The sequence below is a fragment of the Providencia sp. genome, from assembly GCF_040396775.1.
Lineage (GTDB): Bacteria > Pseudomonadota > Gammaproteobacteria > Enterobacterales > Enterobacteriaceae > Providencia.
In genome coordinates this window covers 57,672-105,914 of record NZ_JBEBNT010000014.1, presented here as the reverse complement: position 1 = coordinate 105,914, position 48,243 = coordinate 57,672, and the positions used below count along the sequence as shown (strand labels likewise).

The 48,243-nt window shown below is 42.5% G+C and carries 47 protein-coding genes (1 of these 47 cut by a window edge); 10 read left to right on the top strand and 37 right to left on the bottom strand.

Translation table 11 applies throughout. The features are described from left to right. Positions 1–548: 548 nt before the first annotated feature. The 7 genes from ABWP91_RS14805 to ABWP91_RS14775 all read right to left on the bottom strand — a co-directional run bounded on the left by ABWP91_RS14805 (position 549) and on the right by ABWP91_RS14775 (position 7,555). On the bottom strand, positions 549–1,259 hold the full coding sequence (locus tag ABWP91_RS14805) for an ArsR/SmtB family transcription factor (RefSeq protein WP_353243880.1): 711 nt from the start codon (positions 1,257–1,259) through the stop codon (positions 549–551). After that, positions 1,246–1,644 carry an ACT domain-containing protein gene (locus ABWP91_RS14800; RefSeq protein ID WP_353243879.1) on the bottom strand — a complete coding sequence of 133 codons (399 nt, stop codon included), beginning with the start codon at positions 1,642–1,644 and terminating at the stop codon, positions 1,246–1,248. The genes ABWP91_RS14805 and ABWP91_RS14800 overlap by 14 nt, the downstream gene beginning before the upstream one ends. Beyond that, positions 1,637–1,960: an antibiotic biosynthesis monooxygenase family protein gene (locus ABWP91_RS14795; RefSeq protein WP_353243878.1), complete on the bottom strand. Its 324-nt coding sequence runs from the start codon at positions 1,958–1,960 to the stop codon at positions 1,637–1,639. The genes ABWP91_RS14800 and ABWP91_RS14795 overlap by 8 nt, the downstream gene beginning before the upstream one ends. 108 nt (positions 1,961–2,068) lie before the next feature. Beyond that, the gene (locus tag ABWP91_RS14790; protein ID WP_353243877.1) at positions 2,069–2,401 is read right to left on the bottom strand and encodes a YfiM family lipoprotein; all 333 of its coding nucleotides are present in this window, start codon (positions 2,399–2,401) and stop codon (positions 2,069–2,071) included. A 65-nt stretch (positions 2,402–2,466) separates the two neighbouring features. After that, on the bottom strand, positions 2,467–3,822 hold the full coding sequence (gene pssA / locus ABWP91_RS14785) for a CDP-diacylglycerol--serine O-phosphatidyltransferase (protein WP_353243876.1): 1,356 nt from the start codon (positions 3,820–3,822) through the stop codon (positions 2,467–2,469). 159 nt (positions 3,823–3,981) lie between these two features. Then, a complete protein-coding gene (locus tag ABWP91_RS14780) occupies positions 3,982–6,627 on the bottom strand; it encodes a bifunctional acetate--CoA ligase family protein/GNAT family N-acetyltransferase (RefSeq protein ID WP_353243875.1) in 2,646 nt (881 codons plus the stop codon). 226 nt (positions 6,628–6,853) lie between these two features. Then, positions 6,854–7,555, bottom strand: a complete 702-nt coding sequence (locus ABWP91_RS14775; protein ID WP_353243874.1) for a tRNA-uridine aminocarboxypropyltransferase — start codon at positions 7,553–7,555, stop codon at positions 6,854–6,856. Between the two features lie 170 nt (positions 7,556–7,725). Between ABWP91_RS14775 and ABWP91_RS14770 the strand changes: the two genes are divergently transcribed. Continuing rightward, positions 7,726–8,832 (top strand): tRNA/rRNA methyltransferase, encoded by a 1,107-nt coding sequence (locus ABWP91_RS14770; RefSeq protein ID WP_353243873.1) that lies wholly within the window; start codon positions 7,726–7,728, stop codon positions 8,830–8,832. A 69-nt stretch (positions 8,833–8,901) separates the two neighbouring features. Here the strand turns inward: ABWP91_RS14770 and ABWP91_RS14765 are convergent, their stop codons facing one another. The 12 genes from ABWP91_RS14765 to nrdH form a co-directional block, all read right to left on the bottom strand. Continuing rightward, entirely contained in the window at positions 8,902–9,324 is a 423-nt protein-coding gene (locus ABWP91_RS14765) for a hypothetical protein (RefSeq protein ID WP_353243872.1), read from the bottom strand. A 100-nt stretch (positions 9,325–9,424) separates the two neighbouring features. Continuing rightward, entirely contained in the window at positions 9,425–10,960 is a 1,536-nt protein-coding gene (gene emrB / locus ABWP91_RS14760) for a multidrug efflux MFS transporter permease subunit EmrB (RefSeq protein ID WP_353243871.1), read from the bottom strand. Between the two features lie 17 nt (positions 10,961–10,977). After that, the gene (gene emrA, locus ABWP91_RS14755; RefSeq protein ID WP_353243870.1) at positions 10,978–12,159 is read right to left on the bottom strand and encodes a multidrug efflux MFS transporter periplasmic adaptor subunit EmrA; all 1,182 of its coding nucleotides are present in this window, start codon (positions 12,157–12,159) and stop codon (positions 10,978–10,980) included. A gap of 216 nt (positions 12,160–12,375) precedes the next feature. Beyond that, positions 12,376–12,891, bottom strand: coding sequence for a transcriptional repressor MprA (gene mprA / locus ABWP91_RS14750; RefSeq protein ID WP_353243869.1), 516 nt, complete (start codon positions 12,889–12,891; stop codon positions 12,376–12,378). 661 nt (positions 12,892–13,552) lie between these two features. Further along, positions 13,553–14,752, bottom strand: coding sequence for an MFS transporter (locus ABWP91_RS14745; RefSeq protein WP_353243868.1), 1,200 nt, complete (start codon positions 14,750–14,752; stop codon positions 13,553–13,555). Positions 14,753–14,887: 135 nt separating this feature from the next. Continuing rightward, on the bottom strand, positions 14,888–15,883 hold the full coding sequence (proX, locus tag ABWP91_RS14740; protein ID WP_353243867.1) for a glycine betaine/L-proline ABC transporter substrate-binding protein ProX: 996 nt from the start codon (positions 15,881–15,883) through the stop codon (positions 14,888–14,890). Between the two features lie 104 nt (positions 15,884–15,987). Then, complete coding sequence (gene proW / locus ABWP91_RS14735) at positions 15,988–17,160, bottom strand: glycine betaine/L-proline ABC transporter permease ProW (protein WP_353243866.1); 1,173 nt, start codon at positions 17,158–17,160, stop codon at positions 15,988–15,990. Further along, entirely contained in the window at positions 17,153–18,352 is a 1,200-nt protein-coding gene (gene proV, locus ABWP91_RS14730; RefSeq protein ID WP_353243865.1) for a glycine betaine/L-proline ABC transporter ATP-binding protein ProV, read from the bottom strand. The genes proW and proV overlap by 8 nt, the downstream gene beginning before the upstream one ends. Before the next feature lie 729 nt (positions 18,353–19,081). After that, the gene (gene nrdF, locus ABWP91_RS14725; RefSeq protein ID WP_353243864.1) at positions 19,082–20,053 is read right to left on the bottom strand and encodes a class 1b ribonucleoside-diphosphate reductase subunit beta; all 972 of its coding nucleotides are present in this window, start codon (positions 20,051–20,053) and stop codon (positions 19,082–19,084) included. Between the two features lie 13 nt (positions 20,054–20,066). Then, positions 20,067–22,199 (bottom strand): class 1b ribonucleoside-diphosphate reductase subunit alpha, encoded by a 2,133-nt coding sequence (gene nrdE, locus ABWP91_RS14720; protein WP_353243863.1) that lies wholly within the window; start codon positions 22,197–22,199, stop codon positions 20,067–20,069. After that, positions 22,199–22,621 carry a class Ib ribonucleoside-diphosphate reductase assembly flavoprotein NrdI gene (gene nrdI, locus ABWP91_RS14715; RefSeq protein WP_353243862.1) on the bottom strand — a complete coding sequence of 141 codons (423 nt, stop codon included), beginning with the start codon at positions 22,619–22,621 and terminating at the stop codon, positions 22,199–22,201. Before nrdI ends, nrdE begins: the two co-directional genes overlap by 1 nt. 11 nt (positions 22,622–22,632) lie before the next feature. Continuing rightward, positions 22,633–22,860, bottom strand: a complete 228-nt coding sequence (nrdH, locus tag ABWP91_RS14710; protein WP_353243861.1) for a glutaredoxin-like protein NrdH — start codon at positions 22,858–22,860, stop codon at positions 22,633–22,635. Between the two features lie 287 nt (positions 22,861–23,147). On the opposite strand from nrdH, the gene ABWP91_RS14705 reads away from it, so the two are divergent. Together ABWP91_RS14705 and cspE are read left to right on the top strand one after the other, a co-directional pair. Further along, a complete protein-coding gene (locus ABWP91_RS14705; protein ID WP_353243860.1) occupies positions 23,148–23,606 on the top strand; it encodes a methylated-DNA--[protein]-cysteine S-methyltransferase in 459 nt (152 codons plus the stop codon). A 238-nt stretch (positions 23,607–23,844) separates the two neighbouring features. Continuing rightward, positions 23,845–24,054 carry a transcription antiterminator/RNA stability regulator CspE gene (gene cspE / locus ABWP91_RS14700; protein WP_008915010.1) on the top strand — a complete coding sequence of 70 codons (210 nt, stop codon included), beginning with the start codon at positions 23,845–23,847 and terminating at the stop codon, positions 24,052–24,054. Between the two features lie 159 nt (positions 24,055–24,213). Here the strand turns inward: cspE and lipA are convergent, their stop codons facing one another. The 9 genes from lipA to rsfS form a co-directional block, all read right to left on the bottom strand. Beyond that, complete coding sequence (gene lipA, locus ABWP91_RS14695; protein WP_353243859.1) at positions 24,214–25,179, bottom strand: lipoyl synthase; 966 nt, start codon at positions 25,177–25,179, stop codon at positions 24,214–24,216. A gap of 123 nt (positions 25,180–25,302) precedes the next feature. Beyond that, positions 25,303–25,866: a lipoyl(octanoyl) transferase LipB gene (gene lipB / locus ABWP91_RS14690; protein WP_353243883.1), complete on the bottom strand. Its 564-nt coding sequence runs from the start codon at positions 25,864–25,866 to the stop codon at positions 25,303–25,305. A 218-nt stretch (positions 25,867–26,084) separates the two neighbouring features. Further along, positions 26,085–26,348 carry a DUF493 family protein YbeD gene (gene ybeD, locus ABWP91_RS14685; RefSeq protein ID WP_047756149.1) on the bottom strand — a complete coding sequence of 88 codons (264 nt, stop codon included), beginning with the start codon at positions 26,346–26,348 and terminating at the stop codon, positions 26,085–26,087. A 136-nt stretch (positions 26,349–26,484) separates the two neighbouring features. After that, positions 26,485–27,696, bottom strand: coding sequence for a D-alanyl-D-alanine carboxypeptidase DacA (gene dacA / locus ABWP91_RS14680; RefSeq protein WP_353243858.1), 1,212 nt, complete (start codon positions 27,694–27,696; stop codon positions 26,485–26,487). A gap of 167 nt (positions 27,697–27,863) precedes the next feature. After that, positions 27,864–28,841, bottom strand: coding sequence for an endolytic peptidoglycan transglycosylase RlpA (gene rlpA, locus ABWP91_RS14675; RefSeq protein ID WP_353243857.1), 978 nt, complete (start codon positions 28,839–28,841; stop codon positions 27,864–27,866). Between the two features lie 13 nt (positions 28,842–28,854). Further along, complete coding sequence (gene mrdB / locus ABWP91_RS14670; RefSeq protein ID WP_353243856.1) at positions 28,855–29,967, bottom strand: peptidoglycan glycosyltransferase MrdB; 1,113 nt, start codon at positions 29,965–29,967, stop codon at positions 28,855–28,857. A gap of 39 nt (positions 29,968–30,006) precedes the next feature. Beyond that, complete coding sequence (gene mrdA / locus ABWP91_RS14665) at positions 30,007–31,896, bottom strand: peptidoglycan DD-transpeptidase MrdA (protein ID WP_353243855.1); 1,890 nt, start codon at positions 31,894–31,896, stop codon at positions 30,007–30,009. Between the two features lie 32 nt (positions 31,897–31,928). Further along, entirely contained in the window at positions 31,929–32,399 is a 471-nt protein-coding gene (gene rlmH, locus ABWP91_RS14660) for a 23S rRNA (pseudouridine(1915)-N(3))-methyltransferase RlmH (protein WP_353243854.1), read from the bottom strand. Between the two features lie 2 nt (positions 32,400–32,401). Then, positions 32,402–32,728, bottom strand: a complete 327-nt coding sequence (gene rsfS / locus ABWP91_RS14655; protein ID WP_353243853.1) for a ribosome silencing factor — start codon at positions 32,726–32,728, stop codon at positions 32,402–32,404. 267 nt (positions 32,729–32,995) lie between these two features. On the opposite strand from rsfS, the gene ABWP91_RS14650 reads away from it, so the two are divergent. Continuing rightward, entirely contained in the window at positions 32,996–33,721 is a 726-nt protein-coding gene (locus ABWP91_RS14650; RefSeq protein WP_353243852.1) for a DUF1722 domain-containing protein, read from the top strand. Here the strand turns inward: ABWP91_RS14650 and nadD are convergent. From nadD to ABWP91_RS14610, 8 genes are all read right to left on the bottom strand, one after another. After that, a complete protein-coding gene (gene nadD / locus ABWP91_RS14645) occupies positions 33,709–34,383 on the bottom strand; it encodes a nicotinate-nucleotide adenylyltransferase (protein ID WP_353243851.1) in 675 nt (224 codons plus the stop codon). The two genes, ABWP91_RS14650 and nadD, sit on opposite strands and share 13 nt — an antisense overlap. Further along, entirely contained in the window at positions 34,376–35,407 is a 1,032-nt protein-coding gene (gene holA / locus ABWP91_RS14640; RefSeq protein WP_353243850.1) for a DNA polymerase III subunit delta, read from the bottom strand. Before holA ends, nadD begins: the two co-directional genes overlap by 8 nt. Continuing rightward, positions 35,407–35,946 (bottom strand): LPS assembly lipoprotein LptE, encoded by a 540-nt coding sequence (gene lptE, locus ABWP91_RS14635; protein ID WP_225819920.1) that lies wholly within the window; start codon positions 35,944–35,946, stop codon positions 35,407–35,409. The genes holA and lptE overlap by 1 nt, the downstream gene beginning before the upstream one ends. 30 nt (positions 35,947–35,976) lie before the next feature. Further along, positions 35,977–38,559 (bottom strand): leucine--tRNA ligase, encoded by a 2,583-nt coding sequence (leuS, locus tag ABWP91_RS14630; RefSeq protein ID WP_353243882.1) that lies wholly within the window; start codon positions 38,557–38,559, stop codon positions 35,977–35,979. A 347-nt stretch (positions 38,560–38,906) separates the two neighbouring features. After that, positions 38,907–39,632 (bottom strand): amino acid ABC transporter ATP-binding protein, encoded by a 726-nt coding sequence (locus tag ABWP91_RS14625; protein ID WP_353243849.1) that lies wholly within the window; start codon positions 39,630–39,632, stop codon positions 38,907–38,909. Beyond that, positions 39,629–40,306: a glutamate/aspartate ABC transporter permease GltK gene (gltK, locus tag ABWP91_RS14620; protein WP_219249499.1), complete on the bottom strand. Its 678-nt coding sequence runs from the start codon at positions 40,304–40,306 to the stop codon at positions 39,629–39,631. Before gltK ends, ABWP91_RS14625 begins: the two co-directional genes overlap by 4 nt. Positions 40,307–40,310: 4 nt before the next feature. Further along, complete coding sequence (locus ABWP91_RS14615) at positions 40,311–41,051, bottom strand: amino acid ABC transporter permease (protein ID WP_219244330.1); 741 nt, start codon at positions 41,049–41,051, stop codon at positions 40,311–40,313. Positions 41,052–41,165: 114 nt separating this feature from the next. Continuing rightward, positions 41,166–42,059 carry an amino acid ABC transporter substrate-binding protein gene (locus ABWP91_RS14610; RefSeq protein WP_353243848.1) on the bottom strand — a complete coding sequence of 298 codons (894 nt, stop codon included), beginning with the start codon at positions 42,057–42,059 and terminating at the stop codon, positions 41,166–41,168. A 588-nt stretch (positions 42,060–42,647) separates the two neighbouring features. On the opposite strand from ABWP91_RS14610, the gene ABWP91_RS14605 reads away from it, so the two are divergent. The 5 genes from ABWP91_RS14605 (at position 42,648) to ABWP91_RS14585 (ending at position 47,328) form a co-directional block, all read left to right on the top strand. Continuing rightward, the gene (locus tag ABWP91_RS14605) at positions 42,648–43,055 is read left to right on the top strand and encodes a metal resistance protein (RefSeq protein WP_502935816.1); all 408 of its coding nucleotides are present in this window, start codon (positions 42,648–42,650) and stop codon (positions 43,053–43,055) included. Between the two features lie 48 nt (positions 43,056–43,103). Then, positions 43,104–45,185: a protein-disulfide reductase DsbD family protein gene (locus ABWP91_RS14600; protein ID WP_353243846.1), complete on the top strand. Its 2,082-nt coding sequence runs from the start codon at positions 43,104–43,106 to the stop codon at positions 45,183–45,185. Further along, positions 45,182–45,913 carry a DsbA family protein gene (locus ABWP91_RS14595; protein ID WP_225819915.1) on the top strand — a complete coding sequence of 244 codons (732 nt, stop codon included), beginning with the start codon at positions 45,182–45,184 and terminating at the stop codon, positions 45,911–45,913. Before ABWP91_RS14600 ends, ABWP91_RS14595 begins: the two co-directional genes overlap by 4 nt. 272 nt (positions 45,914–46,185) lie before the next feature. Then, positions 46,186–46,686 (top strand): protein disulfide oxidoreductase, encoded by a 501-nt coding sequence (locus ABWP91_RS14590; RefSeq protein WP_353243845.1) that lies wholly within the window; start codon positions 46,186–46,188, stop codon positions 46,684–46,686. Between the two features lie 111 nt (positions 46,687–46,797). After that, positions 46,798–47,328, top strand: coding sequence for a protein K (locus tag ABWP91_RS14585; RefSeq protein ID WP_353243844.1), 531 nt, complete (start codon positions 46,798–46,800; stop codon positions 47,326–47,328). A gap of 46 nt (positions 47,329–47,374) precedes the next feature. Here the strand turns inward: ABWP91_RS14585 and ABWP91_RS14580 are convergent, their stop codons facing one another. Further along, complete coding sequence (locus tag ABWP91_RS14580) at positions 47,375–48,088, bottom strand: NUDIX hydrolase (RefSeq protein ID WP_353243843.1); 714 nt, start codon at positions 48,086–48,088, stop codon at positions 47,375–47,377. A 151-nt stretch (positions 48,089–48,239) separates the two neighbouring features. Between ABWP91_RS14580 and ABWP91_RS14575 the strand changes: the two genes are divergently transcribed. Further along, a protein-coding gene (locus ABWP91_RS14575; RefSeq protein WP_353243842.1) for an SPFH domain-containing protein crosses the window boundary here: on the top strand, positions 48,240–48,243 show its 5' end (the start). The gene runs 1,016 nt beyond the window's last position; the window shows 4 of its 1,020 coding nt (coding positions 1–4); it begins with the start codon at positions 48,240–48,242; its stop codon lies beyond the right edge, outside the window.

Here is a 48,243-nt window from a genome sequence, read left to right as displayed (position 1 = left end):
CCTGCCTGTCACGCAGGGGGTCGCGGGTTCGAGTCCCGTCCGTTCCGCCACTTATCGAAACCCCGTGATGAAAATCACGGGGTTTTTGTTTTGTATGCCTACCTAAAATTCACTCTTAAATAGTTTTATATTACTTATTGAACTGTTACAAAACGAATAAGTTGAAAATACAAATATTCACTATTGAATAGAGTGAGAATAATACGTCTATTTCACTATGTAAGCCCTTTAGCGGTTTTTTAAGTTCACTACTTTAGTGAATCTAATTGCAGGGTATAAAGTAATGAGTGCCAACCCACATCGTTATGGAGAGAAAAAGCTAAATCAGTGGACTGGTGGCTATTATTGGGAGATTACTCGAGAATCTATGTGCAGAGTGCAGCTTGTTAAGCTTGAGTTGTCTTTTTAGTGAGTGTGATGCCAAGTAGTGCGCAATAGCTCGTATAGTTTTATAAAGGTTCATATAGAGGTAAAAGACTGCAAATAATCACCCATTACTTGATACATTAGAAAAATGCGGCGAAACGTAGAGCCGCTAGTGATGAATTTTATATAATTTCGATGTCAAAAATTCGTTTTAGAGCTTTTTTCCCGCTTTGGGTAAACATAACTTCACGATAGCCTGCTGTTTTTAATATCCATTCGTTTTGCTCAAAAGCGTGTAATAACGCAGCTCCGGCATTCCCACCTAAGTGCATACGCCTTTCGCTCCAATCTAAACAAGCACACGCCATTTTGCGTTTAGTATGCATTGAAATATTGATATTCAGGTTGTTAAATTGCTCAATACCAATAATAGATAATTTATTTTCTTTAGATGTAAACCAGCCATTTCTATCCATAAATTCATAAAGTTGAACGGCCACTTCGCCTGCTAAGTGATCATAGCAGGTCCGAGCTTTTCTAAGATGAACGGGCGTTGAGATGGGTGCCTTATATTCTAGTTTCATGGATACAGCCATCAGGGTTTCCAACAGTTCTGCAATATCTGAGCCAGCGAGTCGGTAATAACGGTGTCTGCCTTGAGACAAACAACTAATTAAGTGGTTATTCAAAAGTTTCGTTAAGTGAGCACTGGTTGTTGAAGGAGCAATATTTGCCGCAGCACTTAACTCTGTGGCTGTCCATGCCCTGCCATCCATTAGTGCGCAAAGAATACTGACCCTAGAGGGGTCAGCAATCGCAGAGGCAACCTTTGAAATGGATTTTTCTAAATACTCATTTTCATCAATGGGTTGGCTAATTTTATTTTTTATCATTAGGGGTATCCCATTTTTTAGTTACTTCTGAGGCGAGCTCATTGTTATCAGTTATGAGTATTAACCTATTATGATGATCACTATATTGAATCAGGATATTAATTTGGTGGTCTGCTAGGCACTGTGCTATAGCACCAAGTTCACCTGGTTGCTCTTGTTTTAATTTACGAATTACGGGCATTGAAATGCTTTCCACTTGTATGCCTGCTTTAGTCAGTGCTTTTTTAGCTTCTTCAGGTTGCGTTATTAAAAAGTGAGCATGGCTTTTTCCATCGATAGAAAATACTCCACCACCTTCTAGCCCAACGCCATGTTGTCCTAACGTTGTCGCCAATAATGCTAACGTACCTGCTTGGTTTTCAAGGATAACATGAATATTATACATTATGATTATTCTCCTTATCGAAGGAATAATCTCTTATGGCTTGTGCAACACGGATGCGGTAATGAGAGAAAACAGCGTTTTTTCCCTCATTTTGCGCACTTTGATGCATGAAATGACGTTTCCATTCCATAACTGCGGCTTCATTTTCCCACCAAGAAAGCGATAAAATTTTCCCTTCAGTGCCTATACTTTGAAAACGCTCAACTGAAATAAAACCTTCAATGTTGACCAGTTCAGACTTCAGTTTCGCAGCAAGTTCAAAATAACGCGCTTTTTGCTCAGGGATTGGAATGGCTTCAAAGATCACGGCAATCATATAATTCTCCTTAATGTAGAAAGCACCACTATAAGCTTTTCATTAAGCAATACTTCGATGGTGGACGAAATATTGAAGTAAATAGAGGAGGGATATTAAGAGTCAGGTTTACTTGAGGGATTGGTATAGGCTATAGCCGGCAACTGAGCCTGCAACGTCATAAGCAAAGTCGTGCCAGCTCCAGCCGGTTCCTTCAGGGCGGCTATCATAAAGCTCTTTCGCCGCACCAAGTGAAAGAGAAAATAACAGACCAAATTGGGCCGCATGATGATGCGACATATTTTGTCTGTCTGCATAGGCATTACCTGCTGCTGCCATTGCCGCGGAAAATGCAAAGTGCTGTGCTTTATCTTTACCTTTCCAGTTATCATTAGACCAATGGAAACCGCTACACCCTGTTGTTATGAACATCAGTGAGCTAATAATTAATGTTTTCATCATATTGGGCTTCATTAATTGGTTACCAGAATTGAAAAGCGCCACGTTGAAGTGACGCTTTTTTTAACCTATAAGATTCGACTAATGAGTCGATCAACACGTATGCGTCGCAGCCTACGAATTAATTTTTTCACTTTAACAGGATAAGTTTGGATACTATCTAACTCCCTGTAATGGTTAACGACTTTTGTATTCGTACGGATGCATTCCAATTCATGTTGGCGTTGATCCTGAAGTTGTTGCTTAGGATCATGAATTAAGACTGCATTTTCCAGATCTAAGCCCCATGCACGTGGATTTAAGTTATTACCAGTGATTAATTGCCATTGATTATCGACCCACATACCTTTTAAGTGATATGTATTATCACCGTCTTTCCAAAGCCTAACTGTCAACTGTTTGCTATCAATAAATCTCTGTAAGCGACTAACAAAGCGACGTAGGTTTATTTCGTATAGATAAGGAAGTGCGCCAATAATTTTGAAAGGCTCTTCTGGTGGAATATAAAAATCGTTAGCAGTTTTATCGCCAATAATAATTTCTACCTGTTTGCCATCACGCAGTAATCGGCTGATGATCCGCACTAATACGGCAGGAAGGTTAAAGTACGGCGTACAAATAGTCAGCTTATCACTGGTTGAACCCATTAAATGGGTGATCACACGGTTAAGATCGTTTTTCTTACCTAAGCCAACAAAAGGTGTTACAGATAATTCATCATTAGATGCATTACCCGTAAATTGGTAAGAAGAGCCGCGCAGTCCTAAACGGAATTGTTTTATTAGGTGCTTAAATTCAGCCGTTTTAGGGCGTATTTCTGTATTTAGACGATGAATAGCATCAGTAGGTAACAATGAATCATCAATGAATTTTCGCATTGATGCGGCTAGTTGGCTATTTTTAATAAGGTGATATCGGTCGTAACGATATTTTTCATGTCGTTGTAAATACACATCATTGATACTTGCACCGCTGTACAGCAGGGTATCATCAAAAAGAAAACCTTTTAGATGTAAGACGCCTAAAGCTTCCCGAGTATTGACTGGAATACCATAGATTGGAATGTCGACATCTGGATACTGTTGCGAGACATCGTAATACCAATCTGCATTAGTGGCATTTGCCGCTGCGCCGATACGCCCTCGTTGAGCTCGGTGCCAATCGACGAGAATTTTGATATCTAATGATGTATTAGCTTGTTTTGCCGCATACAGCGCATGAAGAATGTCCTTACCTGCGTCATCTTTCTCTAAATACAAAGCTGTAATGTAGATAGTATTTTGAGCGAGAGAAATTTGTTTAAGCAGTTCATCACGAAAATCTTCTGTCTTATATAGCGTTTTGACATCAGCAACATCTTGAGACAGTTTAGGCAAACTTACCAAATATTGTTGATGTTTTGCTTGTTTTAATTTTGACAACATCACAGTGTGAATTTTCTCTTATTAGTCCAATAGCAAATCGCTTTGCACACATTTTTAAGCGAATGATCCATGGATGATAGCATATTTAGTCAAACCATTTAGAATAAATTGCATATCTGTTTAATTTCCATGCAGGTTATGCTGAGCATCCCTACATTGTTAAAGATGAAGAGTGAGGTTCACGACGCCATCTTCAAATTGTACTTCAACCTCAAACCCTAATTTTTTCGCTAAGCTGATCATATTGCGATTTTCAGGCATGGTTATAGCGGTTAATTTTTTGATGCCATGGCCGCGGGTATAGTTAAGCAGTTTTTGCATAAGCTGATAGCCCAGTGTTTGCCCTTTCATATCGGAACGCACCAAAACAGCAAATTCAGCCTCTTGATTATCAGGGTCTGCCATTGCGCGAACAACACCAATAATTTCAGGGTTTGTGTTTTGGTTTTTTACTGCAACAAATGCCATTTCACGGTCGTAATCAATTTGTGTCATATTGGCGAGGTCATCATGAGTAAACTCACTGATCTCACTAAAATACCGATAATAGAGATCTTCTTTTGTGACCTGTTCGATAAAAGACTTCAATAGTGGCTCATCTTCGGGAAGTATTGGACGCAATAAGCAGCTTAAATCATCTTTTAAATGGATAGTTTCTTCTAATTCGCTTGGATAAGGGCGAATGGCGAGTCTTGAGGTTGTTGCGCTCTCACCTGAGCTGAGTGTCATGGAGACATCTAGCAAGGTAAATTCATCGCCAGAGGCTAATAGCGGGTGTATATCTAAGCGTGTAATATTTGGGCAATCGATGATTAAGTTTGAAACTCTTACTAATAAACTTGAGAGACCTAAGATATTTAGCGGTTCTAATGCGCTGCGCGATTTAATTTTATAGCCTTTGATAGCGTTAATAACAAGATAACGCGCGAGTGCCATATTTAACGGGGGTAAGGCTACAGCGGCTTGGCTTTCTTGTTGCCACTCAATTCCTCCTTCACCTAGCATTATTAATGGGCCAAATACTGGGTCTAGCTCCACAGCTATACGTAATTCTTGCGCTCCTGCACGGTTTGCCATGCTTTGCACTAGCAAACCTTCAATGCGAGCGTTCGGAAAGTTAGTGGAGACACGTTCAATAATTGCTTTTGCGGCATCTTCAACTTCTTTCGCATTTCTCAGATACAGCATGACACCTTGGACTTCCGATTTATGCACGATATCAGGCGAACGTAGTTTTAAAGCAACGGGGTAGCCAATTTTTTCGGCAATTTCAATTGCTTCTTCACTTGAATGAGCAATCCAAGTTGGCAAACTATGTAGTCCATAAGCTTTTAAAATAGGTTTAACTTCATGTGTATCTAAATGCAAGTTATTGTTTTTCAATGCTTGCTGAATATATTCATGCGCTTGTTGTGTATTAGCGGTAATCCCCACTGGAAGTGCTGGCGTCTCTTTTAACTGTTTTTGGTTGCGGCGGTATTCCACCATGTGCATATAGGCCGTAATAGCGCCTTCTGGAGTGCGATAAGTGGGAATACCCGCTTCACTAAACAAGCGGCGTGATTCTCGGGATGAATATTCACCACACCAATTAGTTAGGATCGTAAGCCATTTTCCACGAGGGTGCTGCTTGATAGTTTTGATAATTTTTTCTGCCATGGATTTGCTTTCAGTGATCGCACTGGGTGTGTGGATCAATAAAAGTGCGTCATGATCATGGCTATCGAGCATTTTGTTTAATACGTTAATATAGCGATCTACTGTGGAATCATCACCCAAATCAATCGGATTTTGTGTAGAGAGATCAAGTGGAAGCAGGGCGCTGAGTTCATTTTCGGTTTCAATACTGAGTTTAGCCAGCTTACCATTGCGTTGTAAAAGTTCATCCAGAGCCATAGCTGCGGGGGCTGCACCATTGCTCATGATCGATAAACGTTCACCCCGTAAAGGGGTCATATAACTCAATGTTTCAACAGCAGAAAACATTTCATGAGTATCTTGAACGCGTAAAAGCCCTGCCCGTTGAATAGCGGCATCATAAGCGGCATCCAAGCTGGGTTTTTCCCCTAAAAGTTCTTGAGCTTTACGCGTTCGACCACTTTTGATAACGAGAATGGGCTTGTTACGTGATGCACTACGTGATGACGATAAAAAACGCCTCGCATCACTGATGTTTTCAAGGTAAAGCAAAATTGCACTGGTTTTGCTATCACGGGCTAGATAATCCAGCAAGTCGTCAATATCAATATCGATACTATCACCTAGAGCGATAAAATAAGAAAAACCGATATCGCGATGCCTTGCCCAATCAAGCACCGTATTAGAAACCGCAGCAGATTGTGAAATAAAAGCCAATTTACCTTTGAGTATTGGAATCGGAGAGAAGCTGGCATTTAAACCTTGCCATGGCGCTAAAAAACCTAAGCTATTAGGGCCTAAAAGGCGAATTTGATATTGCTGGGCCACCTTTTTTAATTCATTAAATTGAATCGAAGGGGATGACAAGATAATCACAACTTTGCAGCCAACTTCACCAAGTTGCTGTAAACAAGAGATATTTCTCGAATGATGTGTACAAATTACCGCAAGGTCAGGTTTGAGTGGAAGCTTATCAATTGAGGGGTAGGCCAGCACTCCCAAGACAGAGCTACGATTTGGGTTAACAGGGAGAATCGGACCTTTAAAGCCGCTGGTGAGAAGGTTTTTCATCATAACCGAACCTGCACGGTTCGGGTTTTCAGAGGCGCCAATAACCACGATTGATTTTGGCCTGAACAAAGATTCTAACTGACTCACTAAACCCATAGAGATAACCCTTCGCTTGGTGAACGGTATAATCGTTCAAGAGATAAAAAGAGGCTAAGTAATACTTATGAATACTATGCCCTATCTTTTATATTGCGCTAGTTTATCCTGCGGATTTAATTAATTTATACAAGCACCTTCACGTTTTATGATGACGTTTATCCGAAAGTGACTATTTCTTGGAACTATTTACGAAAAAAAATGTGAAAATAGCCCCTAAAAATAGTTAGAGAGGCGTTGTGTTTAACACCATTTGTGCCACTGGGTGATGGGGTTTCCCCTCAAGGTATTTTTGGCGAAATAGACTAAAATGACTAAATAACTGCTGTGAAGCTTGGATATCACCAGCTAGCTCTAGCACGGTGGCGGCAACCTCTGCGGTGCAATGTTGTTCCTCACGGGATGGCGTGCGTAGCAGGTAGTCCGTCCGCGCTTTTGTGTTGATGGATAGCATTGGAATGTTATTGAGATACGGGCTCTTACGGAACATTTTGCGCGCTTCAGGCCAGGTCCCATCCAATAGAATGAATAAAGCTGGCTTATCAGAGATGCTCGGCTCATTTACGACAATACGATTTTCTTGCGCGTAGCTTTCAGGGAAAATGAGGTAAGGTTGGCGGGTATCATCCTGTAAAGCTGCTAAAAGCTGTGTGTCAGGAGCGGTTCTTGACCACTGAAAAGCGAGCGTTTCAGGTAGGACATCAGCAATCAGTTTTCCCGTATTGCTGGGCTTAAACACCTCACCATCAAACATGATTAAGCAAAATTGGCTTTTTGCTTGAGCAGACACCGTTTCTTGGCACAGACATTGTGGAACAGGTAACAAGCAATATTGGCAGCGTTTTACGCGACAGCCCCTTGCTTTAAAAGGTTTTGTCGATAAAGCGAGACGTTGCTGGCGGAGGTGATAAACGGCATTAGGTGTCATGTTTGATTACTGTTTTGCAGGCCATAAAATAAGCCGCATATTGTACGCAAAACGATTTCTATGCGATAGAGGTATATTCAATAACTTTTCGGTGAGATAATAGCGCGAATCGGTAGCGTAGCCTTGCAACATCATGTAATCTTCGCGCCATAGCTTAGTAGGGGATAGTGATGAACGACTCGAATGAATTTAGTGGTAAAAACGGCAAAGTAAAAGTGATGTATGTCCGCAGCGAAGAGCAGGACAACAACAAAGGTAATGATAAACGCCGTGGTGGTCGTGACGGTGGTCGCGATGATAGACGTGGCGGAAATGATAAGCGCGGTGGTGACCGACGTGATGGTGGCCGCCAAGAAAGAGGGGGTCGTTCAAATCGCCCTGAAGGTGCTCGACAAGACCGCCGTTCAGATAATCGCGATAGTGCACCGCGTGAGCGTTCTCCGTGGCGTACGGTTTCTAAACCTGATAGCGAAGAATTTGAAAATGACCATGGTGGGATAGTTGGTAAAAGCCAAATCGACCCTGAGCAACTGCGTAAGCAACGCCAAGAAGAGACCCGTATTTATGGTGAAAATGCGTGCCAAGCCATGTTCAAAAACCGCCCAGATGCTATTGTCCGTGCGTGGTTTTTGCAATCCGTCACACCCCGTTTTCGTGATGCCCTGAAATGGATGGCAGCAAACCGTAAAGCTTACCATGTTGTTGATGACGAAGAGCTATCGAAAGCCTCTGGTACAGAGCACCATGGCGGTGTGTGTTTTATTATCAAAAAACGTGGTGGCATGAGTGCGGATGCGTATTTAGAGCAAGCCGCAGAAAAAGATTGTGTATTAGCGCTGGAAGATGTCGGTAACCCACATAACTTAGGCGGGATCATGCGCAGCTGTGCTCACTTTGGTGTACAAGGTGTGATTTTACAAGATGCAGGCATGCTGGAATCCGGTGCGGCAATCCGTACCGCAGAAGGCGGTGCTGAGCATATTAAAGCTATCGATGCTGACGGTTTAACGTCCACGTTAGATAAATTCCGCAAAGCGGGTTACACCATTGTGACCACATCAAGCCATAAAGGCAGCCAAGATTTAGCGAAAGCGAAATTACCAGCTAAAATGGTGCTTGTTTTAGGCCAAGAAAGTGATGGTTTAAGCGATAGCACGTGGGATCAAGGGGATATGAGCCTATTTATCGGCGGAACGGGCAAAGTTGAAAGCCTGAATGTCTCTGTGGCTACAGGTGTGATGTTGGCACAATGGTGGCAGCAAAACCAAGTTAAATAATCGTTTTATCGATATAATTTCTAAGGCTATACGTTTTTACGTATGGCCTTTTTTCTAACTAAAATTTGATTAGTGAGCAAATAAATCTACAAACTCAGCAAGTCTTGGCACGAGAAATTCATTTTCTGGATAATTACATGAATAAGCTTCTAATAAATGATTAGTGAACTGAATGAGATCTAAACGCGTTAATGGTGTGGATTTAGTTACTATCATATATGCCGCAGATATTTCGTTTAAACTGATGCAGTATTCATAATAACCTTCTGTGATAGCTTGCTTAATTTCATCGGGGATTACATTAAAATTCAGGTCATTAGCATCCAATTTTAACTGCATATAAGTCTGAACATCGTCCAAAATATCGAATGGATAATTTTCTTGGTACTGATTAATGTAGTGGATGAGTTTTCCTCGGCATTGCTCTGTCTGGGCTTCATCCATGGTATTAATCAAAGTAAGTGCCCGACTGTTTTCAATCCAAGATTTCATGATTGCTTACCTGAGCGGATTAATGATTGCACCAGTGTATTTGATAGGAAGGAATGAAGCAAAAAATAACCCCACACCGAAATGTAGGGTTAAATTGAGATTAGTGAGCGCCGCCACCGTCTTTCGACCCAGCACCAAATGGCGGTTTAGCAAACCAGACGATCACCATCAGTAAAATAAAGATCCCCGCAGAGAGCCAGAAAATTTCATTTGCCGATAAGATCAGCCCTTGATCTGTAATGGTTTTCGCTAAGTATGCGGCACTTTGCTGCTCATTCATGCCAATCTGTGCCAATTCGCTGTACATATGCTGCGCATTTGGATTGTACGGATTGACAAATTCTGCAAGATTTTCATGGTGCATGGATTCTCTTTGCGTCCACATTGTCGTGGTAATCGAGGTACCAATCGCCCCTGCCAATGTTCGGGTAAAGTTAGATAAACTAGATGCCGACGCCATTTTTTCAGGGGGTAACCCCGATAAGGTAATGGTGGTTAATGGCATAAAGAAGCATGCAATCGCGAGGCCTTGAACAAATTGCGGCCAAGCTGCTGCTGCAAAGCCCATACCTGGTTCAAAGGTATAAGCACGCCAGTAGTAACAGACAGCATAGATAATAAAGCTGAATGTCACTAAATAACGCATATCAATGCGGTTACCAAATTTACCAATAATTGGTGTGATCAATAGCGGCAATAACCCAACGGGCGCAGAGGCTAAGCCCGCCCATGTTGCAGTATATCCATAAACCTCTTGTAACAATTGCGGGAGCAAGACGATAGTACCAAAGTACAACATATAGGCTAGGCTAAGGGATAAACAGCCAATGGTAAAATTGCGCTCCTTAAAGAGAGAAAGGTCAATGACGGGGTGATCGTCGGTTAACTCCCAGACAATTAAGAAAGCAATCGCTACAACGGCAATCACCGTCAACACAATGATTTCGGTTGAGTTAAACCAATCAAGCTCTTTCCCTTGGTCGAGCATGATTTGCAGTGCGCCAATCCCAACAACCAATAAAACTAAACCAATAGTATCAATGCGTTGAATGGAAATTTTTGTCTCACGGCCTTTTAAGGTGCGCATGATGGCAAAAATAATCGCAATACTGAACGGAACGTTGATGAAGAATATCCATCCCCAATGGTAGTTATCACTAATATAGCCACCAAGAATTGGCCCGCAAATTGGCGCGACCACAATGGTCATCGACCAAAGCGCCAGCGCCATACTGCGTTTAGCGGGGGGATAGTTATTAAGCAGTAGACTTTGGGATAGAGGGATCAGTGGACCCGCGACTAAACCTTGCAGCACACGGAATAAAATCAACATTTCTAGGCTGCCAGAAATGCCGCATAACCAAGATGTTAAGGCGAAGAGACCCGTTGACCATAAAAATAGCCGAACCTCACCAATACGTCGCGCTAACCAGCCAGTGATTGGGATAGAGATTGCATTTGCCACGCCAAACGAGGTAATCACCCATATTCCTTGGGAGTTAGATGCCCCTAGGTTACCCGCAATCGTTGGGATAGCGACGTTCGCAATGGTTGAGTCAAGGACTTGCATGAACGTCGCCAAGGAAAGGGCGACGGTCATCCAAGCTAGTTTTGAACCGGTGAGCGGTGCAGTCATGTCAGTTGCGCCCCCAATTATTTGTTCCCAGCGTTATTATTAATTATCTCAGTAACTATTTTATTCGCAGGAGACATATCCACCGCTAATGCAGATGTGTGGTAAGCTGGCACATCACGCATGCCTTTTGACAGTACTTTGCCATCTTTATTGAGAGTATCAATTGTCACTTCGGTGGATAAACCGATGCGCAATGGGCGTTCTTCAAGTTGCGCAGGGTCTAACGCAATACGCACGGGCAGGCGTTGTACCACTTTGATCCAGTTTCCACTGGCATTTTGTGCGGGTAATAATGAAAACGCGCTGCCTGTCCCCATATCTAAACCAACAACCGTCCCGTTAAAGACCACGTCTTTGCCGTAGAAGTCGGCTGTGACTTTCGCTGGCTGACCAATACGCATATCTGCCAGTTGCGTTTCTTTAAAGTTTGCATCAATCCACATGCCACTTGATGGCACAATGGCCATTAATGGGGTTGATGGCGTAATTTGAGAGCCAATTTGCACACTACGGCGAGAAACATAACCGTCTACTGGGCTCACAATTTTGGTGCGCTGTAAGGTTAACCAGGCATTACGAACTTGAGTCGCAGCTTGCTCAACAGCAGGTTGCTTTTCAATGGACGTATTGAGGACGATTGCTTGGTTGGCATTATATTGTTCAACTGCCATGTCTAAAGCGGCTTTTGCGCTAACGACGGATTCACGTGCGTGTTGCAACTCTTCTTTACCAATTAAATTGCTGTTGCCTAGTACTTCACGACGTTTTAGGTCATTTTGTAAACGACTCAATTCAGAGCGTTTCACATCAATATTGGCTTGTAGCTGGCGGCTGTTAATGATGTGCTGGCGGGTTTGACGAACACTGTTTGCTAATTCGGTTTTGGCTTTATCCAGAGCCAGTTCAGCGTCCCGTGGGTCAAGTTCAACGAGCACAGTACCGCTTTGAACAAAGTCTGTGTTATCAACGTTAACGGTCATGACGCTCCCAGAAACTTGAGATTGTATTTGCACTTGGTTACCCGCAACGTAAGCGTTATCCGTTGATTCATAATGGCGAAGGACTAAATACCAGTAAATGCCCCAACCCACGCCAATAGCGATAAAAATAAATGTTAAAAAGACTAAGGCATTTCTGCGCTGTCTTTTTTTATTTCGTTGGGGAGCTTGCGTTTGTTGCATTTCCTCGGGGGAACTCATACTGGTATTACTCCATTTTCGATGGATAAGGATCACGGTTGTTTCCAGTAGTTAGTCATAACCACTGGAAACTGAGACTACAAATGATTTTGCTGCTTGATGGGAATATCGTAAAGCATAAGGTGAAAGGATAATGAAATATTGCGGGCTGAAAAGTATTTTTTCGCCTTTAAGCCTCAGAATGCCTCAAATACATTAACCTTACAAAATAAATGGTTAATCTTTTATAGTATCCAGTTTTGTCAGTAGTTTACGCATGAGTTTATCAAGCTGTTGTTTTTCATCAGCATCTAAAACAGACCAAATGTCTGTCAGAGCATGATGTTGTGGTGGTAACAAGCCACTTAAAAACTCTGAACCTTTTTCGGTTAGATGCAAATGCAGGCAACGTCTGTCGTTGTGGCTTTCTTTGCGTTCAATCCAACCATTTTTTTCTAGCTCATCGGCGATACGAGTTGCATTGGTACGCGATGAACCAAGCGCTGCACTGAGCTCGGAAGGTTGGATACTACGTGAGTCTTTTGTATCTAAGATCATTAAGGCCATGAAGAGTGTTTCATTGATACCTTGAGCTCGTAGCATGCTATTACGAGATTCCAGTAATTTCCCATGAACATGCATACATAAACGCGTTAAAAGTATCTCTTGATACGGGATAGGTTTTTCGTGTGTATCTTGTTGCGCGACACGAGCATTTAAAAGCGCTTCTGTCGGTGTAAATGAACTTTCCATTATTTGGATACCTTATTAGTTTCAGTTGGTAAGATTACAACTGTCATCAACCATCTAAATGGTATATTAAAAGAGAGAATTAGCAATTATACTTAATTAATATCGATGATTTTATTTTGATAATGATACATGATTCATAAATTTTATGAATGTAATTTATGGGTTTCAGTATAGCGCAAAGTATATTTCTAGCCTATTTAAGTTTATTTGAACATAATTTAACCAAAATAAGCACAATTTACACATCAAATAAAATCATATAAAACAATATATAATCACTTCGCATTAACTCAATACCATTTTTTTTGTTACCCAATAATTACAACTTAGATAGATATTGCGATCACTTAGGTGTAAATACCTAGTTTCTATTTTTGTATAATTATCAATACTAATAATTGTTTTTGAATTAACAATTATTATACCTTTCTGGATAGGCATAGTATTTGTTTAACTGTGTCATTTGCTAACTTTTGCTAGGGTAATAATAACAATATATAACTATTATATTGAATCATTGATATTAATTTATTGATTATGCGTAATAATGATTAAAAAAAGGGATGGTTCCACTCTGAATATATTACCTATTTTTATGTGTTAACGTGCTGTCGATAACATTTAAGATAAAATATTATCGACAGCAGAAAAGGGAATAGCATTACTCTTCAGAAGGGGTAATCGTTGGGTCAAATCGGATACCGATGGCCCAAATTATTAAGCTCAAGGCGGTTAGGCAAACGCCTGCAATTGCCACACCCTCCCAGCCTGCACGTTCATAGGCATAGCCTGATAATAGTGAACCGAGTGCCCCGCCAATAAAATAACTGGTCATATACCCAGCAGTAAGGCGGTTACGCGCTTCAGGCATAATGCGGTATAAGGTGCTTTGGCTGGTTACATGGACGGCTTGAACTGCGAGGTCAAGCACCAGAATACCAATAATAAAGGCGACCAAGGAATGTTTTGCTAGGCCAATGGGTAACCAAGACAACAGCAATAAAACTAGCCCAACGGTCGTGATTATTTTCCCTTTGCCTTTATCCACAAGGTGACCCGCTTGAGAGGCCATTAATGCGCCCGCTGCGCCAACAAGGCCAAACAAACCGATAGTCCCTTCAGAATAGTTAAATGGCGGGCTCGCCAATAAGAACGCCATCGCGGTCCACAATAACCCAAAATTAGCAAAAGAGAGCGCGCCAAGTGAGGCTCTAACCGCCAAGACAGGCGTACTAAAAAATAAGCGGCCAATAGAGCAAAGTAACTGAAAGTAGTTAAGATTCGCTTTTTGGTGGTAGCGAGGTAATTTAATCGCTAATACAATTAATAAGATAATTAATAAAACGAATGCGACCCAATAAATTGCGCGCCAGCCACCGACCATTGCTACAGCACCAGATACCGTTCTCGCCAGTAAAATTCCCAGCAATAATCCGCTCATAATAATCCCAACCGCTTTTCCCCGCTTGTTGGGATGTGCAATAGAGGCCGCCATTGGGATCAGGACTTGAGCTACAACAGAAAACAGCCCTGTCAGAGCTGTACCTAATAGGATCTGCCAAATATTGGTTGAAAGCGCAGTAATGAGTAGGCCTGAAGCTGAAAGAAACGTCATGAATAAAATGAGACGTTTGCGTTCAAATAAGTCCCCAAGAGGGACTAAAAACAGTAAACCCACTGCATAACCAAGCTGTGCGGCAGTGACAATAAACCCTGCCATGTTGGTGGTCAGGTTAAATTGCGCTGCAATGGTGTCTAATAACGGCTGGGCATAGTAATTGCTGGCAACGACAAGGCCTGTCGCAATGGCCATCAATATAGTGAGGCCCGTTGTTAGCTCAGCAGTTTGGGTCTGTTTCATGTAGGTTACCTATTATTGGTTAGGTGACTACTATAAACAAAATTCATTACCTTGGTTTATTTCTTTTTGCCATTGATGCAAAAAAGCCACCCAGATTAGCAGGTGGCTTCAGTCATGTTATTGTGTGATTTACGCTTACTTAGCGGCTTCTTGTGCTGCTTTTACCCAGCCATCAAAAGTTGATTGGTGCGCTTTTATCCAAGCATTCGTGTGGCGTTGAATATCTGCTTGTGATGCTTCCCCGTTATGCATTCTTAAGTTTTGCGCATTGATATCGGCAATAGGCAGTTTCATCACTTCAAATAATTTTGCCGCGGAAGGGTTATCCGCTGCCCATTTTTTGTTAGCGACGATATGCATGGTATTTGGTGGGAAACCATAGTTTTTCCCGTTAGGTAGCTTCGTGTCTGTTTTTTCACCGTTTGGCATTGAAGAGAAAGGTACTTCTAGCCAGACGACATCACGACCTGGTTTGAGCACATCACTGATCCAGTATGGTGTCCACGTATAATATAAAATAGGTTTGCCTTCTTTATATCGGGTAATGGTATCTGCCATCATCGCCGCGTAGTTACCTTGGTTATGATCGACTGTTTTTTCAAGATCATAGGCTTTTAAATGATTATTGATGGCGGCTTCACATCCCCAGCCTGGGTTACACCCAGTTAAATCCGCTTTACCATTGCCATTTGAATCAAAAAGTTTGGCAATTTTAGGGTCTTTAAGTTGCTCAACATTAGTAATGTTGTATTTTTCTGCGGTTTTTTTGTCGATGAGGTAGCCTTGAGCTGCATTAACGACGTAATTACCTTGGCGATAGAATACCTTATCTCCACCAGCCGCGTCATATTGCGCATTATGCAAAGGAACCCAGCTGGTGGCTAAATAAGTCGCATCACCATTCGCAATGGATGCATACGCTACGTTATAGTCGACCTCTTTGATAGGTTGAACATCATAGCCGAGCTCTTCAAGGGCTTTAGCGACAATCAGGGTTTGGAATGTTTCTTCGCTGATCGTACTTTGTACAGGGCTAATTTTTATCCCTTTACCTGGTAGGTCGTTAGCGCCTGCCAATGGAATGGCAAATATGGTGGTCAGTGCTGATGCAAGAATAATTTTATGTTTCATTATATTGTTCCCTCTGTTTTATTTCGCAGCGAGCTTGGCCTTTATGGGAAGAGCCAAGTTAAGTGCCAAATGAATGGCACTCAGGTGAATGGCGGATGTATGGATTAATTGGCTTTTTTACAAAATGGGCGCATAACCAGCCCAATAGGGCCTTTTTGATACCAACGAATCGGTGCTTTACCTCGGGTATCTTGCCCCAAAGATTGAGTGAATCGGTCTAAAATGATAGCGAGAATAACAATACCGACACCCCCGACAGACGCGAGCCCCATATCAAGGCGACCGATCCCTCGCAATACCATTTGGCCTAAACCACCGACAGCAATCATTGAAGCAATAACTACCATTGAAAGCGCTAACATCAGCGTTTGGTTAACCCCCGCCATGATCGTTGGCATTGCGAGTGGCAATTGTACTTTAAACAGCATTTGGCGAGGGCTTGCGCCGAATGATTCTGCTGCTTCAATTAAGTCAGCAGGGACTTGCTTGATGCCTAAAATGGTCAAACGAATAATAGGTGGCAAGGCAAATATAATGGTGACGACGACGCCAGGCACATTACCAATACCGAACAGCATAACAATCGGTACTAAATAGACGAACGCTGGCGTGGTTTGCATTGCATCGAGTAATGGGCGGATGATTTTGGCTGCTCTTTCACTGCGCGCTAGCCAAATCCCCAGGGGTAGCCCTATCACAATACAAAATAGCAATGAGGTCAGTACTAGCGATAATGTCACCATCGCTTCCGACCAAGCACCAATTGCCCCGATGGCTATCATTGAAACAAAGGTGGCTACGCCCATTGCTCGTCCTGCTAATTGCCAAGCAAGTAATGCAAAAATGATAATGGCCACGGGAGACGGCAGCGAGGTGAGAAACTGTTCAAACCCACTGAGAATGAAATCGATAGGGGCTCGTATGCCTTGGAATACAGGACGAAAGTTGAGAACTACCCAATCGATGGCATGTGCAACCCATGAATCCAGCGGGATAAGCGTGTGCTGGAAGGGATCCATAATATTAAACTGATCAGGTACGATGTTATCTGTTGGTGCAGCATCAAGCCAATCGCTGGATCCTGCATCTGGTGCAGTATCTGCTGTGGATGAGCCACCCCACGGATCATCTGAAGCGCTTTGATCTTGTGCGGAACTTGCCGCCCACGGATCGTCAGATTGGGTTGTGTCAGGCGTCTGCACTGGCGTTTGCTCAACTTGAGTATCGGCCCACGGATCCTGTTGGTCGATGGTATTATCTTGATTTTGCTTACTCATTTGGCGTCTCCTTATCCAGTGCTTGTAGCAGCATGCCTTTCGAAATCACCCCTAAATAGCGATTTTTTTCATTCACGACAGGTACTGCGCAAGGCGCTTGTGCAATCGTCGAGATGACTTCATTTAAGGATGTATCACCTTGAATCGGCTCAATATCTGGCAAAATTGCAGCTTCAATCCCGGCTTTGTCGTGCAACGCTTTTTCTAAAGACTCAACGGAGACAACCCCTTCAAAGGTATGGCCTCGTGAAAGTAAATAGCCATGGTAACGGTCTTCATCATTTAGCACTTTTAGGGCTGAACGAGGGCCAAAGCCGGGCGCGATATGCAGCAGGGCATCGGGACGTCTTCGTGCAATATCTTTGGCACTGAACACTTGGCTAATATCAACCCCACGGAAGAAGGTTCTGACATAGTCATTAGCCGGGTTATTCAGTATTTCATCAGGGGTGCCGACTTGAACGACAACACCGCCTTGCATAATGGCGATGCGGTCACCAATTCGCATGGCTTCATCGAGGTCATGGGAGATAAAAACGATGGTACGTTGTTTATCCCCTTGTAAAGAAAGCAATTCATCTTGCATTTCTGTTCGAATGAGTGGGTCAAGTGCAGAAAAGGCTTCATCCATCAACAGGATATCAGGGTCATTGGCGAGTGCTCTGGCTAAGCCGATACGCTGACGCATCCCACCAGAAAGCTCATCGGGATATGAATTAGCCCACTTTTCGAGGTTCACTTGATTCAGGGCATCCATCGCTTTTTTATGGCGATCTGGTTTCGAAATGCCCGAAAGCTCCATACCAAATGCTGTATTATCAATCACATTCATGTGTGGCATTAAGGCGAAGGATTGAAACACCATGCTGATTTTAGTTCGGCGTACGTCACGCAGGGCTTTATCAGAAATATCAGAGATATCTTCCCCATCAATCAGCACTTGGCCGCTGGTAGGTTCAATCAGGCGATTGAGGAGGCGCACCAAAGTGGACTTCCCTGAACCCGAAAGCCCCATAACTACGAAGATTTCGCCTTCTTCAATCGCCAGATTTACATCTTGGACACCAACTGTGAGGCCTGTTTTTTCAAAGATAGCGTCTTTGTCCATTCCTGATTCTAAAAGCTTAAATGCGGAGTCAGGATTTTCCCCAAATATTTTATATAAATTTTTAACTTCTAATTTTATTGCCATATATTATTTACCCAATTTTCAATCAACAAAAAGAGTTGGAGCCCAAAATGAATAATGTCGATTCAATAATGATAGTCTTACCTATTTAGACCTAAACAGTGGCTATCGGTTGAAAATTATTAGGGCAGAAATTCCTATTTTAATTTAATGGGTTTATTCATTATGGTTTAAATTCAAATGCTCCTGATTAGATTATTAGTAAAAATTGCAAGCAATAAACCCTAGCATAATAAAAAGGGCTGACAACCCTTGGTTAAGCAGAATTAATCAAAAAAATGCGTGTGAAAAACGCTAAATATCATTTAAATAGAAAAATGAAAATAGCTAATATGAGTAAGGAAATGGAAAATATTTAAATTAGCTAACTAACTGGTGAGGCTGTGTTTATTTTGTCATAATTGAAAATAGAGAAATGAAGATGAGTAGATTAATGGGGACAAATTGTTGGCAACAATAATGCAATAAATTATGAATAAAAATAAATAAGGTAAAATGCTTTAAATATTAATTTAGTTAATGTATTTTTAATCTTGAAAATGGAAAAATGAAAATCATTGCCAGATTGATTCATTAAAAATGAATAATTGAACAGATATCCCTATAAAAAACGAACTGATTTGAGTGTTTTTTAGCCTGAAAAATACCCTGAAAAATAAAATCTTTATTATTCATCAGGGTATAGTAATCATTAACATCTTAAGCTAAATGTGAAATAAATTAATCAATTGATTAAAAGTTCCAGTCATCATCCTCTGTACTGACTGCTTTGCCAATAATATAAGAGGAACCTGAGCCTGAGAAAAAATCATGATTTTCATTCGCATCAGGAGATAATGCCGAGAGTATTGCCGCGCTTACATCAGTGACTGTATCAGGGAATAAGGCCTCATAACCTAAATTCATTAAGGCTTTATTGGCATTATAATGTAAAAACTTTTTGACATCTTCTGTCCAGCCAACTGAGTCATATAACTCTTGGGTATATTTCACTTCATTTTCATATAAATCGAATAACAATGAAAAAGTAAATTCCTTTATTTCTAATTGCGTTTTTTCATCATAATTCAAGAGTGACCTTTGGAATTTATAGCCAATGTAATAACCATGGATAGCCTCATCACGAATAATTAATCGAATTAAGTCGGCGGTATTTGTGAGTTTGCCTCGGCTCGACCAATACATTGGTAAATAGAATCCTGAATAGAATAAGAAAGATTCCAAAAAGACACTCGCCACTTTTTTCTTTAAGGGATGTGAATCGCAATAATAAGAAAGAATAATTTTAGCTTTATTCTGTAACGCATTATTTTCTTCACTCCAACGAAATGCCTCATCGACATCGCTGGTGGAACATAAGGTAGAGAAAATAGAACTATATGAGCGTGCATGTACCGCTTCCATAAAGCTCACATTAGATAAAACGGCTTCTTCATGGGGCGTTTGTGCGTCAGGCATTAAGCAGGGAGCGCCCACCGTGTTTTGGATAGTGTCGAGCAGTGTTAGCCCAGTAAAGACACGTATAGTCAGCTTTTTTTCTGCTTCAGTGAGGGTATTCCACGATGGAATATCGTTGGATAAAGGCACTTTTTCGGGTAACCAAAAGTTAGACGTGAGGCGATTCCAAACCTCAAGGTCTTTATCATCTTGAATGCGGTTCCAATTAATCGCCTTCACAGGGGCTGCGGATGTATTGGTGGTCATAATCTTATTCCTATCACAAAGTGCAAGATACGCAGCCGTCAACTTCAGTACCTTCTAACGCAGTTTGACGTAATCGTATGTAGTACAACGTTTTTATGCCTTTTTTCCAAGCGTAAATTTGCGCTCGGTTAATATCTCGAGTGGTGGCATCATCTTTGAAAAATAACGTTAACGATAATCCTTGATCGACATGTTGGGTGGCTACGGCATAGGTATCAATAATTTTTTCAGGGCCGATTTGATAAGCATCTTGGTAATACTCAAGATTTTCGTTATCCATAAATGGAGCGGGATAATAGACTCGACCAATCTTTCCTTCTTTACGGATCTCGATACGAGAAACAATAGGGTGAATGCTTGATGTGGAATTATTGATATAGGAAATGGACCCCGTTGGTGGAATGGCTTGCAAGTTTTGATTGTAAATACCATAGGTGATCACAGACTGTTTTAAGGCCTGCCAGTCTTCCCGAGTAGGAATTTCGATGCCCGAACGTCGGAATAATTCCTGCACGGTTTGTGTTTTTGGTAACCAAATATCGTTGATATATTTATCAAAATAGTCACCTGACCCATAAGTTGAGTGCTCAAAGCCAACAAAAGCGGTCTTACGTTCAATGGCTAATTGATTCGAGGTTTTAAGGGCGTAATAAGTGACGACATAAAAATAGATATTGGTGAAATCAAGCGCCTCTTCGCTGCCATAATGAATATGTTCGCGGGCTAAATAGCCATGTAAATTCATTTGCCCAAGACCAATGGCATGGGATTGACGGTTTCCATGTGCAATTGAGGGCACTGAGCGAATATCGCTCATATCGGACACGGCGCTGAGTGCCCTGACAGCGGCTTCAATGGATTGTGCAAAGTTTGGTGAATCCATCGTTTTAGCAATGTTCATTGACCCTAAATTGCAGCTAATATCTTTACCAATTTCTTGGTAGCTTAAATCCTCTTCATATAGGCTAGGGCGGTTAACTTGCAGAATTTCTGAGCACAGGTTGCTCATATTAATTCGCCCTGCGATTGGGTTGGCTCTATTGGCGGTGTCTTCAAATAAAATATATGGATAGCCTGATTCAAATTGAATTTCAGCTAAAGTTTGGAAAAATTCCCGCGCATTAATTTTGTATTTTTTAATCGCCTTGTTATCCACCATTTCTGCGTATTTCTCAGAGACGCTAATTTCAGACATGGGAACACCATAAACACGCTGAACGTCATAGGGGGAAAACAAGTACATATCTTCGTTATTTTTCGCTAACTGGAAGGTAATGTCTGGGATCACTACGCCAAGGGATAAGGTTTTTATGCGTATTTTTTCATCTGCATTTTCCCGTTTTGTATCGAGAAAACGCATAATATCAGGGTGATGAGCATGTAAATACACGGCTCCAGCGCCTTGGCGAGCACCCAACTGATTAGCATAAGAAAAGGCATCTTCCAGCATTTTCATCACAGGAACGACACCTGATGATTGGTTTTCAATCAATTTTATGGGGGCGCCCTGTTCACGTAAGTTGGTCATCATAAACGCGACTCCGCCCCCCCGTTTGGATAACTGGAGTGCTGAATTGACAGAGCGCCCAATGGACTCCATATTGTCTTCAATGCGCAATAGAAAACAGGAAATTAATTCGCCGCGCTGTTTTTTTCCGCAATTGAGAAATGTCGGTGTAGCGGGTTGGAAGCGCCCTGTAATGATTTCATCAACATACAACTTGGCGAGGGGTTCTGAACCTTGTGCGAGTGTTAGCGCCACCATGCAAACGCGATCCTCATAGCGCTCTAAATAGCGTTTGCCATCAAAGGTTTTTAGCGTGTAGCTGGTGTAGTATTTGAATGCACCAAGAAAGGTTTGGAAGCGAAATTTATGGGCATAGGCTTGCTGAAATAGCGCTTTTATGAATTCAAAACTGTATTGCTGTAATACGTCGTTTTCGTAGTAATTTTCTTGAACAAGAAAATCCAGTTTTTCTTTTAAATCATGGAAAAATACAGTGTTTTGATTCACATGCTGGCGAAAATAATGGTGCGCTGCTTCTTTATCTTTATCAAACTGAATATGACCTTTGCTGTCATATAAATTCAGCATGGCATTCAGGGCATGGTAATCAACTTCAGTATTATTTTGTATTGTATCCATTATGAAAAGCTCTCGTTGTGGGCACGTTGCCAGAACGTTTGTAGGCCATCTTTAACCGACTGAACATCTTTTGCAGTACCCAAGAGTTCAAAGCGATAGAGGTAAGGCACACGGCATTTTTGTGCGACGATATCCCCCGCAATAGCGTAAGCATCGCCAAAGTTGGTATTCCCCGCAGCAATAACACCGCGAATGAATAAACGGTTTTCCGCGATATTTAAAAACTGAATCACTTCTTTTGGCACTGCGCCTTTTGTTCCACCGCCGCCGTAAGTTGGAAGTAGCAGGACATAAGGTTTTATAGCAATCGGGCTCATTTCTTGTTGCCCTATTGGGAGGCGTGTTGCAGGCAAGCCTAATTTTTCAACAAACCGATGGCAATTGCCTGAGCGACTTGAAAAATAGATGAGTGATTCCGTCATTATGGGATTTCCTATGCGGCAAGAAGGCTTATCATATCGGGGCGAAAGCCAGACCAATGCTTGTCACCCGCAATGACAACAGGGACTTGCTGGTAGCCTAATTTTTTAACCAGTTCAAGGGCTTGGCTGTCTTCTGTTAAGTCAATTATTTGATATGAAATTTGCTTGCGGTCTAAGGCTTGATAGGTGGCATTACATTGAACGCAGTTGGGCTTACTATAAATGGTAATCTTATTCATAATATTCACCTTTTGAATTTCTAGGGGCATCGTTGTGTGGTAATTGATACCTAAAGACTATATATAGATATGATATTTATCAACCACACAATATATAGTGATTAGTAAATATTGAATGATAATTATTCTAATTATCTGCTAGGTTGTTATTTATATTGAAAATAAAAAAATGGGGCATTTGATGATTCCGTTTGCCACACTAAGAAAAAATAGCATTGCAATGTAGAAATAATTTACTCTATAACTGTATATACAATCAGGTAAATGAATCCTTTTAAGGAGATACTATGTACCATCAATATTTAGCGACACCGGATAAATTTCCTAAGCCGTGGGTCCATATTACGGCGGATGATGAAGGGATCACGAGCCTCTATTTTGTTGAAGAGAAAACAGAGAAAGAGAGTAAAAACGAGCATTCCAAGCTGTGTGCTAAAGAACTAAAAGAATATTTTAACCACAAAAGAAAAACGTTTACTGTGGCATTAAACCCCCATGGCACTGAGTTTCAAAAGAAAGTGTGGAAACACCTATGCGGGATCCCTTATGGGGAACGTTGGAGTTATAAGGACTTAGCATTGAAGTTAGGATCTGCCAATTATTGCCGTGCAGTGGGAATGGCAAACTCACGTAATCCCATTTCTTTAATCGTACCTTGCCACCGCGTATTGGGTCACGATGGTAAGCTGGTGGGATACACGGGGGGCTTAGATATTAAGGATTGGTTGTTACTGCATGAGAAGTAACAGCTACTGCATGAGAAGTAACAGCTGAATAATTGGCTATAGATGATACGATTGATTGCATTAATTGCTATTGGTAAGAATAATTGTCGAATTTAGAGTAAAAATGACCAATGAATAATATATTTTTATCATTTTAGTCTATTTTCGTGATCTAGGTTGTAGACAAGTAACTCAGAGATCTGGTGTACTGGACTCGATACAGATGGTGTGTCTATTTTATTTTAAAGGTAATAATTTGATGTCTAAAGTTAAAGGTAACGTTAAGTGGTTCAACGAATCTAAAGGTTTTGGTTTTATCACTCCAGAAGATGGCAGCAAAGACGTATTTGTTCACTTTTCTGCGATTACAAGCGACGGTTTCAAAACCCTAGCTGAAGGCCAGAAAGTTGAATTTGAAATCACTGAAGGTGCTAAAGGCCCATCTGCTGTTAACGTTGTCTCTCTGTAATTTAAACAATTAACAATCAGAAACGAACAGCTGTAAACTCGCTCTAGTTAACTGGAGCGAGTTTTTTTATGGAAAAAACCAAGGAATCATTGGCAATAAAAAACCTGACTCAGTTGCCCAAATCAGGTCCCTAGCTTACTAAGTGAATAAAATTAGGCTTTATTTCACTTCTTCGCCTTTGGCTTGCAAGTCAGCATGGTAAGAAGAGCGTACAAAAGGCCCACACGCTGCGTGGGTGAAGCCCATCGCCATAGCTTCCTCTTTCATCTCATCGAACTCAGCAGGGCTTACATAGCGTTTTACCGGTAAATGATGGCGGCTTGGCTGTAGGTATTGACCAAGGGTTAGCATGGTCACGCCGTGGCGACGTAAATCGCGCATCACTTCAATGATTTCAGCATTGGTTTCACCAAGACCGACCATCAAACCTGATTTTGTTGGGATATTAGGATGCGCTTCTTTAAATTTTTCGAGTAATTTCAGCGACCACTCATAGTTTGCACCTGGGCGAACTTGGCGATAAACACGCGGTACGTTTTCAAGGTTATGGTTAAACACATCCGGTGGTGTCGCTGTTAAGATCTCTAATGCGCGATCCATACGACCACGGAAATCAGGCACTAAAGTTTCAATTTTAATTGATGGGCTTTTTTCGCGGATCGCACTGATACAATCTGCGAAGTGTTGAGCACCACCATCGCGTAGATCGTCACGGTCGACGGAAGTGATCACCACATAACGTAGTGCCATGTCTTTGATCGTTTGCGCTAATTTTAGGGGTTCGTTGGCATCTGGTGCGTTAGGGCGACCGTGGGCAACGTCACAGAATGGGCAGCGTCGGGTACAAATAGCACCTAAGATCATAAAGGTTGCCGTACCATGGTTAAAGCATTCAGATAGGTTTGGGCAAGAGGCTTCTTCGCATACGGAGTGAAGACCATTTTTACGCATTGCTGCTTTAATGCCTTGAATGCGCGTTGAGTCAGCGGGAAGCCGAATTTTCATCCAGTCAGGTTTGCGTAGAATTTCTTCGCGTTCAGTCACCACATTTTTGACAGGGATCAGCGCCATTTTGTCGGCGTCACGATATTTAATTCCGCGTTCTATCTGAATTGGTTTACTCATAATATGACGGTTCCAGTTATCTTTTATGCTGATGGATAAGTTCTAATTCTAAATAAAATGTCGGGAGCGCCGTAACTCACCCATTAAAATATTTTTTAAAAATGTTAAAAAATTATAGCATTATTATTGAACAATATGAAATCCCAGTGTGTCACAGAATTGGCTAATTAGCACAGGCTGAACATCAGATAATGACACTTTGGGGGCGAGGTCACAGACTTGAGTCATTTTTAATTCACTGTAACCACAAGGGTTTATACGGTTAAATGGCTCAAGATCCATATCAATATTTAATGCTAATCCGTGGAATGAACATCCTTGGCGAATGCGCAGCCCTAGAGAGCAAATTTTGTTTCCGTTAACATAAACACCGGGAGCATCAGGGCGCGGGTAGGCTTCAATATTGAAATGGGCGAGGGTGTTTACCACTGTGTTTTCCAGCGCGGTCACTAGCTCACGAACGCCAATTTTGTTGCGTTTTAAATCAAGCATGACATACATGACTTGCTGGCCAGGACCATGATAGGTGACTTGCCCGCCTCTATCACTTTGAATAACAGGGATATCTCCGGGCGCTAAAACATGTTCAGCTTTTCCTGCTTGCCCTTGAGTGAAAACACGCGGGTGCTCAACAAGCCAGATTTCATCAAGGGTTTCAGCGGTGCGACACTCAGTGAATTGGTGCATGGCATCAGAAACCGTTTGATAAGGTGCATGGCCAAGTTGGCGAATGATGATGCTTCTGTCTGACAAAATTTTGTGTCCAACGGTTTAAATGAAGGCAGTATAACTCCGCAAAAAGCATATCACCAGTTCACTTTGTTATTAATTTGTTATTAATCTAACGCATAAAACAAAAAAGCCGAACAGCGGTGAGGCTATTCGGCTTGTCAGTTAAGCGTTCATTAAAGAACAACTTTCACTAATTCTAATGCACCTAATTCGCTATACAAGGTTTCAACTTGTTCAATATGGGTGGCATTAATGGTAATCGACACTGAGTGATAATTACCTTTGCTGCTTGGTTTGACATCAGGGGCATAATCACCTGGTGCGTGGCGTTGTACCACTTCAATCACTTGATCAACCAGTTCAGGCTGTGCCAAGCCCATTACTTTGTAAGTTAATGGACATGGGAACTCAAGCAGTTCACCTAATTTCGTTTTCATGGGCACTCCTAATTTTTTAAAATTGTGTCGCTGGTTGAAAAAGATTGGCTGGTATCAAACCAGCCAATGAGTTGTCTTCATCCAACAAACATACTGATGCTTACTATATGGGGACGACTTATTTTCGTTTCAAGGGCTAGCCAAACCAGCGGTGGAATAGCAGCTTAATGTAGTCGATTAAACGACTGAAAAAGCCACCTTCTTCAACGTCTTTCAGTACCGCTAGTGGGTGTTGCTCGATTGTTTTACCATCTAATTGGAAGCTAATCGTACCCACTTGCTGGCCTTTCGTTAATGGGGCTTGCAACTCAGTCGTGGATAATTCATAGCTGGCTTTTAAGTCTTTTAAACGGCCGCGTGGGATAGTCAGGTAGAGGTCTTCTACAACACCGAGTTTGACCTCACTTTCATCACCAAACCAGACTGGTGCACTGGCAAAATCAACACCCGCTTGTAAAGGTTTGACTGTTTCATAGAAGCGGAAGCCGTAAGTTAATAATTTTTTGCTTTCTGCATCACGGCCTTTACTACTTTTACCGCCCATCACAACAGAAATTAAACGCATGTCACCTTCAGTCGCAGAGGCAACAAGGTTGTAACCCGCAGCATTGGTGTGACCGGTTTTGATTCCATCAACTGCGAGGCTCTTATCCCATAGCAGACCATTACGGTTTGTCTGACGGATATTGTTGAAGGTGAATTCTTTTTCTTTGTAGATGGCATATTCTTCAGGGACATCACGTACCAGCGCTTGGCCAATCAGTGCCATATCACGTGCTGAACTATATTGCCCATCGGCATCTAAGCCATGAACGGTTTGAAAATGGGTGTTTTTCAAGCCCAGTTTGTTCACATAGCCATTCATTAGCTGAACAAAATTTGTTTGATCTCCCGCGATATGATCCGCCATCGCCACACAAGCATCGTTACCAGATTGCAGATTAATACCGCGAGTCAATTGAGAAACACTCACGCGATCACCCGGTTTTAAAAACATCAACGAAGAGCCTTTAAACACTGGGTTTCCCGTTGCCCATGCATCTTCACCCACAGTGACCATATCTTCAGCACCGATTTTACCTGATTTAATCGCTTGGCCAATCACATAGCTTGTCATCATTTTGGTTAAACTAGCGGGATCACGGCGCTGATCTGCATTACTTTCAGCGAGAACTTTCCCTGAATTATAATCAATCAGAATGTAAGCCTCAGCATCAATAGCTGGTGCTGCAGGAATAGCGGTATTTGGAAAAGCTTCGTTAGCAGTTGCAATATTGGCAGTCAAAAGCAGCAGTGCGGAACCCAGCACAGTATGACGCACGATGCGTGATGGAGTGACATTATTCATGGTTTTACCATTACATCCGAAATTCGGTTAACACAAGGAGGCGCAGTGTAGCAAAAGAGGGAGAGAACAAAAAAGCCCCTTTTACATTGCGCCAATCATTTTATTGCATTTTATCTTTTTCATACCCGAAGTGGGGTTATTTCACACCACTTCACGTATTTGAAGTCTTAAGGTGCGACAACCATCGACGCTTGGTTCCGTTCGGACTGTAAACGCCCTTGAACCTCGACAGCTTGTTGTCTTGTACTAAATGGCCCTAATTGTACGCGGTAAATTCCATTGTAAGGTTGAAGACGACCTGGCACATTAAACTGGGTTTTTAACTCATTTAGCATCGATTGTGCGTTGGTTTGGTTACTAATTGCTCCCGCTTGAACTAAAAAACCGCGTTCAGGTACCGTTTCTTCACTCGCGGCTTGAGGCGCAGGTGCAGGCGTTGGTGTTTGTAGGCTCATGTCAGGCATGGTTGGCTGCATAGGTTCTTTAGGCTGTTGAACAGGCAGTGTATTTTCTGGCGTCGGCAAGTTTTCCATTACTGGCGTGCCCATTGGGCCAGAGCCTAGTTGTGGACGCCCTGGGAGGGCATAGCTTTGTTTAATAAAGTTTGAGCCGACAGTACCTGCGCCCGATAAACTGCCATCTTGTGCGACCGCAATTGCATCAATTTTAATTTTTGTCGTCGGCATCAAATTTAAGCGATCTGCGGTTGCACGGGAAACGGCAATGCTTTTACCCGGAACATAGGGACCACGGTCATTAACACGAACGACCATCATACGGCCATTCATCATATTCGTGATGCGAACATAGCTTGGAATAGGTAATGTTGGGTGCGCAGCGGTTAATTCTACTGGATTTACGCGCTCACCAATTGCGGTCATATTGCCCGTTGACTCTGCACCATAAATGGAAGCATAACCGACTTGTGAAAACTGAGCAGGCTCGCGAACAATTTGATATTGCTGCCCATTACGGGAATAGTCGTTATTTGCCGTTGGGTGATATGGCTCATAATGAGGCTCTGCGCCTAATACATCTTGTGTTGGCACATTTGTGGGCACTTGCGGTGCCTGCTTTACATCGTCTGTCACACAGCCACTGAGTAGCGCGGCAGTGATGCCAAGCATTATCCATTGTAAACGCATACTAAGCCTCATTTTATAAACTTTTGGATAGAAATTTTCGGTGTGTATGTATCGACATGATAATACCGAACCCTGCCATTAATACAATTAAGGCAGATCCCCCGTAGCTCACCAAGGGGAGGGGGACGCCAACAACGGGTAATATACCACTTACCATGCCGATATTAACAAATACATAAACAAAAAGGATCAAGATCAAGCCGCCAACCATAACTCGGCCAAATGTATTCTGTGCACTTGCGGCAATATACAGCCCACGAATAATCAGCAGGATATACAACCCTAAGAGAATAAGAACACCAACCAAACCCAGTTCTTCTGCCAGCACAGCAAAGATAAAGTCAGTATGCCTTTCAGGTAAAAACTCAAGTTGAGATTGTGTACCATGCAACCAACCTTTGCCCATAAGCCCACCGGAGCCAATGGCAATTTTAGATTGAATGATATGGTAACCTGCGCCTAATGGGTCTGTTTCAGGGTCAAGTAGCATCATCACGCGGGCCCTTTGATAATCATGCATCAAGAAGAACCATAACAGCGGGATAAAGGCGGCTAGTGCGATGGCTGCAACGGCAATAAGCCGCCAGCTCATGCCTGCAAGAAAGAGAACAAACAAGCCAGAGGTTGCAACTAAAATAGAGGTTCCAAGGTCAGGCTGTGCGGCAACTAACAGTGTTGGAACAAAAATCAGCACTAAGGCAATGAGTGTATTTTTAAACGAAGGTGGGCACGAATCGCGGTTCATAAAGCGCGCCACCATTAAAGGAACGGCTATTTTGGCGATTTCGGAAGGCTGAAAACGCACAAAACCTAAATCTAACCACCGCTGAGCCCCTTTACTGATTTGCCCAAACACATCGACGAAAATAAGTAAAATAACACAAAAAATAAACAAGTGAGGCGCCCAGCTTTCATACATGCGAGGGGGAATTTGTGCCATTACAATCATGACAATAAAGCCTGTGGCGATTTGCCCAAGCTTTCTTTCCATCATTTCAGGGTCTTGCCCGCTGGCGCTCCACATGATAAACGCACTGTAAGCAAGTAAGGCAATAATGATCAATAACATAGGCACATCTATGTGTAGACGTGTTGATAATGAATTTTTTCTCTTATCGTCAGTCATAATCTTTATTGCTCGCGAAAAAGGTTCTTAAAACAATCATTAACGATCTTCCCCCGCCCCAGTTGTAGAGGTTACAACTTCAGTTCGGTTATCACCTAGCAAAACATGGTCAAGTATTTGGCGAACAATATCACCGACCGCTGGGCCTGCGCCGCCATTTTCTAAAATAATTGCGACCGCAATTGTTGGCTTATCATAAGGTGCATAGGCAATCATTAATTTGTGGTCACGTAAATGTTCCGCCAGCTTACTTGCATTATAGGTTTCGTAACTGAAAACTTGTGCTGTTCCTGATTTTGCCGCCACTTTATATGGCGTGCCGATAAAGCTGCGTCGACCTGTACCGTTCGGCGCATTTGCAACGCCATACATACCGTGTTTAGCGAGCTCCCAATACCCCGAGTGAATATCGCCAATTTGCTTAGTTTCTTTGTCTTCGTAAGGCACCATTGCATTGCCCAGTTTCGTGCCATATAGCAGGTGAGGGGTTTTGACTTGACCATCATTGATTAACGTCATCAATGCTTTCGACATCTGTATTGGTGTTGCGGTCCAATAACCTTGACCGATCCCAACAGGGATCGTATCCCCTTGGTACCAAGGTTTTTTATAGCGTTTTTGTTTCCATTCGCGGGTTGGCATGATGCCTGAACGTTCTTCAGCAAGGTCAATCCCTGTATATTCCCCAAAACCGAAACGCGTCATCCACATAGAAAGGCGGTCTATCCCCATATCGTAAGCGACTTGGTAGAAGAATGTATCCGCTGATTCAACAATGGATTTGACAACATTCAATTTGCCGTGTCCCCACCGCTTCCAGTCACGATAACGTTTTTCAGAGCCCGGAAGTTGCCACCAACCAGGGTCAAAAATGGTGGTATTCGGTGTGATCACTTTTTCGCTTAGTGCTGCGACGGAAATAAACGGTTTCACCGTCGATGCAGGTGGATAGAGCCCTTGGGTAGTACGATTTATCAGTGGTCTATCAGGGTTATTTAGCAGCGCTTGGTAATCTTTGTTTGAAATACCATTAACAAATAAGTTTGAGTCATAACTTGGGTTTGACACTAGCGCCAATATCTCACCGTTGCGAGGGTCGGTGACGACAACTGCAGCACGGCTGGTGGTTAACAGTTTTTCGATGTAAGTTTGTAGTTCTAGGTCGATAGTCAGGTAGATATCGCGCCCTGCTTGAGGTGGCTGCTCATGTAACTGGCGGATCACACGACCGCGGCTATTAACCTCAACCTCTTCATAGCCTGTTTTTCCGTGCAAGATATCTTCATAATAGCGCTCAATACCTAACTTACCAATATCGTGGCTCGCGGCATAGTTTGGTAATACGCCTTCTTTATCCAAGCGCTCTACGTCTTTATCGTTAATTTTTGCGACGTAGCCAATCACGTGAGTTAATGCGGAGCCATAAGGATAAGAACGGCGTTGGTAGCTTTTGACTTCTAAACCGGGAAAGCGGTATTGATTAACAGCGAAGCGTGCTACTTGTACTTCATTAAGCTGAGTTTTCAATGCAATAGAGGTAAAACGGCGCGAACGTTTACGCTCCTTTTCAAAGTTGGTGATGTCTTCATCCGTTAAATCGACGACATCACGTAGTTTCTCCAGGGTGTCTTTTAAATCGTCGACTTTTTCAGGGATGATTTCAAGCTGATAAAATGTGCTGTTAAGTGCAAGCTGTGTCCCACGCCGGTCATAGATAATTCCGCGGCTTGGTGCAATGGGCACTAATTTGATTCGGTTATCATTTGAACGGGTCTGATAATCTTCATGACGAACAATTTGTAGATGATGCAAATTGGTGACAAGAATGGCAGTCAAAATAACAATCACGCCGAAGGCAATGAGCGCTCGGCGAATAAATAAGACGGATTCAGCGGTATGGTCGCGAAAAGGGGTGCGTTGTGTTTTCATCCCATTGCCATTTTGAACATATTTAAACCTGACTATTCCCGGTGATAAGGGTGGTTAGTCGTAATACTCCATGCCCGATAAAGACTTTCGGCAACAAGGACGCGAACGAGAGGGTGTGGTAGCGTGAGTGGCGATAAGGACCAACTTTGCTCAGCTGCCTCTTTGCAAGCAGGTGCAAGGCCTTCTGGACCACCAATCAACAAACTGACATTGCGACCATCTTGTTTCCATTTATCAAGTTGGATAGCCAGTTTTGGGGTATCCCAGCGGTCACCTGGAATATCCAGTGTGACAATGCGATTGCCTTTTCCCACAGCGGCAAGCATTAACTCACCTTCTTTTTCCAATATGCGCTTGATATCTGCATTTTTCCCCCGTTTTCCTGCTGGAATTTCCGTTAGTTCAAACGGCATATCTTTAGGAAAGCGGTGGAGATAATCCATAAAGCCGGTCTGAACCCAGTCCGGCATTTTTGTTCCAACGGCGATGAGCTGTAATTTCAACCTCAGCTCCAGAGTTTTTCTAATTCATACATACGGCGACTTTCATCTTGCATGATGTGAACAATGGCATCGCCAAGATCAACAACAATCCAATCAGAGATTCCTTGCCCTTCAACACCTAACGGCATTAAACCATTTTTACGGCAAGCGTCAATCAACCTGTCAGCAACGGACATCAAATGGCGGCTTGAGGTCCCTGTGCAGATGATCATCTGGTCGGTAATACTTGATTTCCCTTGAACATCGATAGTGATGATATCTTCGGCTTTCGCATCATCAAGACTGTCGATAATAAATTTTTGGAGTTCAGTTCCTTGCAAAAGGTTCACCTTTTATTCAAACAAACAGAATTGGATGTTAAATCCTGTTTGTAGTTTATAGACAAATAGTTTGCTGCCAATAAACGAATTAGACTCATTTTCAGCAGAGTCATTTTACCCTAGATTTTAAGAAAAATCGGCTAAATTCTTTTTTATTCATTTTGAAGTGAAATTTATAGGGATATCTGCTCATTTGGGCAAGAAGTTTGTGTTAACTTTACAAAATCACAAAAGAAATTCTTACCCTAACAAATATTTTAGAATGGGATGGATAGAGTGCAAATAATTAAGCCACAAGTTTTTATATTTGAAGGGATTCATCCTATCTCGACAAAAATGCAGGATGACATCGCTCCTATTGTGGAATCCATAACGATTCTATCGCGCATTTCTTGTACAAATGCTGTGGTAGGGGTGGTTTGTCCACCACAGAATCTATCGAAGTTAATTGGGCTATTTCCTGCAAATATCCCTATTTTAACGGGAGATAAACTGCAAGATATAGATCACTGGGATGCTTTTTTAACCCAGTTATATACTTTGCAGCGGCTTGAATATTTACAGCAGCAGTTAACTCATCATCAAATAATCCAATTTCATAGCCGCCATAAATATTTGATTATGGCGTATTCCCCTGTGGGGTATCAATTGACAGGCTGCTTAGTGGCTAATATTCGTAAAGGCAGTGATCTGGCTTTGTTCTTTAATCAATATAAAGCGTGTTTGATGAACATATTTACGAACGTAGCACCTAAAAATATTCAAGTAAATGCGCTTAACCATATGCAAGGCTATTTTAAACACAAAGCTACGCAAGATGAGAAAAAACGATTGTTGTGGTTAATTAATGATTATCGCGAGGGGAATTTACCCATTAATCGGCCATTAATGATGATGCAGCAACTGTTGCAGCAATATCCTGATAACTACCTTCAGGAACAATATTTCTTTGCACCTTATCCTAATTGCGATGTATTAAGGGAAAGTCCTTATCGTTGGTAGAGGCCTTGTTGGTGAATATATTGCAAAACGGATTCAGGAATTAAATCACGGCAGCTATCGCCTGCAATTAATCTTTGGCGGATATCCGTAGCGGAAATATTAATAAGTGGTGTGTCGCCTAAAAAAATATAACCGTGGGGTGAACTGCGCAATTTTTCAGGCTGCGTCGTTTTGTGTTGTGAAAGCCACGCCTGCATTTTCGGGTCAGTAAACTGTGTTGCATACCCTGGACGTGAGCATACCAATAAATGGCAGTTATCTAATATTTTATCCCACCCATGCCATGTATTAATGGAAAGCAACGAGTCTTGCCCAATAATAAAAGCTAAAGGTTGTGTCCCGCCCATTTCTTGGCGTAATTCTGTCAGTGTTTCAATGGTATAAGATGGCGAGTTTTTTTCGAGTTCCCGTGTATCTATCGTAAATAACGGGTCGTCCCGAATCGCTAATTTCACCATTTCTAATCGTTGGGTTGGGCTTGCTTCTGGCTGTGGGCGATGTGGTGGAACGTGGTTCGGTAGCAAAAGAACCTTCTGCAACCCAACTTGCTTTGCGAGTGCTTGAACAGGGCGCAAATGACCATAATGGATAGGGTCGAATGTTCCGCCAAATAACGCTTGCAAGCCAAACGCATTTTCTTTGGGTGTGTGATTATTAGCCATGAATAAAATTCTCTGCGAATGCTTTGCCACATAGCAACATAGACAGGGATTGAAGATCAGGCCATGCAGAATGGCTAAAATCTTGCTTAATATGGATTTCTGCCTGAGTGAGTAACATTAACGCCGATTGTAATTGATGTAAACTCAGGCGCTGCAAGGCTTCAGTCATCACGCCACGGCGGTTTTGCCATACTTTATGTTGGTCAAATAAGGTTTTTAAGGGTGTGGTTGTTGATTGGCGCTTTAAGGCAATCAACAGCATTAATTCACGTTGGATTGAGCGGAGCAAAATAACAGGCTCAACATCTTCATGTTGAAGTTGTTCCATAATATGCCATGAGCGGCGAGATTTGCCTGCTAAGAGGGCATCAACCCAGTGAAACGGCGTAAAATGAGCAGAATCATTTACCGCACTTTCGACTCGAGGGTAGGTCAACTTACCATCGGGATAGAGCAACGAAAGCCGCTCAAGGGCTTGTGCTAACCCTAATAAATTTCCTTCATAACAATAGCAAAGCAACTGGTTTGCTTCTGCTTCGAGGGATAACCGCATACTGTAAGCACGCTTGGACACCCATTGAGGTAAGCGTTGGTATTCAGGTGTTAAACAGCTGACATAAATCGCATCTTGGCTAATTGCCTTAAACCATGCACTATTTTCTTGGGCTTTGGTTAACTTGTGCCCACGTAATACTAACAGTAAATCAGCATGTAATAATTGAGATAGCTGGTTTAATTTTTCTGCCATGGCAGCATTGGGGCCATTTTCAGGGAGCAGTAAGGTGAGCGTTTGGCGGCTGGCGAATAAGCTTAATGCTTGGCACAAGCTAAAAATTTCATCCCAATCCGTGTTTTGCTCAAGGGCGAAAGTAAAATGCTCTTCGAAGCCCCGCAAAATGGCAGCTTTGCGAATCGCATCCTGACTTTCTTGAAGAAGGAGGGGCTCATTGCCCCAAATTAAATAGCGGCCTCTTAGAGACTCTTGTAACGAAGAGGCCAGCTGTTCAGGATAAATACGCGTCATTATGGTTGAGTGTTAGCTTCAGCGGCTTGAGTTTTTGCTTTTTCAAGTTCAGCTGAGTGAACCAACAGTAACTTACGGACGATATTACGTGCCGCTTGCTCTTGCATTTCTTGCTTAACAATCTCTTTTTCCGCATCTTTTGCAAGCGCTTCTAATGGGTTGTCAAAGAAAGTACGTTCTACACGACTTTGCAGCGGGTAAATGGCACCATCTGGCATTAAAACTTGCGCATTCATCGTGAATGTTAATTGTTTCTCGGCAGCTTTACCATCTTGATAAATCGAGACCGTTTCAGTGTTTTCACTGGAGCTGGTGATTTTCAAAATAGGAACGCTCGCGTTGCCTGTTTCGAGAATTGTCACGTTATTGAGACGCAATTGTTCCCGAAGCGCACGCGTAAGGTAGCCGTATGGGTCGTTTGAACTTAGTTGCAATGTTTTCAATTCTTCAGGAATTTGTGTTGTTCCTTGTAAACGAAAACCGCAACCTGCGGTGACTAGCACCGCAAGACTCAAAAATAAAGTTATCAGATAACGCACCTGGCCTCCTTATCAGCCAACAACCTAATATCAACCTACAACAAGGTTCAGCAATTTGCCTGGTACATAGATTACTTTGCGAATACTCACTTCTTCAAGGTATTTCGCGACGCTTTGCTCTTTTTGAGCCATATCTAAAACAAATTCCTGATTTGCATCAGCTGGTACGGTAATACGCCCGCGGACTTTACCATTGACCTGAACAACCACCAGTTTGGTGTCATCAATCATGGCTTTTTCATCAGCGATAGGCCAGTTTGCAAAATCAACGTCTTCTTGATGACCCAGCGCTTTCCACATCTCGAAGCAAACGTGTGGAATAATAGGGTTAAGCATCAAGGTAATCGCTTCAAGAGACTCTTGCACTAATGCACGGTCTTGTTCGCTTTCTTGTGGTGCACGAACCAATTTGTTCATGAATTCCATGATAGCAGCGATAGCAGTATTGAATGCATAACGGCGACCCACGTCATCGGTCACTTTCGCGATAGTTTTGTGCAGGTCACGGCGTAAATCTTTTTGTTCAGAGGTTAATGCATTGATATCTAAAGGTGAAACGGCACCTTTTTGTGTGTGTTCATGCACTAAACGCCAGACGCGGCGAACGAAGCGGTTAGCCCCTTCAACGCTCGACTCTTGCCACTCAAGGGTTAACTCAGGTGGTGCAGCGAACATCATGAACAGGCGAACAGTATCAGCACCGTATTTTTCGACCATTAATTGCGGGTCAATACCGTTGTTTTTTGACTTAGACATTTTGCTCATACCAGTATAAACCAGTTCATGGCCTTCGGTGTCTACGGCTTTAACAATACGGTTTTTATCGTCACGCTCAACAATCGCTTCTGCTGGAGAAACCCAAACACGTTGGCCGTCACTTCCGGTGTAATAGAAGGCGTCAGCTAATACCATACCTTGGCACAGTAAACGTTTAGCCGGTTCATCGGAGTTTACTAAACCTGCATCACGCATCAGTTTATGGAAGAAGCGGAAATACATTAAATGCATGATAGCGTGTTCAATACCGCCGATATATTGGTCAACAGGTAACCAATAGTTTGCCGCGGTTGGGTCTAGCATGCCTTCATCGTGTTGTGGGCAAGTATAACGTGCGTAGTACCAAGATGATTCCATAAAGGTATCGAAGGTATCTGTTTCACGCAGCGCTGGCTGGCCATCAATGGTGATTTTTGCCCACTCAGGATCCGCTTTAATCGGGCTGGTGATACCGTTCATCACAACGTCTTCAGGTAAAATGACCGGCAGTTGATCTTCAGGAACAGGAACGACAGTGCCATCTTCCAATGTTGCCATTGGGATTGGTGCGCCCCAGTAACGTTGACGAGAAACGCCCCAGTCGCGTAAGCGGTAATTCACTTTGCGTTGGCCAGCACCCAAAGCAACCAGTTTGTCAGAAATCGCATTAAAGCCAGCTTCGTTATCTAAACCGCTAAATTCACCTGAGTTAATCAGGGAGTTTTTCTCTGTCATGGCTTCTTCAGATAAATCAGGTTCGTTACCTTCTGCATCCGCAATGACGGCTTTGATTGGCAGGTTGTATTTATGAGCAAATTCCCAGTCACGTTGATCGTGCGCAGGAACCGCCATAACCGCACCGGTGCCGTATTCCATTAATACGAAGTTAGCGACCCAAATCGGTAATTTTTCTTGGGTTAATGGGTGGATAACATATAAACCTGTCGCCATACCTTTTTTATCCATGGTCGCCATATCCGCTTCCGCGGTTTTGGTGTTACGGCATTCATCGATAAATTGCGCTAATTCAGCATTGTTTGCAGCCGCTTCTTTGGCTAATGGATGGCCAGCTGCAACGGCGACATAAGTCGCACCCATAAAGGTATCTGGACGAGTGGTGTAAACGGTTAAGGTTTCAGCACGATCCGCGACGTTAAAGGTAATTTCAGTTCCTTCAGAGCGGCCAATCCAGTTACGTTGCATGGTTTTAACTTGCTCAGGCCAATCTTCTAATTTATCCAGATCGTTGAGCAGCTCTTCTGCGTAATCAGTGATTTTAATAAACCACTGTGGGATTTCTTTACGTTCAACTGGGGTGTCGCAACGCCAGCAGCAGCCATCAACCACTTGCTCGTTCGCCAGAACGGTTAAGTCATGTGGGCACCAGTTAACTGCAGAGGTTTTTTTATACACTAAGCCTTTTTCGTATAACTTAGTGAAGAACCATTGTTCCCAACGGTAATATTCAGGGGTACAAGTGGTGACTTCGCGATCCCAATCATAACCAAAGCCCAACATTTTTAGTTGGCCTTTCATGTAATCAATATTGGCGTATGTCCAAGGTGCGGGAGCAGTGTTGTTTTTAACCGCAGCGCCTTCAGCGGGTAGGCCAAACGCATCCCAACCAATCGGCTGGAGAACGTTTTTCCCCAACATGCGTTGGTAGCGGGAAATTACGTCACCAATGGTGTAGTTACGTACGTGGCCCATGTGTAGTCGACCAGAAGGGTAAGGTAGCATGGACAGGCAGTAGTATTTCTCTTTGCTGTTGTCTTCAGTCACTTTGAAAGTTGCTTTTTCATCCCAGTGACGCTGTACTTTAGGCTCTATATCTTCTGGACGATATTGTTCTTGCATGGCACCGATAATCCTATGGTGAATAAAGGCTACATCTGTAGCGTGAATGTCTTTCTTAATTAAGATCCGCATAGCATAGCGGATCCTTACCGAAAACAACAATAGTTGATTAGCTGAACCTACGGGGGAAGCTGGATATTGCTTTTCGGGGAACGGAGTCAGAATATTTTACTCTGATAACCAAACAACTTAACTAAAAAGTCAGGCAAATGGTAGTGGTTTCTTGAACTATTTCAAATTCAGTGAGTTGTTGTGGATTTTTATCCATGAATAATGGCAATTTGGTGTGTGAGTCGGTGTGACGTTACTATTTGAAGAGGAGGGAGCCAAATGGCTCCCTGTAAAAATTAATGCAGAATTTTCGCTAAGAAATCTTTGGCGCGGTCAGATTGTGGGTTAGCAAAGAAATCTTCTTTCTTGCTGTCTTCAACAATCTTGCCTTCATCCATAAAAATCACGCGGTTGGCCACTTTTTTGGCGAAGCCCATTTCGTGCGTAACCACCATCATGGTCATACCCTCATTGGCGAGCTCAACCATAACATCAAGCACCTCATTGATCATTTCAGGGTCAAGTGCAGACGTTGGCTCATCAAACAGCATTGCGATTGGGTCCATACAAAGCGCGCGAGCGATAGCGACACGTTGCTGCTGACCACCTGAAAGTTGCGCTGGGAACTTATTGGCATGGCTGGATAAGCCAACACGTTCCAACAGTTTCAATGCTTTTGCTTCTGCGGCTTTTTTATCGCGATTAAGTACTTTGACTTGAGCAAGCGTTAAATTTTCAATAATGGATAAATGTGGGAATAATTCAAAGTGTTGGAATACCATTCCTACTTTAGAACGTAGTTTCGCAAGGTCTGTTTTTTTGTTATTGACCTGAATATCATTCACAAAAATCTCACCCTGTTGAATAGGTTCCAAACCATTCACTGTTTTTATTAATGTGGATTTACCTGAACCAGATGGCCCGCAAACTACCACAACTTCGCCTTTTTTAACTTCAGTTGTGCAGTCTGTCAGCACCTGAAATTGGCCATACCATTTAGAGACATTTTTCAGGGTAATCATGAAACAGTCCTTTTCTTAAGATAATTCACTAACATTGAAGCGCCAAAACTGATAATAAAGTACACCAGACCTGCAAACAGTACCATCTCTACCTGCGTGCCATCTCGTTCACCAATGTTTGTGGCAGTACGGAAGAAGTCAGTTAAGCTCAGGACATACACAAGGGATGAGTCCTGAAATAACACAATGCCTTGCGTTAATAACAGTGGTACCATCGCTTTAAACGCTTGTGGTAAAACGACGAGTCTCATGGTTTGCATTTGTGTCATGCCTAGCGCTAATGCAGCTGAGGCTTGACCTCGGGAAATACTTTGAATACCTGCCCGAATGATTTCGGAGTAATAAGCCGCTTCAAAAAGAGAGAAGGCTATCATTGCTGAAATCAAACGAATATCATTTTTTGGTGATAAGCCTAGAACATTTTGTAATAAGCTTGGAACGATTAAATAGAACCATAACAAGACCATAACCAGTGGAATTGAACGGAACGTATTCACATAGAGCGCAGCGAACCAGCTAATTGGCTTGAAAGTCGATAAACGCATGACCGCTAATACGGTTCCCCATAAAATCCCAACCACAATAGCGGTTACCGTGATTTTAGCTGTCACAATAAAGCCATCAATTAAGAAGGGCATACTTGGGGCAATTGAGCTCCAGTCAAAATCATAAATCATCTTATCGCCCTCCTAATGTGCCAGGTAAGCGAACTTTGCGCTCTAATAGCGTCATCAAAATCATAATGACGACGTTAATACCTACATAAGCTAATGTGATTGCAGTGAATGATTCCCATGCGTGAGCCGAGTAATCCAAGAGTTTACCCGCTTGCGCCGCCATATCGACTAAGCCAATGGTGGAGGCTATGGCGGAGTTTTTCACCAAGTTCAACATTTCTGAGGTCATTGGTGGCAAAATCACGCGATACGCATTTGGCAAAAGTACGTAGCGATAAGTTTGTGGCAAGGTTAGCCCCATGGCTAACGCCGCGCTTTTTTGCCCTCTAGGCAGGGATTGGATCGCAGCGCGTACTTGCTCAGTCATACGAGCAGCGGTAAATAACCCAAGGCATAACATTGAGGAGATAAAGAATTGGTAGTTAGGATCTAACTCCATTTTAAACCAATCGCCAATTGAGCGCGGAAGCAGCTCAGGGATCACTAAATACCATGTGAAGAATTGCACGATGAGTGGCACGTTACGGAATAATTCCACATAAGCGGTACCTAAAAATGCTAAAAAGCGGTTAGGAACTGTACGTAAAATACCGAAGAATGAACCGACTAAGAATGCGATAATCCATGCGCAAATAGAAAGTGTGACAGTGACTTCTAGGCCAGATATTAGCCACCCTAAATAGGTGGTATTCCCAAACGGGGCTTCCTGAAGGAAAATCCCCCAATTCCAATTAATTGACATAATTTTGACTTCCTGTGGGCAATTAGATTGTCCCGATACTGCGAAGAGTGAGCAAGGCGGGGAACGACCGCCTTGCAACCCTTACTTCCAGTAACACCCTGTTTGTCTTTTTTATTAGTTTAGTGCTTTGTCATTTGGCGCTTTAAACAGTGCTTTCATTTCATCGGACAAAGTAAATTTCAGATTCAGATTTTTTGGTGGGATAGGCTGGTTAAACCAACGGTCAAAGGATTTTTCAGCTTTGCCCGAGGTTTGTGCAGTGGCGATAGTTTCATCAACCAGTGCTTTGAATTGCGGGTCGTCTTTACGCAACATACAGCCATAGGCTTCTTCAGTTTGTGGCTTACCAACGATTTCCCAAATTTCAGGTTTTTTCGCTTTCGCACGCTCACCGGCTAACAGTGCATCGTCCATCATAAAGGCAACGGCACGGCCCGATTCTAAAGTACGGAATGAATCACCGTGGTCTTTGGCGCTGATAATGCGCATTTTCATATTCTTTTCGTCATTTAATTGATTTAACAGAATTTCAGATGTTGTGCCCGAGGTCACAACAACGTTTTTCCCTGCTAAGTCAGCAAAATCTTTGACGCCAGAATCGCCCTTAGTGAGTAAGCGCGTACCGACGACGAAAATCGTGTTGGAGAACGCTGCTTGTTTTTGTCTTTCGACGTTATTGGTGGTTGAGCCACATTCAAAGTCAAAGGTGCCATTTTGCAGCAATGGAATACGGTTTTGCGAAGTAATTGGGATTAACTTCACTTGCAGGTCAGGCATGTTCAATTTTTTCTTCACTGCATCAACGATTTCGTTTGAATAGTCCTGTGAGTAGCCAACGACTTTTTGGTTATTGTCATAGTAGGAAAATGGCACGGAGGACTCACGATGACCAACAACAATCACACCGTTGTCTTTGATTTTTTTCAGAGTACCGTTTAGCTCGTCTGCTTGAACCGCACAGGTTGCACCTAAAATCATCATCGATAATACAAGCTTACTTATACGCATAATTACAGTTCCTTTAAAACATCGGTGTAAACCCGCCATATTTCAAATGTTCCCTATCATGGAACGAGGTCACACTTGAATGACGTTGGCTTTGTTGTGTTGTGTTTGCTGATGTATCGAGGATTTTGATAACGCCACGATCATCGGCTGTATGTCTTATTATTGTTAAAAAGTAATTAAATTTGTTAATTAATGAAAATGGATTGTTTCAATTTCGGGAGCTATCTCGCATATTATTTGGAGCATTCTTGAATCAGCGCACTAATATGATGAATAACGACTAAAAATTGCTTGAAACTGATAGTCGCGCACCGTTAGGGTGCAAACTATCGCCATTTTCATTTCTGTATACGATGTAGCAATTTCTGTGCCTAGTTTTAGAGATGGGTAAGTTTTTGTTTATCAAAAAGGGAAATGTATTTGTAAAGTTAGATGATGCTACTTGTACGGAATGTTTTGCTGTGTAAGATGTAACCTCCATTTAACTTATAGATGGCATAACGGTTTTAGTCAAAGTTCGATCCCTATCGTTATTATTGCTAAAGTTGTTTAATTGGTGTTATTTCAGGAAGATATACCGAGAAACGCATGAACAGGCATTTAAAATTAGGTAAAGGATTAGTGATATTCGCCTGTCTGATGGTATTGATTTGTATGAATCAGCGAGCCGTCGGAGAGCGTCTATTTGCCAATTTTTTTGTGCCGAACGTTTTAGTTCATGCACAAAGTCATGCTGGGTCTAACCTTACCTATACCGATAAATCTCAATTAGAACAGAGTGATACCAGCACGCATCTTTCCAGTTGCGAGCTTAGTGCTAAATCATTAATCACTTTGCTGCCTGCTGTTATTGAACCTTTTTTCTTTATGTTTCTTGCTTTAGCTGCATTAATGGTATTTTGCACTAATCTATTTATATCTAGAGCAAACAATGAAGAAAAACATGCCCCTCCAAGAGTCAGACGACACTTACAGTTTTGTAATCTTCGGAATTAGCGCACAACGAATCTCAATTCGTTGGTGTAATTTATTCTGGAGGAAACAATGCGTTTTTTAATTAATTCATTTTTGATTTTATTTGCTCTATTTTCTAGCAGCTTACAGGCGGCAGATACGGGGTGGTTGCAACCTGCAAAAACCGGGTGGATGAGTGATAACACCCCAATGCATGCACAAGTGCGTTTGCTAAGTTCGACTCAACAGGACGACGGCAAAATTGATATTTTGCTGGATGTGAAACTTGATGAGGGTTGGAAAACATACTGGCGCTCACCGGGAGAGGGGGGCGTTGCACCTGAGATTGTTTGGTCGAGTCCAGTTAAAACAACAGATTGGCAATGGCCTGCGCCGGGGCGTTTTGATGTGGCAGGGGTATCAACCCAAGGCTATATGGGGGATATTGTTTTCCCGATTACCGTCACTAGTTCAGACAAACTCGATAAACTATCGGGGGTGTTAACACTGTCGACCTGTAGCAATGTCTGTATTTTAACGGATTACCCTTTCGAACTCGATTTAACCGAGCCAACCCCCGCTGATTTTACGTGGGCGTTTAACCAAGCCAAAGGCGCCGTACCGCCTACGAGTGGCTTAGTCGAGCAAGCCAAAGCGGGTTTTGCGAATGAAAAACTGGTTATTGAGCTGCAAAAAAATTCAGGTAGTGCATGGATTAAACCCAATATTTTCACTGATGTAGTCGATGGCGCTGTTTTAGGTGTGCCAGTGATTAAAACATCAGGGAACAATCTTACTGCAACTATTGATGTGAGTGATGACTGGGGCGAGTCATCGCCTAACTTAACAGGCAAAACCGTATCATTTGTGGTCACCGACGGTGACATTTCCCAGCAAATAAGCAGTGAAGTAACACCATTTACTGGTTCAGTTAGCCAAAATGGTGCGGGTAGTGCAATTTCGTTGTGGCAAGTGGTATTATTTGCGGTGGTTGGCGGGTTAATTCTTAACTTAATGCCGTGTGTTCTCCCTGTGCTGGCAATGAAATTAGGCTCCGTGCTGATGGTGCCACAAGGTGAGCAAAAGACCATTCGCCGCCAGTTTTTACTCTCTTCTTCTGGGATCTTAGTTTCCTTCTGGTTACTGGCCCTGTTGATGACCCTATTACGTGTTGGCCAGCAAGCCGTTGGCTGGGGAATTCAATTCCAAAATCCGTGGTTTATTGGCTTTATGGTGTTAGTTACCGCGCTGTTTACAGCCAATTTATTCGGTTTATTCGAAATCAACCTTGGCAGTAAAGCGAATACACGCCTTGCGACAGCCGGTGGCCATGGTAACAGTGGGCACTTCTGGCAAGGGGTATTTGCTACCTTATTAGCAACACCATGTTCTGCACCATTTTTGGGCACAGCTGTGGCCTTTGCCCTCGCCGCACCAATGAGTGAACTATGGCTAATTTTCACTGCATTGGGTATTGGGATGAGCTTACCTTGGTTACTGATTGCCGCTTTCCCAGCCATTGCGAAATTACTTCCGAAACCCGGCACATGGATGCTGAAATTGCGCGCTGTGCTTGGTCTGATGATGTTGGTGTCTAGCCTCTGGTTAATTAGCCTATTAATTCCCCACTTTGGTGCAATGTATTCCACCGCGATTGCGATTGCATTCTTGGCCTTATTGGTGGTGTTTATTGCTATCAAAAAAGGGATAAAAGCCGCTATTTTCCCCTTGGTGTTATTTGCACTGTTTGCGGGCGCTTTTGTTTGGATGACCCAAGGGCAGCAAGCAGGAAGCCGTTCATTAGTGAAAGATACGGTGAATTGGCAACCGCTGACTGAGCAGGCTATCACCGATGCCTTAGCGCAAAACAAGCGCGTCTTTATTGATGTCACTGCAGAGTGGTGTGTGACCTGTAAGGCAAACAAATACAATGTATTATTAAGAGATGATATTCAGCAGCTGTTAGGTGAGCCGGATGTTGTTGCATTGCGAGGAGACTGGACTAAACCGTCTCCTGAAATCACTGCTTTCTTGCAAAAACGTGGGCAAGTCGCAGTTCCGTTTAACCAGATTTATGGCCCAAACTTGGCCGACGGCGAGGTGCTGTCAACAATACTTGACCGTGAATCGTTAATCTCAGTTATGAATCAGGCCAAAGGAGCCACAAAATGAAAAAAACAATTTTAGCTGTTCTGTTCTCATCACTCATGATGGGTGCAACAGCCCAAGCAGCCCCATTAACGGCAGACCAAGAAGCACAAGTGCGTAAATTAGTACGTGATACACTAGTTGAAAACCCAGAAATTCTGGAAGAAGCCATTGTTGCGCTACAAGCGAAACAAGGTGAAAAACAACAAGCACAGATGAAAGAAACGTTAAAAGCGGAGCAAAACGCCTTATTTAACGACCCAACCAGCCCGCGCATAGGTAAAAAAGATGCCAAATTGGTGTTAGTTAACTTTACTGATTTTAACTGCCCATATTGCAAACGTTTTGACCCACAGCTGATGGATATTGTGAAAAAATACCCAGATGACGTTGCAGTGGTGATCAAGTATTTACCATTTAAAGGCCAAACGTCATTAGATTCAGCACAACTGACGATGACTCTCTGGCAAGAAGACCCGAAAGCATTCGAAGCGCTGCATCATAAATTTATGCAAAAGCAAGGCATGTTGTCAGATGCAAATATCAAAGATGCGCTCAAAGCAACGGGTAACGACAAGCTCAAAGCGAGTGAGAAAAGCCGTGAAGGTATCCGCACAAACATGATGTTAGCGGAAAAACTTGGGGTGAATGGAACGCCAGCGACGCTGGTGGGCGATGAGATGATCCCGGGGGCTATTGATGCTCAGCAGTTTGAAGAGGTGGTGAAGGAGCAGTTGGCCAAGCTCAAATAGTTCTCCTCGTCATAGTTCGCGCTGTGGCGGCTATCCTCGTCATACTTTGTGCTATGGCGGTGTTGGCTTCGTTCGGTTACGTGGGTCACATACTTATGTATGCTCCCCACGATAACCTCACTTGCCGCCTAGCCACAACCCGAATTATTTAGAGGATAGAGACTAAGCCCTAGAAATAATATTTATTTAGAAGAGCATTAATTTCGATTAAATGCTTCGGCTTCCTATACATTAAATTTGAGCTATTTGAAAACTAAGTGGTTAGTAACCTTATGGATAGACTAAAAAAGTGGTCTAAAGAGATTATTGTTTTGGCAATTATTTTATTTGTTGCCTTTACCGTCATGGACTTGTGGCGCAAACCACAAACCCTTGCGCCCATATTATTAGAGCAACACACACTGGCCACTGGTGAAACCGTTTCATTGGCAGAGCTAAGCAAGGAAAAACCTATATTGGTTTATTTTTGGGCAACGTGGTGCGGGGTATGCAATTTAACTTCGCCAACGGTATCCGATTTAAGTCAATCAGGCATGCCAATTATCTCGGTCGCCATACGTTCGGGGGAAACTCCACGTTTAATTAATGGAATGGCAAAGAAAAAATTAGATTTTCCTGTACTCAACGATACCAGCGGGCAGCTTTCTAATGCCGTGGGTGTCAGTGCAACACCAACATTTATGGTGATTGATAATGGTGAATTAGTCAGCTTTACCTCGGGCTGGACCAGTTCTTACGGCTTAAAAATGCGCATGTGGTTGGCGTCATTCTAGTCTCTTCATTGTCCCCTTTAGATTAAAAAAGGGGACTTTTCTGCCTATAAGCTCAATATATCATTGTGGTAGACTCATTCAGCTATATAAATAATAAAATAGGTGGATGGGATGGTTATGTTTAAAAAAGTGGTTGGATTATTGTTAGGAGCTGTATTAATCGCGGGATGTTCCCCTGATGTGGAAGAGAAAAAACCGGTTGAACAAGCATCTGGAACGACTGCGAATTCAGAATTAAAACAGCGTTATGATGAGATAAAAGCCAATTCAACGGAAGAGAAAATTAATGCATTTAACGCCAAAGGGGACGATGATCCAACGTTATTACGTGATGTCTTCTTGACTGAAATGGCAAAAGCATTGCCGATGTTGATTGACGACGTCACATTATTAACGGAAGTTACCGCTAACCAAAATGGTATGTTGTTTTACCAATACACCATCAAGGGCATTCCTGATGATGTTCTAGAAGGTAAGAGTTGGCAGCAAAATATGCGCGAAATCTTAAATAAAAACTATTGTGGTAAAGATGCAGGTATGAAAATGCTGCATGAAATGTTCCCTGAAGGGATCACGCACAATTACCATAAGTCAGATAAATTGGTTTTCACCTACATAGTGACGCCTGCTATTTGCCACTAATCTTTTTATAGCGCCTGATAATGGTTTTTATCAGGCGTATCAATAGCTAAAATTCTAAATTGCGAATAAAACGGTAATCAGCTGATTGAGACTTTAAGCGGTATAAATTAGCAGGGCGACCCCGTTCATGGCGCTTTTCACCAGTATCAATCAATAAATCGGCTTGCTCTAAACGTCGCCGAAAAGATTTATTTTGCAAGGGCTTACCAATCAAAACTTCATGCACGTGTTGTAACTCTGCCAAGGTAAATACATCTGGCAGGGCAAAACCCGGCACAATTGAGTATAGGGATTTTTGTGTTAAGCGTGCTCTGGCTTGTTGGTAAAGTTTAAGGTGATCGAATGCGAGGGGGAGTTGCTCAATCTCATCAATCGCTACCCATTTGACCGAGTCCACCGTTTCAATATGTGCTTCGCAGGCTTGGTAAGCTATCAACGCGGTATAACACACCGTCACGGACCAACCGCGCGGATCACGTTGGTGGTTGCCGACTGTACAAAGTTGCTCAATATAAGGGGGGATCACGCCTGTTTTTTCTTTTAGTTTGCGTAAAACCGTCTCTTCTAACGTTTGATCATTTTTCTCATCAATAAACCCCCCTGGTAAGCCCCATTTCCCTTTTTCGGGGAAACTTGCTCGTTCAACCAGTAATACCTTCAACGTGTTTTCATGGTAAGTAAACAAAACTGCATCAACAGTGAGTAAAGGCGATAAGTAATCTTTTCTGTCATAGCTAGCAAGAAACTCTTTTTCATTCATATTGTTACCACTCTGCGCTAAAGGTGAAGTTTAGGGTTAAATCATACAGGTAATAATAGATATTGTCATTAAGACATTTAATGCTTGACTTGTTTATGTCTATAAGACAATAATCAGTTAAGGTCATAAAGACAATAATAAGGATTCCATTATGA

Coding starts and splice junctions, on each gene's coding strand:
- ABWP91_RS14805 (WP_353243880.1), bottom strand. CDS start 1,259: ATGATAAAAAATAAAATTAGCCAACCCATTGATGAAAATGAGTATTTA.
- ABWP91_RS14800 (WP_353243879.1), bottom strand. CDS start 1,644: ATGTATAATATTCATGTTATCCTTGAAAACCAAGCAGGTACGTTAGCA.
- ABWP91_RS14795 (WP_353243878.1), bottom strand. CDS start 1,960: ATGATTGCCGTGATCTTTGAAGCCATTCCAATCCCTGAGCAAAAAGCG.
- ABWP91_RS14790 (WP_353243877.1), bottom strand. CDS start 2,401: ATGATGAAAACATTAATTATTAGCTCACTGATGTTCATAACAACAGGG.
- pssA (WP_353243876.1), bottom strand. CDS start 3,822: ATGTTGTCAAAATTAAAACAAGCAAAACATCAACAATATTTGGTAAGT.
- ABWP91_RS14780 (WP_353243875.1), bottom strand. CDS start 6,627: ATGGGTTTAGTGAGTCAGTTAGAATCTTTGTTCAGGCCAAAATCAATC.
- ABWP91_RS14775 (WP_353243874.1), bottom strand. CDS start 7,555: ATGACACCTAATGCCGTTTATCACCTCCGCCAGCAACGTCTCGCTTTA.
- ABWP91_RS14770 (WP_353243873.1), top strand. CDS start 7,726: ATGAACGACTCGAATGAATTTAGTGGTAAAAACGGCAAAGTAAAAGTG.
- ABWP91_RS14765 (WP_353243872.1), bottom strand. CDS start 9,324: ATGAAATCTTGGATTGAAAACAGTCGGGCACTTACTTTGATTAATACC.
- emrB (WP_353243871.1), bottom strand. CDS start 10,960: ATGACTGCACCGCTCACCGGTTCAAAACTAGCTTGGATGACCGTCGCC.
- emrA (WP_353243870.1), bottom strand. CDS start 12,159: ATGAGTTCCCCCGAGGAAATGCAACAAACGCAAGCTCCCCAACGAAAT.
- mprA (WP_353243869.1), bottom strand. CDS start 12,891: ATGGAAAGTTCATTTACACCGACAGAAGCGCTTTTAAATGCTCGTGTC.
- ABWP91_RS14745 (WP_353243868.1), bottom strand. CDS start 14,752: ATGAAACAGACCCAAACTGCTGAGCTAACAACGGGCCTCACTATATTG.
- proX (WP_353243867.1), bottom strand. CDS start 15,883: ATGAAACATAAAATTATTCTTGCATCAGCACTGACCACCATATTTGCC.
- proW (WP_353243866.1), bottom strand. CDS start 17,160: ATGAGTAAGCAAAATCAAGATAATACCATCGACCAACAGGATCCGTGG.
- proV (WP_353243865.1), bottom strand. CDS start 18,352: ATGGCAATAAAATTAGAAGTTAAAAATTTATATAAAATATTTGGGGAA.
- nrdF (WP_353243864.1), bottom strand. CDS start 20,053: ATGACCACCAATACATCCGCAGCCCCTGTGAAGGCGATTAATTGGAAC.
- nrdE (WP_353243863.1), bottom strand. CDS start 22,199: ATGGATACAATACAAAATAATACTGAAGTTGATTACCATGCCCTGAAT.
- nrdI (WP_353243862.1), bottom strand. CDS start 22,621: ATGACGGAATCACTCATCTATTTTTCAAGTCGCTCAGGCAATTGCCAT.
- nrdH (WP_353243861.1), bottom strand. CDS start 22,860: ATGAATAAGATTACCATTTATAGTAAGCCCAACTGCGTTCAATGTAAT.
- ABWP91_RS14705 (WP_353243860.1), top strand. CDS start 23,148: ATGTACCATCAATATTTAGCGACACCGGATAAATTTCCTAAGCCGTGG.
- cspE (WP_008915010.1), top strand. CDS start 23,845: ATGTCTAAAGTTAAAGGTAACGTTAAGTGGTTCAACGAATCTAAAGGT.
- lipA (WP_353243859.1), bottom strand. CDS start 25,179: ATGAGTAAACCAATTCAGATAGAACGCGGAATTAAATATCGTGACGCC.
- lipB (WP_353243883.1), bottom strand. CDS start 25,866: ATGCACCAATTCACTGAGTGTCGCACCGCTGAAACCCTTGATGAAATC.
- ybeD (WP_047756149.1), bottom strand. CDS start 26,348: ATGAAAACGAAATTAGGTGAACTGCTTGAGTTCCCATGTCCATTAACT.
- dacA (WP_353243858.1), bottom strand. CDS start 27,696: ATGAATAATGTCACTCCATCACGCATCGTGCGTCATACTGTGCTGGGT.
- rlpA (WP_353243857.1), bottom strand. CDS start 28,841: ATGCGTTTACAATGGATAATGCTTGGCATCACTGCCGCGCTACTCAGT.
- mrdB (WP_353243856.1), bottom strand. CDS start 29,967: ATGACTGACGATAAGAGAAAAAATTCATTATCAACACGTCTACACATA.
- mrdA (WP_353243855.1), bottom strand. CDS start 31,896: ATGAAAACACAACGCACCCCTTTTCGCGACCATACCGCTGAATCCGTC.
- nadD (WP_353243851.1), bottom strand. CDS start 34,383: ATGGCTAATAATCACACACCCAAAGAAAATGCGTTTGGCTTGCAAGCG.
- holA (WP_353243850.1), bottom strand. CDS start 35,407: ATGACGCGTATTTATCCTGAACAGCTGGCCTCTTCGTTACAAGAGTCT.
- leuS (WP_353243882.1), bottom strand. CDS start 38,559: ATGCAAGAACAATATCGTCCAGAAGATATAGAGCCTAAAGTACAGCGT.
- ABWP91_RS14625 (WP_353243849.1), bottom strand. CDS start 39,632: ATGATTACCCTGAAAAATGTCTCTAAATGGTATGGCCAATTTCAGGTG.
- ABWP91_RS14615 (WP_219244330.1), bottom strand. CDS start 41,051: ATGTCAATTAATTGGAATTGGGGGATTTTCCTTCAGGAAGCCCCGTTT.
- ABWP91_RS14610 (WP_353243848.1), bottom strand. CDS start 42,059: ATGCGTATAAGTAAGCTTGTATTATCGATGATGATTTTAGGTGCAACC.
- ABWP91_RS14605 (WP_502935816.1), top strand. CDS start 42,648: ATGAACAGGCATTTAAAATTAGGTAAAGGATTAGTGATATTCGCCTGT.
- ABWP91_RS14600 (WP_353243846.1), top strand. CDS start 43,104: ATGCGTTTTTTAATTAATTCATTTTTGATTTTATTTGCTCTATTTTCT.
- ABWP91_RS14595 (WP_225819915.1), top strand. CDS start 45,182: ATGAAAAAAACAATTTTAGCTGTTCTGTTCTCATCACTCATGATGGGT.
- ABWP91_RS14590 (WP_353243845.1), top strand. CDS start 46,186: ATGGATAGACTAAAAAAGTGGTCTAAAGAGATTATTGTTTTGGCAATT.
- ABWP91_RS14585 (WP_353243844.1), top strand. CDS start 46,798: ATGGTTATGTTTAAAAAAGTGGTTGGATTATTGTTAGGAGCTGTATTA.
- ABWP91_RS14580 (WP_353243843.1), bottom strand. CDS start 48,088: ATGAATGAAAAAGAGTTTCTTGCTAGCTATGACAGAAAAGATTACTTA.